The sequence below is a fragment of the Vibrio lentus genome, assembly GCF_002875945.1.
Taxonomy (GTDB): domain Bacteria; phylum Pseudomonadota; class Gammaproteobacteria; order Enterobacterales; family Vibrionaceae; genus Vibrio; species Vibrio apostichopi.
Genome location: NZ_MCZK01000041.1, coordinates 1 through 43,967, shown reverse-complemented (window position 1 = coordinate 43,967; position 43,967 = coordinate 1). Strand labels below are relative to the sequence as shown.

General features: G+C 43.8%; 42 protein-coding genes and 1 riboswitch. Of the genes, 27 read left to right on the top strand and 15 right to left on the bottom strand.

What is annotated here, in order from left to right:
- The first annotated feature begins 125 nt into the window (after positions 1-125).
- Positions 126-2,690 carry a hybrid sensor histidine kinase/response regulator gene (locus tag BCT49_RS03830; protein ID WP_102434212.1) on the top strand — a complete coding sequence of 855 codons (2,565 nt, stop codon included), beginning with the start codon at positions 126-128 and terminating at the stop codon, positions 2,688-2,690.
- Between the two features lie 89 nt (positions 2,691-2,779).
- Here the strand turns inward: BCT49_RS03830 and BCT49_RS03825 are convergent, their stop codons facing one another.
- The 3 genes from BCT49_RS03825 to BCT49_RS03815 all read right to left on the bottom strand — a co-directional run bounded on the left by BCT49_RS03825 (position 2,780) and on the right by BCT49_RS03815 (position 4,275).
- Entirely contained in the window at positions 2,780-3,016 is a 237-nt protein-coding gene (locus tag BCT49_RS03825; protein WP_102434211.1) for a hypothetical protein, read from the bottom strand.
- Between the two features lie 166 nt (positions 3,017-3,182).
- The gene (locus BCT49_RS03820) at positions 3,183-3,809 is read right to left on the bottom strand and encodes a D-Ala-D-Ala carboxypeptidase family metallohydrolase (protein WP_102434210.1); all 627 of its coding nucleotides are present in this window, start codon (positions 3,807-3,809) and stop codon (positions 3,183-3,185) included.
- 151 nt (positions 3,810-3,960) lie between these two features.
- Positions 3,961-4,275 (bottom strand): DUF496 family protein, encoded by a 315-nt coding sequence (locus BCT49_RS03815; RefSeq protein ID WP_017105326.1) that lies wholly within the window; start codon positions 4,273-4,275, stop codon positions 3,961-3,963.
- A 195-nt stretch (positions 4,276-4,470) separates the two neighbouring features.
- Between BCT49_RS03815 and BCT49_RS03810 the strand changes: the two genes are divergently transcribed.
- The 5 genes from BCT49_RS03810 (at position 4,471) to luxQ (ending at position 9,685) form a co-directional block, all read left to right on the top strand.
- Complete coding sequence (locus tag BCT49_RS03810; protein ID WP_102434209.1) at positions 4,471-4,671, top strand: hypothetical protein; 201 nt, start codon at positions 4,471-4,473, stop codon at positions 4,669-4,671.
- Between the two features lie 63 nt (positions 4,672-4,734).
- A complete protein-coding gene (locus BCT49_RS03805) occupies positions 4,735-5,391 on the top strand; it encodes a YceH family protein (RefSeq protein ID WP_102434208.1) in 657 nt (218 codons plus the stop codon).
- Positions 5,392-5,706, top strand: a complete 315-nt coding sequence (locus tag BCT49_RS03800) for a GIY-YIG nuclease family protein (protein WP_102434207.1) — start codon at positions 5,392-5,394, stop codon at positions 5,704-5,706. It begins immediately after the preceding gene.
- Between the two features lie 308 nt (positions 5,707-6,014).
- The gene (locus BCT49_RS03795) at positions 6,015-7,109 is read left to right on the top strand and encodes an autoinducer 2-binding periplasmic protein LuxP (protein ID WP_102434206.1); all 1,095 of its coding nucleotides are present in this window, start codon (positions 6,015-6,017) and stop codon (positions 7,107-7,109) included.
- Positions 7,109-9,685: a quorum-sensing autoinducer 2 sensor kinase/phosphatase LuxQ gene (gene luxQ, locus BCT49_RS03790; RefSeq protein WP_102434205.1), complete on the top strand. Its 2,577-nt coding sequence runs from the start codon at positions 7,109-7,111 to the stop codon at positions 9,683-9,685. The genes BCT49_RS03795 and luxQ overlap by 1 nt, the downstream gene beginning before the upstream one ends.
- A gap of 106 nt (positions 9,686-9,791) precedes the next feature.
- Here the strand turns inward: luxQ and BCT49_RS03785 are convergent, their stop codons facing one another.
- Positions 9,792-10,451 (bottom strand): PilZ domain-containing protein, encoded by a 660-nt coding sequence (locus BCT49_RS03785; RefSeq protein WP_102434204.1) that lies wholly within the window; start codon positions 10,449-10,451, stop codon positions 9,792-9,794.
- Positions 10,452-10,648: 197 nt separating this feature from the next.
- Between BCT49_RS03785 and BCT49_RS03780 the strand changes: the two genes are divergently transcribed.
- On the top strand, positions 10,649-10,999 hold the full coding sequence (locus BCT49_RS03780; RefSeq protein WP_102434203.1) for a HopJ type III effector protein: 351 nt from the start codon (positions 10,649-10,651) through the stop codon (positions 10,997-10,999).
- 88 nt (positions 11,000-11,087) lie between these two features.
- On the opposite strand, the gene BCT49_RS03775 is transcribed toward BCT49_RS03780, so the two are convergent.
- Positions 11,088-11,396: a DUF1289 domain-containing protein gene (locus tag BCT49_RS03775; protein WP_017111767.1), complete on the bottom strand. Its 309-nt coding sequence runs from the start codon at positions 11,394-11,396 to the stop codon at positions 11,088-11,090.
- Positions 11,397-11,555: 159 nt separating this feature from the next.
- Here BCT49_RS03775 and yegD point away from each other — a divergent pair, with 159 nt between their 5' ends.
- From yegD to BCT49_RS03755, 4 genes are all read left to right on the top strand, one after another.
- Entirely contained in the window at positions 11,556-12,908 is a 1,353-nt protein-coding gene (gene yegD / locus BCT49_RS03770) for a molecular chaperone (protein WP_102434202.1), read from the top strand.
- Between the two features lie 506 nt (positions 12,909-13,414).
- Positions 13,415-14,497, top strand: a complete 1,083-nt coding sequence (locus BCT49_RS03765; protein WP_102434201.1) for a porin — start codon at positions 13,415-13,417, stop codon at positions 14,495-14,497.
- Positions 14,498-14,859: 362 nt separating this feature from the next.
- Complete coding sequence (locus tag BCT49_RS03760; protein WP_102434200.1) at positions 14,860-15,492, top strand: fumarylacetoacetate hydrolase family protein; 633 nt, start codon at positions 14,860-14,862, stop codon at positions 15,490-15,492.
- Positions 15,493-15,641: 149 nt separating this feature from the next.
- Positions 15,642-16,271 (top strand): LysE family translocator, encoded by a 630-nt coding sequence (locus BCT49_RS03755; RefSeq protein ID WP_017105314.1) that lies wholly within the window; start codon positions 15,642-15,644, stop codon positions 16,269-16,271.
- A gap of 119 nt (positions 16,272-16,390) precedes the next feature.
- Here the strand turns inward: BCT49_RS03755 and BCT49_RS03750 are convergent, their stop codons facing one another.
- Entirely contained in the window at positions 16,391-18,115 is a 1,725-nt protein-coding gene (locus tag BCT49_RS03750; protein ID WP_102434199.1) for a phospho-sugar mutase, read from the bottom strand.
- 462 nt (positions 18,116-18,577) lie between these two features.
- Between BCT49_RS03750 and coxB the strand changes: the two genes are divergently transcribed.
- The 4 genes from coxB to BCT49_RS03730 are packed head-to-tail and all read left to right on the top strand — an operon-like array spanning position 18,578 to position 22,993.
- Positions 18,578-19,780 (top strand): cytochrome c oxidase subunit II, encoded by a 1,203-nt coding sequence (gene coxB / locus BCT49_RS03745; protein ID WP_102434198.1) that lies wholly within the window; start codon positions 18,578-18,580, stop codon positions 19,778-19,780.
- Positions 19,777-21,438 carry a cytochrome c oxidase subunit I gene (gene ctaD / locus BCT49_RS03740; RefSeq protein ID WP_102434197.1) on the top strand — a complete coding sequence of 554 codons (1,662 nt, stop codon included), beginning with the start codon at positions 19,777-19,779 and terminating at the stop codon, positions 21,436-21,438. The genes coxB and ctaD overlap by 4 nt, the downstream gene beginning before the upstream one ends.
- An 11-nt stretch (positions 21,439-21,449) precedes the next feature.
- The gene (locus BCT49_RS03735) at positions 21,450-22,070 is read left to right on the top strand and encodes a cytochrome c oxidase assembly protein (RefSeq protein ID WP_102434196.1); all 621 of its coding nucleotides are present in this window, start codon (positions 21,450-21,452) and stop codon (positions 22,068-22,070) included.
- Positions 22,071-22,108: 38 nt separating this feature from the next.
- A complete protein-coding gene (locus BCT49_RS03730; RefSeq protein WP_102434195.1) occupies positions 22,109-22,993 on the top strand; it encodes a cytochrome c oxidase subunit 3 in 885 nt (294 codons plus the stop codon).
- A gap of 40 nt (positions 22,994-23,033) precedes the next feature.
- On the opposite strand, the gene BCT49_RS03725 is transcribed toward BCT49_RS03730, so the two are convergent.
- Complete coding sequence (locus BCT49_RS03725; protein ID WP_102434194.1) at positions 23,034-23,264, bottom strand: DUF2909 family protein; 231 nt, start codon at positions 23,262-23,264, stop codon at positions 23,034-23,036.
- Here BCT49_RS03725 and BCT49_RS03720 point away from each other — a divergent pair.
- From BCT49_RS03720 to cyoE, 4 genes are all read left to right on the top strand, one after another.
- On the top strand, positions 23,152-24,072 hold the full coding sequence (locus BCT49_RS03720) for an SURF1 family protein (protein ID WP_102434193.1): 921 nt from the start codon (positions 23,152-23,154) through the stop codon (positions 24,070-24,072). The genes BCT49_RS03725 and BCT49_RS03720 overlap by 113 nt on opposite strands.
- A 1-nt stretch (position 24,073) precedes the next feature.
- Positions 24,074-24,673, top strand: coding sequence for a hypothetical protein (locus tag BCT49_RS03715; protein WP_102434192.1), 600 nt, complete (start codon positions 24,074-24,076; stop codon positions 24,671-24,673).
- Between the two features lie 121 nt (positions 24,674-24,794).
- Positions 24,795-25,850, top strand: coding sequence for a COX15/CtaA family protein (locus BCT49_RS03710; protein WP_102434191.1), 1,056 nt, complete (start codon positions 24,795-24,797; stop codon positions 25,848-25,850).
- Positions 25,840-26,850, top strand: coding sequence for a heme o synthase (gene cyoE / locus BCT49_RS03705; protein WP_102434190.1), 1,011 nt, complete (start codon positions 25,840-25,842; stop codon positions 26,848-26,850). Before BCT49_RS03710 ends, cyoE begins: the two co-directional genes overlap by 11 nt.
- A gap of 111 nt (positions 26,851-26,961) precedes the next feature.
- Here cyoE and gbpA read toward each other — a convergent pair whose 3' ends face one another.
- A complete protein-coding gene (gene gbpA, locus BCT49_RS03700; protein ID WP_102434189.1) occupies positions 26,962-28,428 on the bottom strand; it encodes an N-acetylglucosamine-binding protein GbpA in 1,467 nt (488 codons plus the stop codon).
- A 73-nt stretch (positions 28,429-28,501) separates the two neighbouring features.
- A riboswitch (cyclic di-GMP riboswitch) is annotated at positions 28,502-28,591 on the bottom strand.
- A 322-nt stretch (positions 28,592-28,913) separates the two neighbouring features.
- Between gbpA and BCT49_RS03695 the strand changes: the two genes are divergently transcribed.
- From BCT49_RS03695 to BCT49_RS03675, 5 genes are all read left to right on the top strand, one after another.
- Positions 28,914-29,267, top strand: a complete 354-nt coding sequence (locus BCT49_RS03695; RefSeq protein ID WP_102434188.1) for a transcriptional regulator — start codon at positions 28,914-28,916, stop codon at positions 29,265-29,267.
- Between the two features lie 99 nt (positions 29,268-29,366).
- A complete protein-coding gene (locus BCT49_RS03690; protein WP_102434187.1) occupies positions 29,367-30,038 on the top strand; it encodes a DUF3313 domain-containing protein in 672 nt (223 codons plus the stop codon).
- Positions 30,039-30,050: 12 nt separating this feature from the next.
- On the top strand, positions 30,051-30,266 hold the full coding sequence (locus BCT49_RS03685) for a DUF3820 family protein (protein ID WP_048616961.1): 216 nt from the start codon (positions 30,051-30,053) through the stop codon (positions 30,264-30,266).
- A 313-nt stretch (positions 30,267-30,579) separates the two neighbouring features.
- A complete protein-coding gene (gene aroG / locus BCT49_RS03680) occupies positions 30,580-31,632 on the top strand; it encodes a 3-deoxy-7-phosphoheptulonate synthase AroG (protein ID WP_017106233.1) in 1,053 nt (350 codons plus the stop codon).
- A 176-nt stretch (positions 31,633-31,808) separates the two neighbouring features.
- The gene (locus BCT49_RS03675) at positions 31,809-32,216 is read left to right on the top strand and encodes a hypothetical protein (RefSeq protein ID WP_102434186.1); all 408 of its coding nucleotides are present in this window, start codon (positions 31,809-31,811) and stop codon (positions 32,214-32,216) included.
- A 71-nt stretch (positions 32,217-32,287) separates the two neighbouring features.
- Here the strand turns inward: BCT49_RS03675 and BCT49_RS03670 are convergent, their stop codons facing one another.
- The 3 genes from BCT49_RS03670 to BCT49_RS03660 form a co-directional block, all read right to left on the bottom strand.
- Positions 32,288-33,733, bottom strand: coding sequence for a phosphomannomutase CpsG (locus BCT49_RS03670; protein ID WP_102434185.1), 1,446 nt, complete (start codon positions 33,731-33,733; stop codon positions 32,288-32,290).
- Positions 33,730-35,283, bottom strand: coding sequence for a mannose-1-phosphate guanylyltransferase/mannose-6-phosphate isomerase (locus BCT49_RS03665; protein WP_102434184.1), 1,554 nt, complete (start codon positions 35,281-35,283; stop codon positions 33,730-33,732). The genes BCT49_RS03670 and BCT49_RS03665 overlap by 4 nt, the downstream gene beginning before the upstream one ends.
- A 143-nt stretch (positions 35,284-35,426) precedes the next feature.
- Complete coding sequence (locus BCT49_RS03660) at positions 35,427-36,542, bottom strand: mechanosensitive ion channel family protein (protein WP_102434183.1); 1,116 nt, start codon at positions 36,540-36,542, stop codon at positions 35,427-35,429.
- Positions 36,543-36,728: 186 nt separating this feature from the next.
- Here BCT49_RS03660 and BCT49_RS03655 point away from each other — a divergent pair, with 186 nt between their 5' ends.
- On the top strand, positions 36,729-37,385 hold the full coding sequence (locus tag BCT49_RS03655; protein WP_102434182.1) for a potassium channel family protein: 657 nt from the start codon (positions 36,729-36,731) through the stop codon (positions 37,383-37,385).
- Between the two features lie 33 nt (positions 37,386-37,418).
- On the top strand, positions 37,419-38,786 hold the full coding sequence (locus BCT49_RS03650; protein WP_065112761.1) for a TrkH family potassium uptake protein: 1,368 nt from the start codon (positions 37,419-37,421) through the stop codon (positions 38,784-38,786).
- 105 nt (positions 38,787-38,891) lie between these two features.
- Here BCT49_RS03650 and msrB read toward each other — a convergent pair whose 3' ends face one another.
- Complete coding sequence (gene msrB, locus BCT49_RS03645; protein ID WP_102434181.1) at positions 38,892-40,034, bottom strand: peptide-methionine (R)-S-oxide reductase MsrB; 1,143 nt, start codon at positions 40,032-40,034, stop codon at positions 38,892-38,894.
- 200 nt (positions 40,035-40,234) lie between these two features.
- On the opposite strand from msrB, the gene BCT49_RS03640 reads away from it, so the two are divergent.
- Positions 40,235-40,633: an OsmC family protein gene (locus tag BCT49_RS03640; protein WP_102434180.1), complete on the top strand. Its 399-nt coding sequence runs from the start codon at positions 40,235-40,237 to the stop codon at positions 40,631-40,633.
- A gap of 137 nt (positions 40,634-40,770) precedes the next feature.
- On the opposite strand, the gene BCT49_RS03635 is transcribed toward BCT49_RS03640, so the two are convergent.
- The 3 genes from BCT49_RS03635 to BCT49_RS03625 form a co-directional block, all read right to left on the bottom strand.
- Positions 40,771-41,841, bottom strand: a complete 1,071-nt coding sequence (locus BCT49_RS03635; RefSeq protein WP_102434179.1) for an OmpA family protein — start codon at positions 41,839-41,841, stop codon at positions 40,771-40,773.
- Positions 41,842-42,281: 440 nt separating this feature from the next.
- Positions 42,282-43,100 carry a phosphonoacetaldehyde hydrolase gene (gene phnX, locus BCT49_RS03630; RefSeq protein WP_102434178.1) on the bottom strand — a complete coding sequence of 273 codons (819 nt, stop codon included), beginning with the start codon at positions 43,098-43,100 and terminating at the stop codon, positions 42,282-42,284.
- A gap of 127 nt (positions 43,101-43,227) precedes the next feature.
- Positions 43,228-43,967, bottom strand: a 740-nt coding sequence (locus tag BCT49_RS03625) for an aminotransferase class III-fold pyridoxal phosphate-dependent enzyme (RefSeq protein WP_133151638.1), incomplete at its 5' end; no start/stop codon positions are given.

Below are 43,967 nucleotides of genomic sequence, written 5' to 3'. Positions count from 1 at the left end.
ATCTAAGCGGAGAAGAGCCACGTGGGCTAGGCAAAATTACTTTCGGGAAGGGAGTCATTATAAAAATGATAAACATGTCAATTAGATGGCGTCTTATTTTTCTTTCCACGGTTTCTGTAATCATTATGTTTGGTTTTACAGTCAATGAAGTGCTAAAGAACGATAAGAAGATGAACCACCTTGAAACAACACGTATTAAGGTCGAAGCGCTTCAATCTTTTAATACTATTTCAAGTAATGCTTATCGATGGTTGGTTCTGTCTAATGATTCCCCTGAGAAAGGTCAGCTGCTTTTAACGCTGCAATCAGAACTGGATAGGCTTACGCAATATGAGATTCGACTTCAACAGTTCGACGCTAACTGGAGTGTTGAACCACAGTTAGTCGAACTTAAAAATGTGTTGATTAGCCTTGCTCAAGCGCCAGAAACTACCGACAACACACTGTTAACTGAACGTGCTTTTGACTTGCTGAAAGACGTGTTGATGGAACTGTCTGAATATCAAATGATCTTAGTGGATGAAGATATCGGCGAAGCTGATGCGATGTTTGTCCACCTTACTAATTACGTGTTTTGGACTCAGAGGGAAGCATGGCTAAGCTACAGCCTGTATCGCTCCCCAGAATTGAAGAATCAGTATCTACTGAGCTATGTTGGTGCTTTGGAAAGGCAGCAACAGTTGTTGGATTCGTTTTTTCGATCGGGCAGTCGCTCTCCAGAGATTAGAACACTGCTAAACGCTTTCTCCAAAGATGAACTTCAAGACAGCTTCACATCTCGAATCCTCAAAGGGGACTTCTCGTCACCCGAAATCTATGAACATTTGAAAGGCTTAGAACTAAAAAAACGAGCTATTTCACAAGCGATTGGTGCTTATACCAAGCAATTACAATTTGATCTAACAAAGAACATCGCCTTACAAAAACGCCAAACCTTGATCATAACATTATTGATTCTGGTCGCTTCAGGCGCTCTGTTATGGCTCGGTATCGCCACCTCTCTGCGTTTAAACCGAAACCTATCATCGATCCTAAAAGGGGTGTCGGAATGCGCAGACAGCTATGGCAAGCCCAAGGTGATTCACATTCAAGGGAACGATGAGCTCGCTGAATTCACTGAGACTTTAAATCGAGTGATGGAACGTAACTACCATCACAATAAAGAGTTAATAAAAGCCAAAGAAGACGCGATTTCGGCAAACAAAGCCAAAAGTGCCTTTCTAGCGAACATGTCCCATGAAATCCGTACGCCGCTCAATGGGATTATCGGTATGGCCGAGATTTTATCTCAGAGCCAACTGAGTGCTAATCAACAAGAAGTCTTGGGCGATATAGAGTCGTCTTCCCATTCCTTGCTGGTTCTGCTGAATGACATTCTCGACCTTTCGAAAATAGAGTCGGGTAATTTGATGCTGTCGCCACATAATGCCGACCTTCGAGAAGCGGTGTATGACTCGGTGAGTGTGATTCTATCGAAAGCGATGAGCAAAGATATTGAACTCGACATTAATATTGACCCACAAACCCCGCCACAGCTCTTCTTTGATGAGTATCGTGTTAGGCAGGTGCTCACCAACTTGCTATCGAATGCGATTAAATTTACATCTAAAGGCTCAATCACTACAGATATTGCTTATACGCCCATGTCGCTAGGCCGAGGAAAGCTTGATTGCACTGTGACTGACACTGGTATCGGCATTGAACCCGAGAAACTAGAGTCGATCTTCGAACCTTTCACACAAGAAGATGGCAGTATTACTCGACAGTTTGGAGGTACAGGTTTAGGGCTTGCCATTTGTCGCCAGCTTGTTGATTTGATGGGTGGGTATATCAGCGCACAATCGGTGAAAGGGAAGGGGTCTACGTTCTCGTTTTGTTTGTACGTCGACATTATAGAAAGCCATGTTCAAACCTTTGAGAACCTAAGCCATGCAACAATAGTCTCCAATTCTTTCAGCTATTTAGATCAGTTGGTCAAAGAGTGTGAGCGTTTTAGTATCCGAGCGCAGGTGGTCCCATCCATCTCTGAGCTCGATGCAAGTATCACAGAGAGTGACCTAATACTCTATTGCCACACGTTACATCACTCTATGGATAAAGATCTTGCTGCGCTCAAGGAGCTCTATCCTCTTTCTCGTGTGATCGTGTGCCAACATCACCTATTTAAGACGAACTTAATCACGGAGCCTGTTCATTCCACTCACACTTTACCCTTCTTAGGTAAACGATTTTTAAATAGCCTATTGTCGCTCGACATTGGCGAAGAAGAGGTTGAGCAAAAGGAGCTTGAAACGGAAGAGGTTCGGTCGTTGAATCGACGTATATTGATCGTCGAAGATAACTTGATGAACCAAAAGATAGCGAGTTTCTTTCTTGAGAAAGCGGGTTATGAATATCTGATTGCCAGCAATGGACAAGAAGCGGTCGATGTGATCACTCAAGGCGCTCAGTTTGATGCGATTCTAATGGACTGCATGATGCCTGTCATGGATGGCATTACTGCGACTCGAGCCATCCGAGATTGGGAAACAGAGCAGGGCGTTACGCCGTTACCGATCATTGCCCTGACAGCCAGCGTGTTGGATGAGGACATTAAAGGTTGCTTTGAAGCTGGTATGAATGCTTACTTGCCTAAACCTTATAAATCCCACCAACTGTATGACCTTTTCAGTAGCTTAGATATCGTATAAGCCAACGGACACCTCTTTGATGAAGTCGTTGAGCGTGCTTCAATGATCCGAGGTGCGTGGAATTTGACTTGTGCTGTGACTCGCTATTCCTATCTAACTTCTAGTCCAAGATTATATTGAGCAAGACAGCGTCCGACATAGCTTATCTTTAATAAGGCAGCCACCAATATTGTGCTGATGTGTGCAACGATTTGGATTGGCAGTGAAAAATGATCGGCCATTGGATAAGCCACTATGATACTGAGGAGCATAACCAGAGCGGTTATTGCTAAACTGAAGTTTGAAACAGAAAGTAGAGTCTGAAAGCGTTGAGTCATGTTCTTCATGTTGTATTCCTATTAATAATTATGCTGACTAGTTATTAATAGCAATTAGCGTTCCAGTTTTATTTGTTGTTATTTTACAGTGGTTTAATAAGTTTTCTGGAAGTTTTTAGTCAAAAAGACATGGTGATTAACAGTGTCCAATTGACTCTTTGGTGTCTTTTGGTTCTTACCATTGTCTAAAGCCACAAGTGTCGATATGGAATCGCACGCCAGCGTATAATCCCAGTCCGACGTTATATTTTTGTCCAAACTCGGCATGAACTTTTTTGAGTTTAACGTGTAGGTCTTCTCGAGAAATACCGTTGGCAGGAACAAGGTCTAAGGCACAAAATTCTAAGTGCTTACTTCGCAGTGCACCGCCAGCTTGTTGATTGTAGAGCTTTGAACGTTCTCCGGAAACAGGAATAACAACACCGATTTCAGGCTCGATGTATTGCTGAATGTATTTCAAGGTGTTGATCATATTAGGCACGTGTTTCTTATTGGGAAGGGTGAACAAGGTTGTGTTACTCATTGCCCAGTCTGTCCCTTGAAGTAGCACTAGGTGCAAAGGCATGCTTTGCGTAATGCCTGCTTCTTTGAGCTGTTGCCCAATCTCTCTCACTTTGTCTTCTGCATGATTCAGCAGCATCCAACCTCGAAATGCCGACCGAGTCGGAACCTTGTAGCCATGAACATCCACCACGAGATCGTCGTAGGTGATTTCAGTTTCTTCGGTATACAGTCTTTCAAATTCTTCAGGATAGGGTTGAGTTGTTGATAGCGCTAAGGTAATCAGAATACTTGCGTACATAGGTCACTCCATTGCTTACGTTCACCTGGTTAGTTTTACAGTTGCTCAGTTTTACGTTCGCTTAAGTATAGACGCTAGAATTTGGGCATAAAAAAACCCACTACTAAGAGTGGGTTACTAACATTGTTACAAGTAAATTAGCGAGGTTAGATTACTTCTTACCTTGGATTTGCTTGTCTTCTTCTGTCAGTTCACGAATGCGACGGCTGATGTCACGGCGAGCTTTAGAAATCTCTGCGCTCTTGATGATGTGATCATCAACACGGTCTTCGTAGTCAGCTTTCATATTTTTGATAATGCCCAGGATCTCGTCATGAGTCATTTCTGGCTTGACGTAGTCAAGTAGGTTATCAAGAAGGTCGACACGCTTACGGTTGTCACGAACTTTCTTTTCGTTGTCTAAAAGTTCACGCTTAAGTTTGTTCTTACGTCGTGCTTGGTTAACAATTTCAAATACGCTGCTCATAGATTCCTTTTCCTAATCGTCAAATACGTTGTCTGGTTCTGATTAAAGCACATCAGTTGGTGTTGTAACAGTCTTTAGATTAAAGCAAAAGTAAGGTTGTATAATTATTCGGCACTCTCGCTTAAGTGCGATTGTTTTTATCTAAGAGTTCAAGTTAGTATCCAGTATAGATACTTCATTGATACGAAATGTGAAATGAATCAACAACAATTAGAAACCGACGATCTGGTAGAAAGTGTTACCGAATCTTCAGCAGAACAAAGCAAGCTTCGAGAGGCGTATGTGAAAGAACGTACTTACCTTGAAGTCGTGGAAATAGAGCTAAATCGTTCTAAAATCATAATGATTGATGAACAAGGCCGAAAGAAAAGAGTACCTATTTTGTCTGAGCACTAGTCATCATTGGCTGCATTCTTCAGTGTTGAGACGGATTAATCAAAATAATAAAAAGGAAAAATGATGAACACAGTACTTTCCCTAATTGAAGCGAGAATTATCGGTTGTTTGATCGAGAAAGAAGTCACCACGCCTGATCATTATCCGTTAACGTTAAACAGCTTAACGACGGCATGTAATCAAAAGAGTAACCGTGAGCCTGTACTCTCTCTTTCTGAATCTGAAGTATTAGATGCCGTTGATGGATTGATAGCGCGTCGTTTAGTGAGTGACGAAAGTAGCTTTAATAGCCGTGTGAATAAGTATCAGCACCGCTTCTGCAATACTGAATTTGGTGATCTGCAATTTACTGAGCAAGAGCGCGCGATCATCTGTTGTATGCTTCTTCGCGGCGCACAAACGCCTGGCGAACTGCGCACCAGAACAGGTCGTCTTGCAAATTTCAGCGATGTTAAGGAAGTGGAAGCAACACTCGATAAATTAGCCGTAAGAGAAGCGGGTGCTTTAGTGGTGAAACTGCCACGTGAAGCGGGCAAACGTGAATCTCGTTACCAACATTTATTGAGTGGTGAAGTGGATGTTGAGTCATTTGCAACTGCGTCTATAGGAGCTTCTCAGCCAACCGCGAATAGCGGAAGACTTGAAGAGTTGGAAACCGAAGTCGCGAACCTGAAAGCGGAAGTTGCTGAGCTTAAAGAAATGGTTGAATCACTGCTTTAGATGTCTAGCTTAGATAAAAATGCGGGTTGGGTGGTGTACTTGATCCGCAATCGTCATAACGCACTTTATTGCGGTGTGACGAATAATTTAGAACGCCGATTTGAACAACATCAAACAGGTAAAGGTGCAAAAGCTCTTAAAGGCAAAGGCCCACTTGAGCTGGTTTGGAGTTTTGATGTTAGGTCAAAAAGTGAGGCATTGAAAACCGAATACGCGATCAAACAATTACCTAAGCCTCGCAAAGAAAAACTGGTATCACTCAAACTAATCATTGAGTGGCAAGAAGACCAAATTCAATATATCGAAGTCTCATAATTCATAGCTAAAACGTTCGTTATTGATTAAATCACAATAATGTATTTTCCCTTATGAATCCCTATTAAGTTATTGAATATAAGGTGTAATTTGTTAGTTTCGGATTGACCTAAACGCATCGTAGAACTCACTGATTATAATCTCTCTTCCAAATTGACATATCGCACATTTAGAATGTCGTTCTAATTAGCGTTAGACGCTATCATTTATCATCGTTGTCCTACATAATATCTCGTAGCCATACAAAGATATGGTGTCATGCTAGGTTAAAAAATGAGCCAAAGTAGCTCATATAAAACGAGAAAAATATGAAACGTTTACTGATGTTGTTGGGACTTGCCGTATTTTCTGCGTCCGCTCTCTCCCATGGTACCCATGTCCTCAATGGTTACTGGGAATACCAAGATTATCTTTCTAAATTTCCAGAACAAAAAGCACTGACCGATAAAATGGTTGAAGCAGTGCAAAATCACCCCGTTCCGTTAAGAAAAACCCAAGATGAACCCATCACAATTTCTGTGGTGTATCCGGGACAACAGATCTCAGATTATTGGGTTCGCAATATCGAAGCTTTCGAAAAAAGGCTCGATAGGCTGAGAATTAATTATCAGATCAATCAGGTCTTTACACGAGTTAATGCGGATATCACTCAGCAAAGTATTTCATTACAAGAAGCCATCGAAAACAAAACCGACTACTTGATTTTTACTCTCGATACCACTCGTCATCGTAAATTTATTGAACATGTTTTGACGTCAACGGATACCAAGTTGATTCTGCAAAATATCACTACACCAGTTCGAGCGTGGGATGACAGACAGCCATTCATGTACGTGGGTTTCGACCATGCGACAGGCAGCTTAAAGCTGGCGGAGTATTTTAAGAATAACAGTAAATCAGACAGCCAATATTCAGTTTTGTACCGCTCAGAAGGCTATATCAGTGATGCTCGCGGTGATACTTTTATCCACGAAGTGAACACCGATACAAACTTTGCACTCAAGTCCTCTTTTTACACTAAGTCAGACAAAGAAAGCGGCTATCAAGCGGCGAAAATCAGCATAGAGAAAGATAAAGACCTAGACTTTATTTATGCATGTGCAACTGATGTGGCATTAGGTGCTGCAGATGCGATTCGCGAATCAGGTAGAGATATTCTTCTTAATGGTTGGGGAGGCGGTTCTGCCGAGCTTGAAGCTATCGAAAGAGGTGATCTAGACGTGACTGTGATGCGGATGAATGACGACACTGGTATTGCGATGGCAGAAGCCATTAAATGGGATTTGGCTGGTTTAGAAGTGCCTACCGTATATTCTGGTGATTTTGAATTGGTCACCAAAGAAGACTCTCCCGAACGTATTTCTGAACTCAAACAGCGGGCATTTAGATACTCAGGTCAATAATGAAGAAAAGCTACGCCAGTACACCGAGAAACATTCTAGCCAAACTAATTACCCGTATCGTTATTTTAGTGATAGGGGTTATGGCGCTTGGCGTGCTTATTCATAATTATGAAACCAGCAGTAGCATTGTAAAGCAAGAAACGAATCGGACGGTTCAGCAGACTTCTAGCTTGATACAGAACATGTTTGATTACCGTTTGTCGGTATTACAGATTCATCAAGACAGCAGTTCGCACAGTGCGGTGTTGAGACAATACTTTGATACCAATGACGAAGAAGCGCTGAGTTATTTTTTCTTTGGTGTTGACCAACGTGAACCGAATCATGCCCCAGATTTACGCTTTGTCGCGACTCACGATGGTGTCGTTTGGGACGATGGTAATGGTCAGTTTTACGGTTTGGATTACACCAATCTGGAAAATATTTCAGATGAGGTCGCATTCAGCAGTAATTGGCATTTTTTAAAGCTGACGACGGAGATCGGAGATCGCCATCTGTTAGCTCGACGCACGCCAGTTGTTGATAACGAAACCGGTGAGGTTCTGGGACAATTGTATATCGCGATTGTGCTGGATAATAACTTCTCTCTCGCGGAATCGATTCAACAAGGAAGCAACTGCGAAAACATTGTTATCGAGGCGCACGGTACGCCTGTTACCTCTACCTTCAGTGGAGATGAAAGTTATACGCTCACGGACATTCTCAATTACAAACAGCATGATGAGCTTCCTAGTCATTTTGTGACTATTGCGACGATTAAGATCAATGCGGTCGATACGCCACTCATTATCCGCGCCGTGCAAAAGAACACTAACTTTATTGCGTTAGAAGAAAACTACGAACGTGCAATCATTGTCGTCGTTGTCGTGATCATTCTCGTATCCTTCTTTGCTAAAGCTTGGATTCAGAGAAAGGTCGCGGCTGAACTCGATAAGTTAATGGACTTTACTCGCTCAGCAAGTGGCAGCGAAGACTACAACAAATTTGATGGCTCCAACATCTTCGAATTCCATCATATTGGTTGCACGTTAGAAGATACTTTTGAACGGCTGTCTGAACAAAACCAAAAATTCCAAGACCTGTTTAACTTTGCTCATTCACCGATATTGGTTTGGTCTGACAAAGGCGATTTGATACAGATGAACCCGGCAGCTCGTATGGCCCTGTTTGATGAAGATGATAACTATGGTGTGATTGCTCAGGAATTTGAGCAACGAATGCTGCCTAATATTCAGATGGTGGTTCAAGGATCGAAGCTGACGGGTATTAACGTGCCAATCGGAGATAAGGTGTTTCGTTGGAACATGTCGGCAATCAGAGTTGAGCACGGCATTACGGGGGTAGTGGTTCAAGGCCAAGATATCACCAAGCTAATCGAAGCGGAGCGACAAGCCGATCGAGCTCGTGAAGAGGCTGAGCATCTTGCGAATGTTCGTGCCGATTTCTTAGCTAAGATGAGCCACGAGATCCGCACACCGTTAAACGGTATTCTCGGCGTCTCTCAGCTAATGAAACGATCGATACAGAGTGAAGACAACCGAGATCAAGTCGATGTGCTTTGTAACAGTGCAGAACATTTACTTGCGGTGCTCAATGATATTTTGGATTTCTCAAAAATAGAGCAGGGACAGTTCAATATTCAAAAGAAAAACTTCCGCTTAGTTGAGCTAGTTAACACGCTAGACAGTATCTATCGTCCGTTGTGTGAAGATAAGTCGGTCGCTTTTTGTATTGATAACCATTTGGCGAGTGATATTGAAATAAGCACAGACCAAGTATGCCTCAATCAGATCATGTTTAACTTGTTGAGTAATGCCCTTAAGTTTACTCATCAAGGGCGAATTTCGGTGAGTTTCGAACTTGAAAGCATTTTCAATTCAGACCAAGCAAGCTTGATTGTTCGAGTTAAAGATACCGGTATTGGTATTGATGGCAGTAAAATTGATGCTGTTTTTGAACCTTTTGTTCAGGAAGATGAGACGACGACTCGAGAGTATGGCGGTACAGGTTTAGGGCTTACGATTGTGAAGAACCTTGTCGATATGCTGGAAGGTGATATTCAAGTTCGAAGTGTTAAAGGAGAAGGCTCCGAGTTTGTTATCGAGATCCCAGTGGAGCTATCTTCACAACCGTTATTAGGCTCTCCGCAGCAACCTCACATTGATCCTCATGCGCTGTTTAGCCACTCCCTTAAGGTATTGCTGGTGGAGGATAACCACACGAACGCGTTTATCGCACAAGCTTTCTGTAAGAAGTATGGGATGGCCGTGACCTGGGCTAAAGATGGTTTAGAAGCGATAGAGTTGGCGAAAGCAGAGGCGTTTGATCTTATCTTGATGGATAACCAGCTGCCTAACTTAGGTGGCGTAGAAACAACTCAGCAATTAAGAAGCGAAATTGGAATCTCAACACCGATTTATGCCTGTACGGCGGACGCACAACAGTCGACACGAGACAGCTTCATGGCGGCTGGCGCCAACTATGTAATCGTTAAGCCGATCAAAGAGGAATCGTTGCACCAAGCTTTTGTGCATTTCAAAAACGTTTACTCAGGTGACATGGATCAACCGAGCTGATCAATAAAGCTAATCAACCAATTAATCAGCTAAGCCAAGCCGAGTTTCTCATTACGATGAAAGTGAGGTTGTGATAAAGACAAGAGCGAATAGCGCGTTCTTGTCTTTATAAAGAACCAGCGGTAATGGCTTGCTCCAACAGTAACGTTCTCAATTCGTCGTTCATCTCTATATGTTCAGGGAACTGTATCCCTAACAACCAACCTTGGCCTTGTCTTTTTTTACTCACTACCTTGTAGACAAGTTCGCTGTCTAAGTACTCACTCAAGATCGAGTTGGCCTTAATCTTCCAGCCGATATCGATATCCGATTGCTGGGTAAGATAGATGCCGCAGCCTGATGCCGAAAAATCCACTAAAGTTGCATCCAATGACAAGGTATCAAAGGTGACTTCACATTCCAGTCGTACCTTGTATCTTTCGTGCTCACGAATGGGTTTTGTTGCAAAGCTTGAGGGTGGGCGAAGGAAGATAAGGTGTGCAGGCGAGGTGATATGAGCCAGTACATTGGTTTTAAACGCAACAATGTGACCCAGTTCGGTATCGGTAATAGCACGAACAATGATATCGACGTTATTAAGCTTTCTTAGCGTTAATGCTTCCGTGGCTTTTTGAGAAAGCTCCAGAATCAAGTACTGATCTTGTTTGTGTCCGATGTAAAGCGTGCTTATCTGAATTGAGTCATCCGGGCCAAATTCCAACACACCTGCTGTTCTTGTACCGGGTTTTAGGTATCTGAACAGTTCTAAGTTTTTATCTTTATGCATATTCTTCAATGAACAATGTTAATCATCTGTCCAAATAATATAACGGCCTGATAAATGTATGTCATTAGTTTCATTTAAGTAATTGTAAAAGTTGAGTCAAAAGGTGAATGGCTTTCCAAAACGAAAACTCAGCTTACTCTTACCTCAAAACACGATACACTGCTGTCGTTAATCATGTACTGATGGAGAAATATTAAATGGAACTGGAAACTTTACTCAATACGCTGACTCACGCCCCAGAAAGCATTCAATTTGAAGATACAATGCAGGTGATTGAGGCGAACTATGACTTTTCTGAGAGTGAATTTCGTAATGGTGATGTAGTGAATGTCGCGGGACAGAACAATGGTTCATGTAAGATTTTTGCTTTTGGTTTAGCTCAAGATCTTTCTCCCGAGCAAACACTGGCTTGTTTTGGGCAGTTTTACCGCAATGATGTCTTAGGTTTTCCTGAGAATACTGACCATCAAAACATTCGTAACTTTATGATTCATGGTTGGAGCGGTATACAGTTTTCTCAGCCAGCGCTGATTGCGAAAGCAAAGTAAACAGGTACTAGGCTAACATTCGTATTCTGAAGCGAGAAAATAGTATCTCGCTTCTTTTATGTTCTCGATGTTGAGACAGGTTTACTCTCTATTGAATAGGCAATGCAGACAAGCACTTGCGACACATACAAACACCGCCTTTAGGGATACTGCTAGTATCGCGTTTTTCTAGCTCAAAGCACCAACAGGTTTCTTTTCCTGCGCTGATATCACACTGAGCAGGCGCATTACACTGTGGGCACTGATGAGTTGAACTCGCACCGCTGAGGCTATCCATCACCGAATCTCTTTCGCTTTCAGACAAGCCTTTCCAACCGATAATCTCATCCATCGTTCTGTGGCAGCCGCTGCATATGCCACCATTATTTTTACAAGCCGCTAAGCAAGGTGTTTTCATCAATTTGACCCGTCATTCATTTGTGCTGAAATGTAGCACATTTGTTTCTTCTTGAAGAGCCGTTAAGCTAAGAAATTACTCAGTTAAATTGAGAAATGACCTCGTAATTTTTAGGCTTTTCATGTAGCATCTCGCCCCTTTTGTTGAGTGGGGGATATTATGTTTATTGGATTTGATTATGGAACAGCTAACTGTTCCGTTGCAGCTATGGTTAATGGAGAGCCTAGCTTGTTGCCGTTAGAAGGTAAGAGTCATTATATTCCCTCAACCGTGTTTGCACCGACTCGAGAAAGTGTTTCTGAGCATCTATTTCGTCACTTAAACATCAAGCCCAGTGATGCTATCGGCGAACAGGTGTTGCGACGCGCGATTGCATTGAACCGCGAAGAGAGTATCGATCTTGTGCCAGAAGACATGGCATTTGGTCAGGCAGCGTTGAACCTCTATTTAGAAGACCCTCGTGACGTTTATTATGTTAAGTCTCCTAAGTCTTTCCTTGGTGCCAGCGGCTTACATGATGTTCAGGTGAGCTTCTTCGAAGATTTAGTGTGCGCTATGATGGCGAATATTAAAAATCAAGCCGAGCTGACGACTCAAGAGCAGATCAAACAAGCCGTTATCGGTCGACCTATCAACTTCCACGGGCGTGGTGGGGAAGAAGCAAACAGACAAGCTGAACATATTTTGTCTCGAGCGGCTAAGCGTGCTGGCTTTCAAGATATCGCGTTTCAGTTTGAACCCGTTGCTGCGGGACTTGATTACGAAAGTACACTGACTCAAGACCAAACCGTATTAGTTGTCGATATTGGTGGTGGTACGACGGATTGCTCATTACTTGAAATGGGACCGACCTGGTCGGGTAAAGCGGATCGAACTCAGAGTCTGTTGGCGCACAGTGGCCAGCGAGTCGGCGGTAACGATCTTGATATCTACCTTGCCTTCAAACAATTGATGTCACCTTTTGGCATCGGCAGTAAAGGGACCTCAGGTATTGATATGCCGTTGACCCAGTTCTGGAATCCGATCGCAATCAATAACGTTGAAGCTCAAAAGAACTTCTATTCTCGAGAAAACCTTGCGGCCTTGAAGCTACTTCGTAAAGAAGCGGCAGATCCACAAAAGTTGGATCGCTTGATGAAGGTTTATCACGACACGTTAGGCTACAGTATTGTGCGCCGAGCGGAAGAAGCTAAGATTGCGTTGGCAGAGTGCGCTCAGTATCGAGCTGCGATTAATGTTGCTTCTGAGCTCGTAGAAGTCGACATCTCAGTTGAGCAGATGGTGGATGCGATCGAAACTCCGAAATCGAAAATGATTGAGTTGGTGAAAGAAGCAATCCAACAAGGCCAGAAAAAGCCAGACGTTATCTATATGACGGGTGGTTCTGCTCGTTCTCCAATACTGCGTGAAGCTGTAGAGCAAGCAGTGCCGAATGTTCCAATCGTAAGTGGAAACTATTTCGGTTCGGTAACGGCAGGTTTGGCGCGTTGGGCTGAGGTTTGCTTTAAATAAATCCGTTCAATAAAACAACACGTTAAGTAATTTATAAGGGTAATGAGTCTTGGGCTGATTACCCTTTTTTGTATCCAGTGTTTGTATGGGTATTTAAAGATCTACTTTGAATTCGAAGTAGGGGGCTTATTTTACGCCTTTAAAGATTTCCAGCGGATTCTGAATGTTACAGGATGTTTCATTTTCCACTGTGAGTTATTTGATGGTCTGATGAGTTTATTTTTAATTTGACTTTTAATGCTCTTATTATGATTTTAAAAACAAAAAATCATTTTGCTAGATGTAAATAAAATACAAAAACTCACTGTCATTGTTATTGTAAGCTTCTGTTTTAAAAGTGGTTTTTGTTTTTTATAGTATTGTTTTTTTTATTTTATATATTTTAATGCAACTTTTTCGACATTCATAGATTAGTGTTTTCCTACTTGTTAAATGCAGGTAACAACTTCTCCGTAAGCACGAGGTTGTTAGTGAATAACTCACCCAGTTACATAATGGATATGACAATGAATAAGAAACTTTTAGCGCTAGCAATTTCTGGTGCAGTATTTGGTACACAGGCAGTTGCAGTAGAACTTTACAACGAAGACGGCACAACATTCTCAGTTGGCGGTCACGTTTCAGTTGCAGTTGGTGATGTAAACAGCGGCGACCGTCTTAACGAAGATGATATCGGTGTAGAGTCAGTTTCTCCACGTATCAACTTCGGTGCAACTCATGAACTTGGTAACGGCTTTACCGCTGATGCTAAAGGTGAATGGGCGCTAAACATGCTAGACGGTGGTGATCAGTCATTCACAACTCGTCTTGGTTACGTTGGTCTAACTCACGATGATTACGGTCGCGCAGCAGTAGGTACTCAATGGGCACCTTACTACAGCGTTGCTGGCGTTGCCGATATGCCAATCGCATTCGCAAATGACTTCATCTACGAAGACCACGGTAACCTAGGTACGGGTCGTGCTGAAGAAATGGTGAGCTACGGTAATGCTATCGATTTCGGTAACGCAGGATCTCTAAATGTAGGTGTTGCATGGCAAGGTCGTAAGGGTGACGAAGTAAAATACAGTGACTTAAACGTATCTGATAACGAATACGGTAATCGTGGTCAAATCGCTTTGAACTACGCTATTGCAGATTTTACAGCAAACTACGCATACAATACCGGCGATGTTGATTACGGTTACATGCTTGGTGGTTCTAAAACTGCGGACTCTCACGTAGTTAGTGCAACTTACGGTTCGTACGGTTCTGAAGGTCTATACCTTGCTGGTGTATATGCGATGAACAACTACATGAACCAAGCTTCTGTACTTGGTTTCAAAGGTGTTTTAGAAGAGTCTGTTGCTATTGAATTACTAGCGTCTTACGCTCTATCTAACAGCCTTAACCTAAGCGTTAACTACGAAGCGGTAGAAGACGACAAAAACAGCGAAACTGTATACAGCACAACTGCTCTACAAGCTGAATACAACTTTACTTCTCAGTTCGTAGGCTTTGCTGGTTACCAGTTCGACCTACAAGGTTCTGGCGTGTACAAAGAAAAAGCTGATGACCAATGGCTACTTGGTGCTCGTTACTACCTATAAGTCGCAGACTTATTTAGCATAGTGTTTACTCCTTAAACTTACCTTTTAGGATACTGTCCTAGGCACCATGCTAAGCCCTCTCTGATCTTTTGGTTGGAGAGGGCATTTTTCGTTTTGTTCTACGTAAAATAGAATCAATACAATCTTGTGATTAGAACTATCAATTTATCGAGTTGTTCGAAATTAGTGGTTTCTCCCCTCAAGTGTTAGATGCTCATTGGCATCGATAACCGTCTAAAATTAGCCAAATCAACAAATTGAGCTGAAGATCAGAAATTTGAACTTCACCACCATCTTGTCAAAGATTCTGTCTTTATGATGCGTTAAACTCTGAACTCCTAAAAATAGTTCAGGGATAAACTATGAGCAGCGTTGTAGATCAAGAACAATTGATGAACTCCAAACGAACGGCAGCACCAACCAAAGTATTATGTGTTGGGCGCAATTACGTGGATCATATTGAAGAACTCAACAATGCTATCCCTGACACTATGGTGGTTTTCAACAAGCCGAGTACCAGTGTGACTTCCTCTCTATCTTCATTCCACCAAGAAGCACTGCATTACGAAGCTGAGATCTGCTTCATTGTTGAAAACGGTCAATATTCTGCAGTAGGGCTAGGGTTAGATCTCACTAAACGAGAGCTACAAAGCCATTTAAAATCGAAGGGCTTACCTTGGGAACGTGCAAAAGCATTTGATGGTTCGGCCGTCTTGAGCCGTTTCGTACCAACTGATGGGTTGGACTTGTCGGATCTAAACCTAGAACTCTTCATTAATTGTGTCCGTGTGCAAAAAGGACACGTAGAACAAATGCTGTACTCGCCTTCGTCTATCTTGGAAGAACTCTCGTCTTATACCACGCTGCTAGACGGTGATGTGGTGATGACGGGCACTCCTAAGGGTGTTGGTGAAGTTCATCGAGGTGACATATTCCTCGGTCGTCTAAAGTGCGGTGAAGCTACATTGATTGAGATCGAATGGGTCGCGAGCTAGTTAGTTTGATTTTGCAGTTAATAAATTGGCTTTATTGGTGAGCGGTGGTGTTTAATTCGAAATAATTCACTCATGACAACTGATTGCATCTGGAAGGGTGTTGGTAATTGATATAAAATCCGCCTCCGTTTTTATCAATACTGAAACCCATGATCGATTTAGCTATATTACCCGTCTACCTTACAGCCGTTGTTGCACTTCTTCTTTTACCTGGCCCAGATATGTTGCTTATTGCCAGCTCTAGCATGAGTTATGGCCGAAAAGTCGGTGTGTTTGCAAGCCTAGGCAATGCGACTTCTGGGATTATTCTGACGGTATTGGCAGCAATGGGTGTATCTGCGCTGATCGCCATGAGTCCTATTGCCTTAAAAGCCCTGAATTTGTTGGGTGGTGCCTATCTATTAAAGATGGGTTGGGATTGCCTGCGAACTGAGCAGGGGAATGCGCCTGAACTCAGCGATAATTCTGCCGCGAAAACCTACTACCAAAGAGCATTGATTAGCAACTTGCTTAATCCGAAGGCTCTGATTTTCTTCGTTATGTTCTTACCTCAGTTTGTGTCTACCAATATTGAAGCGACTTCGGGTGAGCAGATGTTGATGCTCGGTTTATTACTGAATGTTTTAGGTTTAACATTCAATTTCTTGTTGGTTGCGTTAGTGGGTACGGTTGGTAAGTCTCTTGTGGAAAACGCAAAGTTTCGTACCTATCAACAAAAGGTGATGGGCGCTGTATTCATCGTTTTAGCTATTTGGATGCTATCTTCCTTCATCGGTTAGTTGCAGTGTAAATAAGACGAAAAATGGACGCTAATTAGCGTCCATTTTTGTTTTGATGGTTTGTAGTTTAACCGACTACTTTATCTCAGTAGATATAAGCCTCACATTGGGCTTAACGCTTAAGCACTGAGTTCTTGTTGGTGTTGTTCAATCAAGTTATTTGTGTACTCTTCTCCACGTTGACGAGCTTCATCGTACGTTTCTGAACCCTCAAACTTTGTCACCGTCTCATAATAGACTTTTACTTTTGGTTCTGTGCCAGAAGGTCGAACGATAATTCGAGAAGCATCCTCCAAGTGATAAATTAATACGTCACTTGTTGGTAAGTTAATGGTTTCAGTATCGCCACCAACGATGTATCGCAAAGAAGATTGCAGATCTTCAATTACCGAGACAGTTACGCCACCAATGGTTTTAGGTTGTGCTGATCTCAGTTTTGAACCTATCGACGGTGAATCCGGATCAAGCCCGATACTGCGTTGAGCATTGGTATGCACACCGTGTTCCAAAGAAATTTGTGCAAGAAGATCCCAAACGGTTCGACCTTGAGACTTCAACTCTTCAACCAGTTGAGCAAATACTACCAGTGCAGAAAGTCCATCTTTGTCGCGAACTTGAGTACCAATCGTGTAGCCCAGCGCTTCTTCATAAGCAAACAAGAACTCATTCTGCTCATCTTCCAGCTGCATCCCGATATTCGCTAACCATTTAAAGCCGGTCAGTGTTTGGAAGTAGGTTGCACCATGAGAGTTGGCGACCTTTTCGAGCAAGGTCGAAGAGACAATACTGTTGCCAACTAATTGGTTTTTGGTATGAGGCTTCGATAGCAAGTAATGAGCAAATAATACACCGACTTGATCACCGGTCAGCATCTTATAGGCAGCATCATCGCTTCTAACTGTATCATCAGCTCTAACGGCAACGGCAAATCGGTCTGCATCCGGATCGTTGGCGCAAGCGATGTCGGCATCGACACTTTTCGCTAAATTGACGACGAGATCCATCGCGCCTTTTTCTTCTGGGTTGGGGAAGTTAACCGTCGGGAAGTGGCCATCGGGCTCTCTTTGTTCCGCCACGCTGAATACTTTATGGAATCCACCGTCGTGCAGAAGATCTTCTGCCATTTGTGCACCGACACCATGCATTGCCGTGTAGGTCACGGTGGTATGCGCTGAATCGATGTCGTTGCGTACATAAGGACTTTGATTTATCGCAGCGCGATAGGTTTGGTAGTAACCCTCGGTTAACCAAACTAAGTTCCCTTGCTTTTCAGCATCACTGAGGCTGATTAGTGGGATTGGTTTGGTTGCCGCGACGTCAATCTCATCAGCGATACCCGCATCATGTGGTGGAATGATTTGAGCACCATTCTCCCAGTAGACCTTAAACCCATTATATTCAGGTGGGTTGTGGCTGGCTGTCACAACCACAGCCGCTGCTGCGTTGAAGTGTTCGATACCAAAGGCAACAATGGGTGTTGCTGCGACGTTTGCGGTCAAATAAACCTTAATACCTAAGGCCGTCAGTACCGAAGCGGTATCGATGGCGAATTGTTTAGAATCCAGACGTCCGTCATAACCAACCACCACACCACGAATAGCGGCATTGGCGACATGTTCAATTAAGTAATGGCCAAGCCCAGTCGCCGTTTCTTGTATCACCAAGCGGTTCATTCTATTTGGACCGCATCCTACTTTGCCGCGCAGGCCTGCAGTACCGAATTCTAATCGTTGTGTAAAACGATCTTCGAGCTCGGCGTGCATTTTCTTATCGATGAGATGTTGAAGCTCTTCACGAGTTCTTGGATCTGGGTCTCTCGCTAACCAGTTCATAGCATCTTGCATAATCACTAAACCTTTTAATGTCGGGATGACTTACTGTTGATTTAACTTAAGTGATATTGATTATTATTTCTATTAAGGCAATCGTAAAACTCAATTTAAAATAAATTCCAACGGCAAGGAAAGAGGAAGGGCTTATAGGTCAAGCGACTTCAAATAATTGACTGTTTAGTAAGTAAACTTACCTTGAACAATTGGATATCACTAACTAGCCTTTTACATAAATATAACAAAAACTAACAATTTCGTCGTATTTGAATCTTTGGTTAAAACCTTGAACGTTTTTGAACCGTATAAGTTCGTATAGTTTTTTGATACGAACTGACGAATTGAGGTTAAACGCTACGTGATGTGTAGTTTCGGATTCAGCCTTTCATGTGTAGTCGGATTAACAATGAGTGTCGTTAGATAAACAACGACATATAGGTCGCAAGTATCCAATCAGGATGGATAAGGAGAGATCTTTTGAAGAGATTACTGGTCAGGCTAGCGTGGCTGTTGAATAGTTTTGTTATGGCTTTTGTTTCCCCTTTAGTTAACGCAAGTAGCGAATACAACATGACGCGTGGGGTAACAGATATAAGCGGTCAGGTGTATGAACTTCATATGTTGATTTTCTACATCTGTTGCGCGATAGCGTTCATTGTATTTGGCGTTATGTTCTATTCCATTCTTAGGCATCGAAAGTCGAAGGGCGCGGTTGCTGCCCATTTCCATGAAAGTACGAAAGTAGAAATCCTTTGGACCGTCATCCCCATCATTATTCTTATCGCTATGGCTATTCCGGCAACGAAAACCTTAATAGCGATGGAAGACACCTCTCAATCAGACCTAACAATCAAAATTACCGGCTCACAATGGAAATGGCATTACAGCTATTTTGGTGAAGATGTTGAGTTCTTTAGCTTGCTTGCAACCAGCGATAAAGAGATTGAAGGGATAGAGACCAAAGGTGCTCATTACCTGCTTGAAGTGGATAAGCCATTGGTATTGCCGATTAATCGCAAAGTTCGCTTCTTGATGACATCAGACGATGTCATTCACTCATGGTGGGTGCCAGCGTTTGCGGTTAAGAAAGATACGGTTCCCGGATTCATTAATGAAGCGTGGACCAAAATAGATGAACCGGGTGTATACCGAGGTCAGTGTGCGGAGTTGTGTGGTCGGGCGCACGGTTTTATGCCGATAGTGGTACATGCAATGGAAGAGCAAGAGTTTGATTCATGGTTAGCTGAGCAGAAAGAGTTGCAATTAACCGCACAGCAAGCGGCGAAAGATGCATTAGACGCGTCACTTTCTTTGGACGAGTTGAATGTGTTAGGTGAAGACGTTTATAAAACTCGATGCGCGGTTTGTCACCAGGTGAACGGTGAAGGTATCCCTGGGGCATTTCCTGCCATCAAAGGAAGCCCAGTTGCGTTGGGTGATGTTGGAGTTCATATCGATACCATCGTCTATGGTCGTGGAGGCACGGCGATGCAAGCATTCGATAACCAGTTAACAGAGAAAGAGATTGCGGCGGTTGTGACGTACCAAAGAAACGCTTGGGGTAATGATACTGGTGATGTTGTTCAGGCTTCAGATATTAACGCTTACAAGGTTAAACAGTCAGGCGGATCAGAAAGCTCAACGGATGAAGCACAAAGTGATGCTAAGGAGCAGTTATGAGTTCACCAATCGATAAACCTGTGAAATCGGCTCCCGCCGATGAGCAAACGTTGAGTCATGTAAGCGAAGGCGTTTTAGGTGACACCGATACCATCACTGATGATCATGACTCTCACGCGGCACCAAAAGGTTGGGCTCGCTGGTTGTACTCAACCAATCACAAAGATATAGGCACCCTTTACCTTTGGTTTAGCTTTGCGATGTTCTTAACGGGCGGCGCGATGGCGATGGTGATCCGAGCTGAACTATTTCAACCGGGACTACAGCTTGTTGAGCCAGACTTTTTTAACCAAATGACCACAGTACACGGTTTGATCATGGTATTTGGTGCCGTGATGCCTGCATTTACGGGTTTGGCGAACTGGATGATCCCGATGATGATTGGCGCGCCGGATATGGCGTTACCCCGTATGAACAACCTCAGTTTTTGGATCCTGCCTTTTGCGTTTTTGATCTTAATTGGTTCTTTGTTTACAGAAGGTGGTGGGCCGAACTTTGGTTGGACATTCTACGCACCGCTTTCTACAACTTACGGTCCGGATAGTACGGCTCTGTTTGTTTTCTCCGTTCATATTATGGGGATCAGCTCGATCATGGGGGCGATTAACGTAATCGTTACCATAGTGAATATGCGAGCACCGGGAATGACTTGGTTTAAGCTTCCTATGTTCGTGTGGACTTGGTTGATTACGGCTTTCTTGCTTATCGCCGTCATGCCCGTTTTGGCGGGCGCGGTCACTATGGTATTAACCGACAAGTACTTTGGGACAAGTTTCTTTGATGCTGCGGGTGGCGGGGATCCGGTGATGTTCCAGCACATATTTTGGTTCTTCGGGCACCCTGAAGTTTACATCATGATTTTGCCCTCGTTCGGTATCATCTCTGCGATCATTCCGGCTTTCAGTGGCAAGCGTCTGTTTGGCTACCACTCGATGGTGTACGCGACTTGTAGTATCGCGTTGTTGTCGTTCTTGGTTTGGGCACACCACATGTTTACCACCGGAATGCCCGTATTTGCAGAGTTGTTCTTCATGTATTGCACCATGTTGATCGCGGTGCCCACTGGGGTGAAAGTCTTCAACTGGGTGGCGACGATGTGGCGGGGTGCTTTGACGTTCGAAACTCCAATGCTTTTTGCTATCGCCTTTATTGTCTTGTTTACGATTGGTGGACTATCGGGACTTATGCTCGCCATCGTGCCTGCTGATTTCCAATACCACGATACTTATTTTGTGGTGGCTCATTTCCACTATGTGTTGGTGACGGGTGCTGTGTTCTCCATCATGGCTGCGGCTTATTATTGGTTGCCGAAATGGACGGGGCATATGTACGACCACAAACTCAGCCTGTGGCATTTCTGGACATCAGTCATATCGGTCAATGTACTTTTCTTCCCTATGCACTTTTTGGGTTTAGCGGGTATGCCTCGCAGAATCCCTGACTACGCGATTCAGTTTGCTGACGTTAACCAAGTGGTATCGATTGGTGGCTTCGCCTTTGGCTTGTCGCAATTGATTTTCTTATGGTTGGCTATCAAGTGCGTAAGAGGTGGAGAGCCTGCACCAAGTAAACCATGGGACAGAGCGGAAGGCCTTGAGTGGACAGTGCCAAGCCCAGCGCCTCACCACACATTTACTCATCCACCTAAAATTGATTAAGGGGAACGAGTATGAGCGATGACAAAAACCACCAACAAGACAGCGATAACCAGCCATCACCCAAACGTTCGACAAAGACGTTGACGGGCTACTTGGTGCTGAGTGTGATTGGTATGTTTGGCTTTGGTTTCGCTCTGGTTCCTCTGTATGACGTGATGTGTGAAGCCTTGGGGATCAACGGGAAAACCAACACTGTTTCAGCGGTTCAGCCTAAAGGAATGCAACCTGATTATTCTCGCACGGTTCGAGTGGAGTTCATGTCGCACATTAAGCCAGATATGCCATGGCAGTTTGCGCCTGAAACGCGAGTGTTAGAGGTTCACCCTGGGGAAGTGGTTCAAACGAATTACATTGCGAAAAACTTATCGGGTCTTTCGTTAGTTGGGCAAGCGGTTCCATCGGTGTCTCCCGGAAATGGAGCGACATATTTTAATAAAATGGAGTGCTTCTGCTTTAACCAGCAGCCTCTGGATGGACACAAGAGCGCTGAGATGGGGCTGATCTTCTACATTGAGCCTGAGATCCCAGAATCGATTCATACGCTCACTCTCTCTTACACCTTGTTTAATATCACAAGTGATGTTGGCTTGAACAAGAGTCAGGCTCAAGCTGAGACACTCGCAAGTAACTAGGGATTTACAGAACCAGTATCAACATAAGGAGTTGAGCGATGAGTTCTAAAAAGGAAGTTTATTTCGTTCCACATCAAAGCCACTGGCCTCTGGTCGGGGCTATTGCTCTGTTTCTCGTCGCGGTTGGCGCGGGCTTAACGGTGCAACACATGGAGACCGACTCTGCTGGTGGTGTGTTTGGGAAAGTAGTGCTGTTCGTTGGTTTTGCTGTGCTGCTGTATATGCTCGCAGGTTGGTTTAGCAACGTCATCACAGAATCATTAAGTGGGCTCTATTCTGAGCAAATATCTCGATCCTTTAGACAGGGGATGAGCTGGTTTATTTTCTCTGAAATCATGTTCTTCGGCGCTTTCTTTGGTGCGCTTTTCTACGCTCGGATGATTTCTGTCCCATGGATTGGTGGAGCAGGAAACAACGAGATGACTCATGAGGTGTTGTGGCCGATGTTCCAATCTATTTGGCCTTTGACAACAGCACCTGATGGCGGCACAACAGAGGCGATGTCGTGGCAAGGCATCCCGCTTAAAAATACCATCATCCTGTTGATCTCTTCAGTGACGCTTCATTTAGCGCATTTAAGTCTCGAACAAAATAAACGCATGGCATTGATCGTCTGGCTAGAAATCACCATTGTGCTGGCTGGGTTCTTCCTGTTCTTCCAAGTGGAGGAGTATGTTCATGCCTATCAAGAGATGGGGCTAACACTCCAGTCTGGGATTTATGGCAATACCTTCTTCTTACTGACGGGGTTCCACGGTCTACATGTGTGTTTAGGCACCATATTTTTGATTGTGCTATTGGCGAGGGTCGCTAAAGACCACTTTTCTCCTAAAGACCATTTTGCGTTTCAGGCAGGGAGTTGGTATTGGCATTTTGTTGATGTGGTTTGGTTAGGCTTGTTCGTGTTTGTGTACGTGCTGTAGCGGACACCGAATTTGGTAATCGACTTGAGCACAAGTTGAATCAATAAGGGCGAGGGTTAGGAGTGATGACCCCGGAAGCCAAAGCAAGCAGAAGTAACAATACGACAATGGCTGATAGCATGACTCGGCGACCCAAAAAGTGACTCAGTCGCTTTCCATTGTGCTTACCTGACGCGATTTGGATAAGCGCTTTCATTAGATTGAAAACAATAACCAGTAACAGAACAACGAGAACCACTTTAAATAACAAGACAAAGGTTGATGACATCATAGTGCTAACTCCAAACAGCTTGATTCATGATGAAAAAAAATTCCGCAGTAAAGGTTTTTGGGTTGCGGCTATTTTAACTGTGGTTTCAGTCGGCCTTTTAATCAAGTTGGGTTTTTGGCAGTTAGACCGAGGTAACGAGAAACTGCAATATGAACAGCAATTGTTAGAAAGATCTCAGCAATCGCCTAAGGATTTAGAGTTAGTGATCAGCGACTGGCAGCGGGGTAACACACAAACTTCAGTCGACTTAACCCGTCAGATTTGGAACGGGCAAAAGGTCAACGTCACTCTGACAGCGCAAAGCGGTTTAGTCTTTTTGTTAGATAATCAGATTAATCAAGGTGTCGTCGGTTATGTGATTTACATGCTAGGCAATGTTCGGTCGCAAGGCATAGATAAATGGATTTTGATCGATCTTGGGTTTGTTGCAGCGAGTAATGACAGAAGAGAGTTACCGGAATTAGGCGACATTGTATTACCAACCAAGATGTCTGGGCGTTTGTACACACGGTCGATTAACCCTCTGAGTCAAACATTGGGTCTAGAGGAAACGACACCTAAGCGCATTCAGAATCTTAATATCGAAGAGCTATCTCAATACAGTAATCAAGAAGTTATGCCCTTTGTTTTTCAACCGCAGAACTTAGATTCATGGCCTTATGAGTTTCTATGGCGGCCAACGGCAATAAAATCTGAAAAGCATTTTGGTTACTCAGTTCAATGGTTCGTAATGGCAGGGGTATTGCTGCTTTTGATGGTGTTAATTGGTTATCGATATATGAAAGGGACATTCAAGGTAGGGGACTAACATGGATAAACCTCAAGCTTTAAGCAAAACAGAAGAAGAAACGCGGTTATTGCAGAAGCGTCGTTCGAAAGGTCGCCTGATGTTGATTGGGCTGATTCTGATTTTTGCTTTGCCCGCAATTATTGCTAAAACTGTGCTCGATCAGCATTGGTACACAGCAGGTGTTACCAATTCCGGAGAACTCGTTGAACCAAGAGTGACATTACAAGATTTTGGTATCACGTTGCCTGTGGCAGAAGAAGGTTGGTTGGTCGGATATATCGCTCCGACAGAGTGCGAAAGCTTGTGTGAACAACAACTACATTATCTTAATCAAAGTTACTTGGCTTTGGGCAAGAACAAAGAGCGAGTCACTGCTGTGGTTTTTGTGGCTGAGGGAGTTTCTCTGAAGGGAACCATTAACAAGCCTGATTTAGAGTTTCTCGCTGGTGGAGATCAACTGAGAGGCGAATTTGCTCCTGCATCGATTGTGATTATCGATCCACTAGGCCAGCTTGTTATGGAGTATAAGAGCGTTTCTGAACCGTCTCAGTTAGTTAGCCAATCTAAAGGTATGATCCACGACCTAAGGAAATTACTCAAATTATCGCGTGTGGGTTAATCAGTGGTAATGCTGACCAAATAGACAAATAGACAAATAGACAAATAGACAAATAGACAAATATTGGATTAGCGAAGGTGTGATGATTCGTTGTCAGTGATTCGAGATAGGGAGATAAGCGATGCAAAATGGGGCGCCCAAATTACTCATGGTAATCATGAGGCTGACTGTTTTACTGACACTCACCGTTATTGTGCTTGGCGCTTATACTCGTTTGTCGGATTCTGGTCTTGGCTGTCCTGATTGGCCAGGATGTTATGGCAATCTGGCCGTACCATCCAATGCCACAGCAATCAGTGAAGCTAATCTCCAATTCCCAGAACGATCTCTCGAAGTAGACAAAGCATGGATAGAGATGATACATCGCTACTTTGCTGGCTCGCTCGGGGTACTTATCTTCGTTGTTGTCGCTTGGTGCATCAAAAAGAACATCACCTCTGTTGGACTTCCTCTGCTTATTTCTGCCACTGTGATTTTTCAGGCCCTGTTAGGTATGTGGACGGTTACTCTAAAGCTGATGCCTGTTGTGGTGATGGCACACCTTATGGGCGGGTTCACGCTGCTTTCTCTGCTCTGTTTACTCTATTGTCGTCTGTCTAATGTCCAACATCACTTTAGTGAGTCTATTTCTCATTCATCTCTTAAAGCTTGGGCATTGTTTGGATTAATCGTTGTAGTTGGTCAGATATTACTTGGTGGATGGACATCGTCTAATTATGCCGCTTTGGTGTGTACCCAATTACCGATCTGCGAAGGGAACTGGACAAGCTATTTAGATTTCAAGAACGCTTTCGATTTTGCTCAACACGGCCATGATAACTATGAGTTTGGTGTGTTGGAATATCCTGCGAGATTAACCATACATGTCATGCACCGGTTCGGAGCTATCGCTGCAACACTTACGGTGTTGATGATTGTTTATCAGCTTTGGAAGCTTGAAAAAGGACCGCAAAAAAAGCTGGCTCTCACTTTGGTGATAGTGTTGTTTGCACAGGTCAGTTTGGGGATCAGCAATGTATGGTTTCACCTACCGATCTCGGTAGCCGTTTTGCATAACTTGGTGGCCGCTCTGTTACTTGTCACCATGGTTGTTACAAACTTTGTGGTTTGGCAACGTCAACCGAGTGAGTACTTGATGAAGAACGATGTATTACAAGGAGGTAATCATGGTCACTAGAACATCAACACAACATGGAGTGGTGCTTCAAGGTGCAGCTTCAGGCCAGGAGGTAGTTGCTAGCCAAGAGATAGCTGCCAGACAAGAGATAGCAACCAACGGAGAAAGTGCTCTAAAAAATGAGCTGGTCTCGAAAAGCAAAGCCACTTGGAAGGTCTATTTAACGCTGACTAAACCTAAGGTCGTGGCTTTGATGCTGCTGACCGCACTGGTTGGGATGTGTTTGGCGGTGCCTAACGGATTACCTTTACAGCAAACTCTGTTTGGAATGATCGGAATAGGATTAATGGCGGGCTCAGCGGCTGCGTTCAACCATCTGATCGACAAGAAGATCGATGGACAGATGTCTCGTACCAATCGACGTCCTTTACCATCGGGTGAGCTCAGTAGTGTACGAGTGTTCGCGTTTGCTGCGGGCATCGGTTTGCTTGGCTTTGTGACATTAGTGGTATGGGTTAATCAACTGACCGCTTGGCTAACCTTTGCGAGCTTATTAGGGTATGCGGTGATTTATACCATGTACTTAAAGCGGGCTACGCCGCAAAACATCGTGATTGCAGGGATCGCAGGTGCAATGCCTCCGTTATTGGGCTGGACGGCGGTGACCAATGAACTGCACTCAAATGCTTGGTTGTTGGTGATGATCATCTTTATCTGGACGCCTCCGCACTTCTGGGCATTGGCGATTCATCGTCGTGATGAATACGCTAAGGTGAATATTCCGATGTTGCCTGTGACTCATGGTATTGCCTACACCAAAACATCGATTCTGCTCTATACCTTGCTGTTAAGCATCGTATGTGTGCTTCCAGTATTAGTTGGGATGAGTAGTTGGATATACCTGAGCGCGTCTTTGGTGCTAAACGGTGGGTTTGTCTATCACGCATGGGTTCTAAAATATCGTGATGAGCCCAACATGGCGATGAAGACATTCAAGTTCTCCATTTATCATCTTATGATTTTGTTTGTCGCTTTGTTGGCGGACCACTATCTACTTTGATAACTGATGCTTCAGCTGTTACAGAATAAAAAAACGGATGCTCTAGGCATCCGTTTTTGTTTTGCTGATTACTAGAACCTAACTACTAGAAAGTAAGTCACTGGCTAGTAATTAGTCCACTTTGTTCCAAGCATCTTGCCAGTGTGAACCGACACCTGGTTCGTACTGAGTTGCTGTTGGAGCCCATTGAACACAGTAGCCAGAGTATGGGAACTCTTTACATTGATAAACGCCGCCGTCGCTGCTCAGTACCTTAGTACCTGAAGTGTAAGACTCAATGCTCTCAGGGAATACGAAGTCGTAATCGCCTGCTGGTGGAGGTGTTTGCTCATCCATCAGATGGAAATCAAGCGTGTTCTGATCCACTAAGTTACCTTGGTCATCTTTAGTCACAACTACAAGCATATGATGGCCAGCTTCCGACTTAGAAAGGGTGAGTTGAACATCTTCCACTTGTCCGTCTGCCAATTCAGATTTTTGAGAGGCAAGCGCTTCGCGGTGATGGTTGTACACCGTCAGTTCTGCTTGAATATCGCCAGTGGCCGCTAATGTCAGATCAAGCTGTGTAGGCTGGCTTTCATCAATAATGTATTCAGACTCTAGGCCAGTGACTGCTAACTCATAGTCTGGTTCTGGAGTATCAATCTTGTAACCGATCTCTACGCTGTTAAAGCCAGAGCCAGCTTTTAGATACACAGGGTTCGCGCCGTAAATAGGTGCGAAATCGCCTTGGCCGTTTAATTGACCTGCTTTGATTTGCGTCTGCTCTTGGTTGATCTTAGCCGCAAGTGCGTAAGACCAGTTGTTTGCTTTGCCTTGTTCGTTGCTTTCAATCACTAGTTCGGTGCTGTATGAAGCGTTCTCACCCGATTGATCGAAGACACGAGTGTAAACAGCATCACCAATGTTGAGGTCTTGAGTTGGGTTGATTTGACCGCCTTGATCCCAATCCGGGATGATAGGGCCGTCGCCATCAAATTTCACGTCGATAACGTTGTAGAAAGCCATTGCAGTGTCACCCACATCCCATACAGCAAGGATCACTTGATAACCTTCGCGTTCTGGCACATTACACAAGTGGCTCACTTGCATCGGTGGTTGCTCTCCATTTCCTTCAACAACACAGAATGGTGTTAAGTCAAAAGAGCTACGAGCCAAAGGTTGGTTTGGGTTCCAGTCTGGTTGAGTAATGTAGTACTTCCAGTCGTTAGTCTTGTGGTTCGCTGTGAACGTCCACTCAAAATATTGAGAGCCCGACTTGATAGGACGTTTAACCCAGCGATCTGCCGTCTGCTCGTCTAGCGCTGCCGCCAAAGACGATTGCGCGCTGGCGATCTTTCCATCGGCAGGGCCGACTTCAGGGAAACCTTCAGGGCCTTCCACACTTTGTGGCTCGTATTGGATACCACCACAGTTGGTGTTTTTCTCTTGTGTATCATTCGCTGGGAATTTACATAGCGCGACACGGCTTTCTGCTACGCCATTATCGTATGCCGAAACATAACCGTGACCGAAGCTTGCACCGCTTATGCTAAGTAGCGATAGCGCGATGAGTGATTTTTTTGGGAGTTGTTTCATTATTTGTCCTTACTGTATTTGGCCGACAAAAAAAGAGAACACTCGGGCATGCATTGACACTTAAATCCTATTAAGTGGCGGCTCCGCTATCATAGACAGAATATTTGTCGACAGACCGGTGGCTTTGCGTCCTATTCTTTCAAATAGTTTGCCAGAAGTGCGTTTAAGCAAGCGGAATGTAGCCAACCAGTTTTATAAATGCGAATCAATCGATTGAAATGTGGAATGCTAATCTCGAACTTTTAATTCTTAATACAAATTAACTTGCTATATGTTTAGTTCGTTAACGTATAAATTATTGATATAAATGAAGAAAGTATTTGCTCTAATCGTTTTTGTGAATGATTTGAGCTGTTGTGTTTTGTTCCGTACGACAATTGCGCGCATATCAAAACCAAACCTTTGGTTTCCACTAACCAAACCCTGACACGCCATGTATGAAAAGCCGGACAATTGATTGGTATAAGTTATATAAAGGAAGCAGTATGGAATTCACAGAACAAGATAGAGACGCGCTGTATCAAACTTGGATGTCACAAAAATCGCGAATGCGAATTACGCAGATGGAGTTTTCAAAAAAGCTTGGAATGAACCAGCTTGATTTCTCTAGAGTATTGAGAGGCGAGACGCCATTAACGATGTCTTTCATTAGTCACTTTTGTCGTTTACTTCATTTAGAACCAAGGAATGTCTTCCCGTCGCTGAAAGAAGGTCGAGAGAATGGGCCTAAAGTGGTGTATTTGAAAAGCCGAATGAGTGTGGATGGTGAGATTCAAAATGCCTACATTGAAGGTAATCAAGTGATTGTCGAGTATGCACACACTGTTCAACATGACTGATTTTTGAGATAGCTCTGAGTTTTAACCCCTTTTTCTACAACCTTTTCACATAGGGTATGGCATACTTATTTAGATTCCTAAATTTAACCGAAGTGCGCTATGACACCTTTAAAACTTCTCTTGCTTGTTGCAACCAGCATCTTTTTGTTTGGTTGTGCAGGCGGCCCAATTAAAACCGCAACCAAATTCACCAGCTATGATGATTTTAGCGCCGGTCCTGATGGAGGCGTCGATCTTGTATGGGCAAGGATAGGATTACGTGATTCACAACGACTGAAAGCCAAACTCGATGAGTATGACTCAGTGGTGATCGACCAAATTTTTGTACTGGCAGAGGAAGGGTCGTTAGAGCAGGAAGACATTCAGGAACTCACTGATCATATGGTTGCGCGTTTGGAAGAGAAAATATCGCCCCATAAAACGATTGTCGATGAGCCTACCGGGAATACGCTGCGCCTAAGTATTGCATTGAGTAACGTTGAAACACCCAACCCCATCTTAGCCGTGACCAGTAGTGTACTGCCGTTTGGCCTTGCGATGTCCACCATATCAAAGGTCACGACCGGTGAGCACACCAATGTGGGAAGCGCCAGTGTTGAGCTCTTGGTAAGTGATGCTCAAGAGGGCACACCATTGTTTGCGGCCATCGACCGTGAAGCAGGCAATAAAGATTTCTCGACAATGATTGATTCACTGGATGATGCCAAAGATGCAATCAACTATTGGGTTGAGCGTTTAGGTGATACTCTACAAAGAATAGAAAAAGCCTAGAAAGAGCCTGTAATGCTAGAGAAAGAGAACCTGATTAAACTTGCTAGAATGCAAATGCCATTTGGTAAATACGCTGGTCGCATATTGATCGATCTGCCGGAGGAATATTTACTGTGGTTTGATAAAAAAGGTTTTCCCTCTGGTGAGTTAGGTGATTTACTCAAGCTCTGTTTGGCATTAAAAATTGAAGGGCTTGATAGCGTTGTCAAGCCATTGAAAAGAATGTAATTGGTTAGAAGCTCACGTTAATCACGTGAGCTTTTTTATTTTCAAGTTATGCATAATTTTACATGTATGGTGAAGCTTGAAGAATAATCGTTCTTAACCTGTCATAAATTACGCAATCGATAGCGTGTAAATAATGGTATACAGGGTGTTTTAAATATAAAACACAAAAAAAATTGCGTTTATTTTCAATTAGTGATTGAAACTAGAGTTTTTACTAGTTAAGTTACAGGGAACAAGAAGATTAGTGCTGATAGAAAGTTACGTGAGACAACGTACATTCAGCTCAAGGATAGAAAAAAGGAAGAAGTAAGCAATGTTCCAGACTGATGATGTAAGAATTAACAAAGTAAAAGAGTTATTACCACCTGTTGCTGTTTTAGAAAAGTTTCCAGCGACAGAAGTTGCTTCTTCTACAACCTTTGAAAGCCGCAAAGCGATCCACAATATTCTAGAAGAAAGCGACGACCGCTTGCTTGTTATTGTTGGCCCATGTTCTATTCATGACACAGAAGCTGCGCTTGAGTATGGTAAACGTTTGAAAGTACTACGCGACGAACTAGGCGATAACCTTGAAATCGTAATGCGTGTTTACTTTGAAAAACCACGTACAACTGTTGGTTGGAAAGGCCTAATCAACGACCCGTACATGAACGATACGTTCAAGCTAAATGATGGTCTTCGTCTTGGACGTAAGCTATTGCTTGACCTAACTGATATGGGAATGCCTACGGCAAGTGAATTCCTTGATATGATCACGCCTCAATACGTAGCAGACCTAATCAGCTGGGGTGCAATCGGCGCACGTACTACAGAATCTCAAGTTCACCGTGAATTGGCTTCTGGCTTATCTTGCCCAGTTGGCTTTAAGAACGGTACTGATGGCAACATCAAGATCGCAACAGACGCGATTCGTTCGGCAAGTGCTTCGCACCACTTCTTATCTGTAACTAAGTACGGACACTCAGCAATTATTGAAACAGTGGGTAACCCTGACTGTCATATCATTTTACGTGGCGGTAAAGAGCCAAACTACAGCGCTGAGCATGTGGGTAAAATTAAAGAAGAACTAGCGGCGTCAGGCCTTCCACAAAAGGTAATGATTGATTTCAGCCACGCAAACAGCTCTAAGCAGTTTAAGCGTCAAATGAATGTATCTGATGACGTTAGTGCTCAAATTTCTGGCGGCGACAAAGCTATCTTTGGTGTGATGATTGAATCTCACCTTGTTGAAGGTCGCCAAGATCTTGTTGATGGTAAAGCTGCAACTTACGGCCAATCTGTTACTGATGCATGTATTGGTTGGGAAGATACTGAAACAGTACTTCGCCAGTTGGCAGACGCTGTTGAAGCTCGCCGCAACAAATAGACTAATGACAGTCAGCGACTAAGCGACTGAAAATTCAAAGCCCTTATTAGCCGTTGCTAGTAAGGGCTTTTTTGTGGGCTTGTCATTTTAAGGGTTGTTATACTATAAACTCATTTACTTATCGTATAGTGAATGGTTAAATGGTGTGGTGTTCCATAAACTGAAGAGTCGTATCAATGAAAGCAGTATTGGCGAGTGTCGTATTAATTGCAGTAAACACGTTTTCTATATCAAATGTACAAGCCGCAACTGGCTTTAACGTAGAGCAACTATGTAAGGCTGGTCTTGCTCTAGCGATTGACAAGCAACCTCGTGGTATTAAAGCGACGTCAGGAAAAAGCAACCAGCGTATTCTACTTAGCTTGAAAGATGGCAATAACGATTGGGATTACCGTTGCGATGTGAACCGCGGTAACAAAACGATTAAGTTAGAAGCCAGAGAACTCAAACGCAACGACAAGTTCTTAGGACAAGCTATTCGCTATGATGTTGCAGATGCTAAGCGTTCAGTCAAAGTCACAATGAAAAAGCGTAAAGGCTCTGGAGTCACCAGTGAAAGCTATACCGCTCGACAGCTCAAATAGTACAGTTTACTGACATGAGAAAGCCGCAATTATTTGCGGCTTTTGTTTACCTAGCAAATGACAACACAAGTTTATTTGATTCGGCCTGAATTAGTACCGATTAGGTTCAGAAGCTCTTCCACTTTTTGTGACAGCAAAGTTCTATCTTGCTTGGTTTCTACGTTGAGGCGTATCAGCGGCTCTGTATTGGACTTTCTTAAGTTGAAGCGCCACGTGCCCATATTCATGCTGAGCCCGTCTGTGTGATCGATCTCAACGGCATCTACTTGATAGTGCGACAACACACAAGTCATGACTTGTTCTGGTTTTGAAACCCTACGATTTATCTCTCCTGAAGAGGGGAATCTATCCATACTCGAGCTGGTCAATTGATGAAGAGTTTGTTGAGTCTCGCAGATTAGTTCAATCACTAAGAGCCAAGGAATCATTCCTGAATCGCAATACCCAAAATCACGGAAATAATGGTGCGCACTCATTTCACCACCGTACACAGCGTTTAATTCTCTCATCTTCTCTTTAATGAGGGCATGTCCGGCTTTGACAGCAATAGCCTTCCCATTAAGCTTGTTGGCGACTTCAATCGTGTTCCATGTCATACGCACATCGTGCAACACTGTGGCGTTAGGCTCTTTTAACAAAAATGCTTCAGCGAGCAACCCGACAATATAGTAACCCTCAATATAATTGCCTTTTTCATCAAAGAAAAAGCAGCGGTCAAAATCACCATCCCACGCAACCCCTAGATCGGCCGAATGTTCTAACACAGCATTTCGAGTTGCTGTTTGGTTTTCTTTAATCAATGGGTTGGGAATGCCATTGGGAAATTTTCCGTCTGGAGCATGGTGAACCTTGATGAAAGTGATAGGAACACTGAATTCGTTGAAGCGACTCTCTAAAGCATCGATAACATGCCCTGCAACACCGTTGCCAGAATTAACTACAATCTTCATTGGTGATAACTTTGACGGCTTTATATACGAGAGTAGGTGGTCTACATAAGGGGCGATAATGCTGGTCAATCTACTAGAGTTCTTTGGTTGTACATGACTGATAGGTAAGTCGTTATTTAGCTCTTGATCTAGAACTACAATACGTTGTTTGATTTTTTTTAAACCACTGTTTTTACTGAGCGGGCTAGCGTCCAAACCAACTAATTTCATTCCGTTGTAATTGATTGGGTTATGGCTTGCCGTAATTTGGATTCCACCAATCGCTTCTAGGTGGCGAGTCGCAAAGTAGACCTCTTCAGTACCAGTCATACCTAGGTCTATGACGGCTATCCCAGACTCGATTAAGCCTTTGGTCATGGCTTCTTGTAATGAAAGGGACGTTTCGCGGTTATCACGACCTATCACTACTTGAGCCAAGCTATCGAGTGAGGTTTCAGTTGAAGCAAAAAGTACGTGTTCGCCAAATGCCTTTCCAAGCAGAAAGGCGAGGTGTTCATTGATTTGTTCACCAATGATGCCGCGGATATCGTTATTCTTAAAGCAGCTTAGGTCTAATGTTGATTTCATCGATTTGTTGCTGCTTTAGTTCGATTTGTGATTTGAGACGGGTCGGACTGTTCGCATTTCACGTCTCGACCATAGCTGTCTTGATACCGAATGATGTCGTCTTCACTCAAATGGCTGCCGGTTTGTACTTCGATCATTTCGAGTGGCAGTTCGCCTGGGTTTTCTAAGCTATGAACATGTCCTAATGGAATGTAGGTGGATTGGTCTTCTTCGACTAGGTAAGTTTTCTCATCATTGGTTACCTTCGCGATGCCCGCTACGACAACCCAGTGCTCCGCTCTATGGTGATGCATTTGTAGCGATAGCTTGTGACCGGGTTTTACGGTGATGCGTTTTACTTTGTCGCGCTTGCCTAGATCGATCACATCGTATTTCCCCCAAGGCCTAAAGACTTCTCGGTGGTAAATGTGTTCAGTTCGACCAGCTTGATTCAGTTGGCTAACAATCGATTTCACGCCCTGAACTTTATCTTTACTCGCAACCAATATTGCATCTTTGGTTTCGACAATAATCAGGTTTTCGACGCCTACTGTCGCGACTAGCTTATTTTCCGCATGAATGTAGTTGTGTTGAGAGTCGACGGTTAACACATCGCCTTCAATGACGTTGTTATGCTCATCTTTATTACTGACATCCCAGATAGCAGACCACGACCCAATATCATTCCAACCAACATCCATTGGGATCACAGCGGCATGTGAGGTCTTTTCCATCACGGCATAATCGATAGAATCGCTTGGACTGTTTTTAAACGCGTTGGCGTCGATACGGATAAAGTCGAGGTCGGTATTTTGCTTTGAAAGAGCAAGTTTGCAAGCGGCTAAGATATCTGGATGATGTTCAGCAAGTTCTTCAAGGTAGCGAGATGCTTTAAACATGAACATGCCACTGTTCCATAAGTACTGCTCTGAGCGAATGTACTCTGCTGCTGTCGCTTGATCGGGTTTTTCAACGAAGCATTCAATAGCGTAAGCATGATGCGCTGACTGCTCTTTAGCATTGGTATCAGTTTGAACGAGAGGGGAAAGAGGTTCCCCCTGTTTGATATAGCCATAACCCGTTTCTGGAGCGTTGGGTGTTATGCCGAATGTCACCAGTTTGCCTTGCTTCGCGTAATCAACACCACCACTGATCACTTGTTGGAATTCAGAGGTGTTAGCGATGTGATGATCAGCAGCCAGTACTAATAAGATCGGGTCTGATGCATTCTGCTCATTATGGGTTGATTTACCTAAAGCTTGTAATGCCGCTAATGCGATGGCTGGAGCCGTGTTTCGACCGACAGGCTCTAGCAGAATACCACTGTGTTGGATGTTAGCTGATCGAGTTTGTTCAGCGGCAATAAAGCGATGCTCTTCATTGCAAATGATTAAGGGATCAGCGCACTTACTATCACTTAGGTACTCTTCAAGGCCCTGCAGGCGTTGAAGGGTTTGTTGAAGCATTGACTGTTCGCCAGCAATGTTGAGGAACTGCTTAGGGTAGAGCTCTCGAGACAGTGGCCAGAGGCGGCTACCAGAGCCGCCAGCTAGAATGACAGGTAAAATCATAGAGTGGTAATTGAGTGCATTAAAATACTGGCACCATATTACCACGCTTCACCTGGTTTACTTATCGATAACCAGTTTACTTACCGCTAACCAATTTACTTATGGACAAGAAATTTACTTAACGATAAGCAATATCGGTGTGGTTATTGGTGAGTTTCAGGATTAGAAGTAACGATAGCTTGAGCTTCGTTAAAGCCTTGAGGATCGATCTTAAGTGTTTGTGTTGGGAAGGCGATATCCGCATTGTGCTTATGAATAATCGCTAACACCTGTAAGAGAACGTCTTGTTTAACTTCGTGGTATCTCACCCAATTGACCGTTTTTGTGAAGGTGTAGATAAAGAAGTTGAGTGTTGATGGGCCAAACTTATCAAAGTTAACGATCAACGTCTGCTTAGCATCAATGTCAGGGTGCGTTTCGAGCATAGCTTTCACGTCATCCACAATCAGAGCGAGCTTGTTTGCATCTTGGTAACGAAGCCCAAAAGTCTCATTGATTCTGCGGTTCAGCATCCTTGATGGGTTCTCCACCACAATGTTACTGAACACGGAATTTGGCACGTACAAAGGGCGCTTATCAAAGGTACGAATGATGGTCATGCGCCAGCCAATACGTTCAACCGTCCCTTCAATTTGACGATCAGGAGAGCGAATCCAATCTCCGACTTTAAAAGGACGGTCGAAGTAAATCATCATCCCACCAAAAAAGTTCGACAGTAAGTCTTTAGCCGCCAAACCGACGATTAAGCCACCCACACCACCGAATGTCAGCAAGCCTGAAAGGCTGAGGCCGAATGCCTGCATGATTGTCAGGCCACCCATCACCATGAAGAACAAGCGAGCGACTTTCGCGATAGCCTGAACGGTGGTTTCGTCTCTGGTCTTCTGTTTTAAAACATAGGCCTCTGAGTTCGTGATCATTCTCAGAGTGAACCAAACAAAGGTACATATAATAAGAATATGCTTAAGTGTTCTTAGCCAATTGATTTCATTGCCAAATTGGTCTTGAAGAATCAAACCAAGAGACACAGTACCAGGCCAACACCAAAGTAGCGTACTAACTGGCGTTTTTAAGGCTTCTAATAATAGGTCATCCCAATGAAATGGGGTTCTTTTGACTAAGATTTCTAGGCGATTATGGATAATTCGCCAAGCTACCCAAGCGAAAAAACTCGCAATAGTGATGAACAGGACGCTGTTGCCCCAATCACTATGGCTCTGGTTTATATAGGTTTGTACTTGGGTGATGAATTCATTCATTGTGTGTGCTGCCGCAGAAATTATGAATTGGAAATTAGCAGAAACTGGAGTTGTTCTCTACCTTTATAAATCAAGCGATTATGACACTAGTATAACCTTATTATCGAAAAACTAACTTTTTTTGAGATAGAAACTAATGTAGCTTTGGCTATCCCGTGTAATTAAAATTTCTAAACAGGATTTCAAATGAGCGACAAACAATATGCAGTTATCGGCTTGGGGCGTTTTGGTCTATCTGTCTGCAAAGAGCTGCAAAGCTCAGGGGCGCAAGTATTAGCCGTTGATATTGATGAAGAGCGAGTGAAAGAAGCGGCGGCTTTTGTTTCACAAGCGATTGTTGCGAACTGCACGAGCGAAGAAACGGTAAAAGAGTTAAGGCTCGACGATTACGACATGGTGATGGTGTCGATTGGCTCTGATGTTAACTCAAGCATTCTAACGACGTTGGTAGTGAAAGAGTCTGGCGCTAAGGCTGTTTGGGTGAAGGCGAACGATAAGTTTCACGGAAAGATCCTAGCTAAGATTGGCGCTGACCACATCATTATGCCTGAGCGAGACATGGGGATCCGAGTTGCGCGTAAGATGTTGGACCGACGCGTTCTTGAATTTATCGACCTAGGTAGTGGCTTAGCGATGACAGAAATCGTTATCGGCTCAAAGTTATTGGGTAAGCAACTTCGCGACCTCAAGTTGTGTAAAGAGGTCGGGGTTGAAGTGCTTGGCTTCAAGCGCGGCCCGAACCTAACCAAAGCACCTGAACTTGATGTCAGTTTAGAGATCGGTGATGTGGTGATCATTGCAGGGCCGAAAGATACCTTGTCTAGAAAGTTACGTAACTGGTAACTGGTAATAAGTAATTGGTAATAAGGTAGCCGTATGAATTCGTTGAAACGAAAAGGTACTTTTTACACGCTCAACACAGATAAAAAGCCACGCAAAGGCTCTGAGCCGAAGATTATCCTTACGAGTTTCCTAGGTGTTCTTATCCCTTCTGCAATCTTGCTGACGCTGCCAGTCTTCTCTGTGACAGGTCTTAGCTTTACTGATGCGTTGTTTACTGCCACATCCGCAATCAGTGTGACAGGTTTGGGCGTTGTTGACACGGGTGAACACTTCACTTTGGCGGGCAAAATCTTGCTGATGTTTTTGATGCAAGTGGGCGGGTTAGGGCAAATGACCCTGTCTGCGGTACTGCTTTATATGTTTGGTGTTCGGTTAAGCTTAAAGCAACAAGCTTTAGCCAAAGAAGCATTGGGGCAAGACCGAAAGATTAACCTGCGTAAGTTAGTCAAGAAGATCATAATCTTTGCATTGGTGGCGGAATTTGTCGGTTTTGTGTTGCTCTGTTTCCGTTGGGTTCCAGAAATGGGATGGGCAACGGGAAGCTTTTATGCACTCTTTCACGCTATATCTGCATTTAATAACGCAGGTTTCGCGCTGTTCTCCGACAGTATGATGAGTTTTGTTGATGATCCATTGGTGATCTTTACCTTGGCGGGTTTATTCATCTTTGGTGGATTAGGTTTCACGGTAGTCGGCGACTTATCGAGTAACTGGCGTAAAGGTTTTCAACACCTGCATTTACACACCAAGATCATGCTGACCGCGACACCAACTTTGTTGTTGGTGGGTACGGTTATGTTTTGGTTATTGGAGAGAAATAACTCAGCAACGATGGAAGGACTTTCGATACAAGGTCAGTGGTTAGCGGCATTTTTCCAATCGGCGAGTGCTCGTACCGCTGGTTTTAACAGTGTGGATTTGTCTCAGTATACGCAACCGGCATTATTGGTGATGATAGTACTGATGTTGATTGGTGCTGGCTCGACTTCCACTGGTGGTGGTATCAAGGTCTCGACCTTTGCGGTTGCATTTGTCGCGACTTGGACCTTCCTGCGTCAGAAAAAGCATGTAGTGATGTTTAAGCGCACCGTTACTTGGCAAGCGGTAACAAAGTCATTGGCGATTATTGTGGTCAGTGGAGCGTTATTAACTACCGCGATGTTTTTGTTAATGCTTACTGAGCAGGCCGCGTTTGACCGAGTGATGTTTGAGGTGATTTCTGCCTTTGCAACTGTTGGACTAACGGCAGGATTAACAGCAAACCTAACTGAACCGGGTAAATACATCATGATTGTCGTGATGGTAATCGGGCGTATTGGTCCTTTGACTTTGGCGTACATGTTGGCTCGTCCAGAACCTTCCTTGTTGAAATATCCCGAAGATACTGTGTTAACGGGTTAAATAACGTTAACAGGTTAATGAATCACATTTTGTCAGTAACAACAAAGCCAGCGATATGCTGGCTTTGTTGTTATAGGTGTAGGTGTAGCTCTAATTTCTTAGCACTTAGCCTTCGAACATTTCAATATATTCTTCGTAGCCTTCTTCAGCCAATTTATCTGCTGGGATAAAGCGCATAGCGGCTGAGTTCATGCAGTAACGTAAGCCTGTTGGCTTTGGACCATCTTTAAATACATGTCCTAGGTGAGAGTCACCAAATTTACTGCGAACCTCTGTTCTTGGGTAGAGCAGCTTGTAGTCAGTAGTCGTTACGACATAAGCCTCGCTAATTGGCTGTGTGAAGCTCGGCCAACCTGTACCTGATTTGTATTTGTCTTTTGAAGAGAACAAAGGCTCACCGGTTACGATATCAACGTAAATACCTTCTTGCTTGTTATCCCAGTATTTGTTGTCAAACGGGCGCTCTGTTGCGTCGTCTTGTGTCACATCGTATTGCAGTGAAGTTAGAGAGGCTTTGATCTCTGCATCAGACGGCTTGCTGTATGTCTTAGCATTGGCTGTCGCATTCTTACCATCGATGATCTGACGGATCGTTTTCGGATTTTCTTTTCTATCATCACCGAAGACTTTATCAAGGTACTGATCACGACCAGAAGCGTAGCGGTAGTAGTTATAACGAACCTTGCTCTTCTTGTAATAATCTTGATGGTAATCCTCTGCTGGCCAGAATTTCTCAAACTTAATCAGTTCAGTTTTTAGTGGTTCACCAAAGATCTGAGCCTTATCGATTTCCATCATGAAGCTCTGAGCGACGTCTTTTTGCTCTTGGTTATGATAGAAAACAGCAGGTCGATATTGTGGGCCTCTGTCAACGAATGACCCTTTGTCATCGGTTGGGTCTATGTGTCTGAAGAATTGGTCAAGTACCTGTTCGTAGCTAACCACATCAGGGTTATAAGTCACGTTGATCACTTCGATGTGACCAGACTTACCTGATGAAACTTGTTTGTAGGTTGGATTTTCTAATTCACCACCAGAATACCCAGAGATAACGTCGGTGACACCAGTCAACTTCTCCAGATCGGATTCTGTACACCAAAAACAACCACCGGCCAGTGTCGCGATTTCACTCTTGCTTGAATTTGCCGTTTTATCCATTGTATTGGCAGTGCCAGTCTGGCTCACAAACAGCGAAATCAGTGGTAGCGCAACCACGAGTGATACCAATATTTTAGATAATTTATTCATAGATACCTCATCTTGACGTTCTTTTCATTCGATTTTGAATGTACGAATAGAGACAGGTTTTAGATGGAAAAAATTGCACAATTCATGAAAAAAATATCTCAAACAGAAATCTTGCTCATAAATGCCGCCAGTAGTAGGGTGTAGGCATTGATATAAAAGACTAGTTAATGATGACGGTTTTCGTACATCTAAGGAACAACATGCAAGCAGAAGTTAAATGGGTCGAAGGCTTTAAATTCCTAGGTCAATCTCAATCAGGCCATTCTATCGTTATGGACGGAAGCGGTGGTGCTACAGCGCCAAGCCCTATGGAGATGGTGCTGATGGCCGCTGGTGGTTGTAGCTCTGTTGATGTCGTAGATGGTTTGAAATCGGCAGGCCAGAACATCACAGGCTGTAATGCAAAACTTGAAACCACACGTCGTGAAACGGCGCCAAAAATCTTCACTGTGATTAATATTCATTTTGAAGTATCTGGTGACAACCTTGATCCTGAGTTGGTTGCTAAGGTCTGTGCGGATTCGTTAGAGAAATACTGTTCAGTATGCCTAATGCTGGGCGCGGGCGTAGAGATGACCCACAGCTGGGAAATCATCTAGTCTTCGGATTGCCGCTCTGGTGTTAGGCTGATTTTTGCGGCTTAAGGCTTACGGTTTATAGGCAGAGCCAGATAAACAAAAGGGCGGAGCACTTTCAAGTGCTCCGCCCTTATTATTTGAGCTAAGGTGGAGTGCTATTATTCAGCAGCTTCAACGATAACTTCTTCAACTTTCACTTCTTGCTGGTATTCAAAACCAGGGATCGTTGCGTCAACACGACGGTTTTGAGCACGGCCTTCAGCTGTATCATTCGATGCAACTGGGTTCTCTTCGCCTTCACCTGTTGCAGTGATGCGGTCAGCAGCAATGCCTTGCTCTTCGATGTGTGCAGCTACTGCAGCAGCACGTTTCTTAGAGATCATCATGTTGTATTCAGCTGCACCTGTTGAGTCAGTGTGACCAACAACAACAACGCTTGATTGAGGGTGAGCTTTAAGTACTTCAACCAATGGTTGTAGTGCAATCTTACCGTCTGTAGACAGTTCAGTGCTGTTAGTCGCGAACATTTCTTGAGAGTAGCTCTCTGTTTGCGCTTTAGTCACAACGACTGTTGTTTTCTCTTCAACAACAACTGCTGGCTCTGTGATTGACTCAGATGGCGCTTGAGTCACTGCTACTGCAGAAGCTGTTGCAGCCGCCGCTGATGCCGTTGTGTTACCTGTACCGAAGTTGTAGCTAACACCAACAGAAAGTAGGTTCGAGTTTAGGTCTTGAACGAAGTTGTCGTCGAAATCATCAAAGTATTGGTATTCAACACGTAATGCCCAATCAGAAGACAGTTGCTTCTCTACACCGATACCAGCAGAAAGAACAACGTCATCTTCGCCACCGTGTGAAATGTATGCAGGACCCGCTTTGAAGAATACGTCAAACTCTTGTTGTACTGGTAGACGGTACATTGGAGTTAGAGAGATTGCGATCAGTGGATCGCTGAACGCAGCTGTTGTGCCATTCTTTGAAAAGCTTGTCTTGTAGTCGCCAAGGAAGTCTGAGCTTAGCTCAATACCAAACTTGTCATTAAAATTGTAACCAGAGTAGATGCCAGCACCAATTGCATCATCATCACATTTTTCACCGCTTACGCATGCACTGTCTAGCCAGCCCACGCCCACTTTTGCACCCACGTAAGTCGTTGCAGCAATAGAAGGAGCTGCTGCTAAGCCTGAAGCGGCTACAACAGCACACATGATTTTTGACAATTTTTTCATAATCTTTTCCTTGGATTAACTCTTATTTTTATCTGAACTTACCAGTAAAACGATCACTTATTGGGTTACGACACTGCTTATAATAAGTAAATCAAGGTGTTGGTTCAGGTGAACCTATTTCTTTCTCAGTACTTATATTGTTAATCTGATTGCGTATTGGAGTCAATGAAATTGTTAAATATTATATATTTAAGGTGCCTTTATTGTTGATTTTGTCATTTGTTGGAATGCTTATATTTAAGCTATAGCCTAGCCTCGTCCATTTACCAGTGGCTCAAAGGAGAATAGGTCAAAAACTTGCGCTTTATCATGCTTATAAAGCAAAAATCCCCACCCAATATGTTTAACTCGAATGAGTACATGATTGGATAGGGATTTGAATTGACGCTATCAGAGATGTTTTTCGCGCACTTTACATCATGCGAATAGCTCGCTTTTGTTTAAGGGCGTTCACCTGACAGTAAACGTTTTTCGATATCTGCAATCACTCCAGGTAAGTCAGCGATGGTATCGATCAGGTAGTGAGGGTTTGATTTGTTTAGCTTCACGCTTGCTTTTTCACGTGCCGCTGCCAGTGTTGCTTCGTCGGCATCTACATATTCTTGGTAGGTTAAGCCTGCTTCGTTACCAGATAGAACAAGGCCTACCGTCCACATGCCTGCATTGTGGCCTTCATCGATACCCGGTGCTGCGTCATCCACTTTCACACAAGCTGCAACGTTGGTCACGCCTAGGTCAATGACGTTTTTAAGTGCCATGAATGGAGCTGGGCGACCGCCTTGCGGTAAGTCATCCGTTGCGACTACGTTGTCAGGAAGATAACCGTAATCTGCTGCAGCTGGAATCAGTACGTCCATCACTTCTCGTGGGTAGCCAGAACAAGAACCTATTTTTACGTTCTTCTCTTTTAAGTTATTCACCACTTCGATTGCGTTTAAAATTGGCGCTGCGTGGTCGGCTACTTTCGCTTTTTGAAGAGGCATGAATGCCGCGTAGATCGCATCAACGTCTTCACTGGTCATTGAACGTCCGAATTGAGCGTTCCAACGAGCGTCAACAGCCGGAATTCGACCCACCGCTTGGATGTGATCCCATTTGCCGATACCCATGGGTTCACGTGCTTCTGCTAGGTCGATGTCAAAGTCGAAACCTTGTCTGAATGCTTCTACAAAAATACTGGTTGGAGCAAACGAGCCGAAATCAACGATAGTGCCAGCCCAGTCAAAGATAACCGCTTGGATAGGTGATGTCGTGTTCATAATAGTGTCCTATTGTGTGTCACTTCCCGCCTGTTTAAGACTCAAAGGTTCAGTCGGGAGGTTACTGATTGTTTTAGGTTATTGGTTGCTTGAAATTATTGCTTCAAGACGTGCTTTAAAAGGTGATTCAAAGGTATTCAAAATCTTTGCAGACTTTTGCTATCGCTTTTTCGAATATAGACAAAGCGACTTCTAACTCGCTACGGCTGATGATTAATGGTGGACTCAACTGAATCACGTTACCTTGTGACACCTTAAAGCTCAGGCCATCGTTCAGGCATTGGTAAAGTACTGCTTCTGCTTCGTCGAAAGCTCTGGTCTTAGTGATATGGTCGGTGACCAACTCTACGCCCCAAAGCAGACCGATGCCGCGAACGTCACCAATGACAGGATATTTCTCTTTCATTTGAAGCAGTTGTTCACGCACGAATACGCTGTCTGCTTGCACTTTTTCTAGTAGGTTTTCTTGCTCAATCACTTCCATGGTGGCGAGTGCTGCTGCGCAACCTATTGGGCTTTTCTCATGGGTGTAGTGACCAAGTGAGACTTGCGCCGCCGTGTTGTATTTGTCTTTGGTGACCATGGCTGCAATTGGAACCAAGCCGCCGCCAAAACCTTTACCGATACATAGGATGTCAGGTTCGATATCAAACGCTTGGTGAGTAAACCATTCGCCGCTACGGCCCATGCCATTTGGGATGTCATCGATGATCAACATGACGTTGTGCTTATCACAGATCTCACGGATGCGTTTCCAATAAGCCTTACTTGGCACTTGAACGTCTGTGTTACGAACCGCTTCGGCAATGAAGGCTCCAATACCGCCTTCTTTTTCAATCACGTACTTTAGGGGCTCTTCTCCGCTTA

What these genes read in the sequence shown, in the direction of transcription:
- BCT49_RS03635 (WP_102434179.1), bottom strand. Translation starts at nt 41,841, where the DNA reads ATGAAAAAATTGTCAAAAATCATGTGTGCTGTTGTAGCCGCTTCAGGC.
- BCT49_RS03820 (WP_102434210.1), bottom strand. Translation starts at nt 3,809, where the DNA reads ATGTACGCAAGTATTCTGATTACCTTAGCGCTATCAACAACTCAACCC.
- BCT49_RS03695 (WP_102434188.1), top strand. Translation starts at nt 28,914, where the DNA reads ATGGAATTCACAGAACAAGATAGAGACGCGCTGTATCAAACTTGGATG.
- BCT49_RS03690 (WP_102434187.1), top strand. Translation starts at nt 29,367, where the DNA reads ATGACACCTTTAAAACTTCTCTTGCTTGTTGCAACCAGCATCTTTTTG.
- msrB (WP_102434181.1), bottom strand. Translation starts at nt 40,034, where the DNA reads ATGAATAAATTATCTAAAATATTGGTATCACTCGTGGTTGCGCTACCA.
- BCT49_RS03650 (WP_065112761.1), top strand. Translation starts at nt 37,419, where the DNA reads ATGAATTCGTTGAAACGAAAAGGTACTTTTTACACGCTCAACACAGAT.
- BCT49_RS03765 (WP_102434201.1), top strand. Translation starts at nt 13,415, where the DNA reads ATGAATAAGAAACTTTTAGCGCTAGCAATTTCTGGTGCAGTATTTGGT.
- ctaD (WP_102434197.1), top strand. Translation starts at nt 19,777, where the DNA reads ATGAGTTCACCAATCGATAAACCTGTGAAATCGGCTCCCGCCGATGAG.
- aroG (WP_017106233.1), top strand. Translation starts at nt 30,580, where the DNA reads ATGTTCCAGACTGATGATGTAAGAATTAACAAAGTAAAAGAGTTATTA.
- yegD (WP_102434202.1), top strand. Translation starts at nt 11,556, where the DNA reads ATGTTTATTGGATTTGATTATGGAACAGCTAACTGTTCCGTTGCAGCT.
- gbpA (WP_102434189.1), bottom strand. Translation starts at nt 28,428, where the DNA reads ATGAAACAACTCCCAAAAAAATCACTCATCGCGCTATCGCTACTTAGC.
- BCT49_RS03655 (WP_102434182.1), top strand. Translation starts at nt 36,729, where the DNA reads ATGAGCGACAAACAATATGCAGTTATCGGCTTGGGGCGTTTTGGTCTA.
- BCT49_RS03735 (WP_102434196.1), top strand. Translation starts at nt 21,450, where the DNA reads ATGAGCGATGACAAAAACCACCAACAAGACAGCGATAACCAGCCATCA.
- BCT49_RS03830 (WP_102434212.1), top strand. Translation starts at nt 126, where the DNA reads ATGTTTGGTTTTACAGTCAATGAAGTGCTAAAGAACGATAAGAAGATG.
- luxQ (WP_102434205.1), top strand. Translation starts at nt 7,109, where the DNA reads ATGAAGAAAAGCTACGCCAGTACACCGAGAAACATTCTAGCCAAACTA.
- BCT49_RS03795 (WP_102434206.1), top strand. Translation starts at nt 6,015, where the DNA reads ATGAAACGTTTACTGATGTTGTTGGGACTTGCCGTATTTTCTGCGTCC.
- BCT49_RS03640 (WP_102434180.1), top strand. Translation starts at nt 40,235, where the DNA reads ATGCAAGCAGAAGTTAAATGGGTCGAAGGCTTTAAATTCCTAGGTCAA.
- BCT49_RS03710 (WP_102434191.1), top strand. Translation starts at nt 24,795, where the DNA reads ATGCAAAATGGGGCGCCCAAATTACTCATGGTAATCATGAGGCTGACT.
- BCT49_RS03665 (WP_102434184.1), bottom strand. Translation starts at nt 35,283, where the DNA reads ATGATTTTACCTGTCATTCTAGCTGGCGGCTCTGGTAGCCGCCTCTGG.
- BCT49_RS03785 (WP_102434204.1), bottom strand. Translation starts at nt 10,451, where the DNA reads ATGCATAAAGATAAAAACTTAGAACTGTTCAGATACCTAAAACCCGGT.
- BCT49_RS03725 (WP_102434194.1), bottom strand. Translation starts at nt 23,264, where the DNA reads ATGATGTCATCAACCTTTGTCTTGTTATTTAAAGTGGTTCTCGTTGTT.
- BCT49_RS03815 (WP_017105326.1), bottom strand. Translation starts at nt 4,275, where the DNA reads ATGAGCAGCGTATTTGAAATTGTTAACCAAGCACGACGTAAGAACAAA.
- BCT49_RS03775 (WP_017111767.1), bottom strand. Translation starts at nt 11,396, where the DNA reads ATGAAAACACCTTGCTTAGCGGCTTGTAAAAATAATGGTGGCATATGC.
- BCT49_RS03800 (WP_102434207.1), top strand. Translation starts at nt 5,392, where the DNA reads ATGTCTAGCTTAGATAAAAATGCGGGTTGGGTGGTGTACTTGATCCGC.
- BCT49_RS03825 (WP_102434211.1), bottom strand. Translation starts at nt 3,016, where the DNA reads ATGAAGAACATGACTCAACGCTTTCAGACTCTACTTTCTGTTTCAAAC.
- BCT49_RS03755 (WP_017105314.1), top strand. Translation starts at nt 15,642, where the DNA reads ATGATCGATTTAGCTATATTACCCGTCTACCTTACAGCCGTTGTTGCA.
- cyoE (WP_102434190.1), top strand. Translation starts at nt 25,840, where the DNA reads ATGGTCACTAGAACATCAACACAACATGGAGTGGTGCTTCAAGGTGCA.
- BCT49_RS03670 (WP_102434185.1), bottom strand. Translation starts at nt 33,733, where the DNA reads ATGAAATCAACATTAGACCTAAGCTGCTTTAAGAATAACGATATCCGC.
- BCT49_RS03685 (WP_048616961.1), top strand. Translation starts at nt 30,051, where the DNA reads ATGCTAGAGAAAGAGAACCTGATTAAACTTGCTAGAATGCAAATGCCA.
- BCT49_RS03780 (WP_102434203.1), top strand. Translation starts at nt 10,649, where the DNA reads ATGGAACTGGAAACTTTACTCAATACGCTGACTCACGCCCCAGAAAGC.
- BCT49_RS03805 (WP_102434208.1), top strand. Translation starts at nt 4,735, where the DNA reads ATGAACACAGTACTTTCCCTAATTGAAGCGAGAATTATCGGTTGTTTG.
- BCT49_RS03750 (WP_102434199.1), bottom strand. Translation starts at nt 18,115, where the DNA reads ATGCAAGATGCTATGAACTGGTTAGCGAGAGACCCAGATCCAAGAACT.
- BCT49_RS03730 (WP_102434195.1), top strand. Translation starts at nt 22,109, where the DNA reads ATGAGTTCTAAAAAGGAAGTTTATTTCGTTCCACATCAAAGCCACTGG.
- BCT49_RS03715 (WP_102434192.1), top strand. Translation starts at nt 24,074, where the DNA reads ATGGATAAACCTCAAGCTTTAAGCAAAACAGAAGAAGAAACGCGGTTA.
- BCT49_RS03675 (WP_102434186.1), top strand. Translation starts at nt 31,809, where the DNA reads ATGAAAGCAGTATTGGCGAGTGTCGTATTAATTGCAGTAAACACGTTT.
- BCT49_RS03760 (WP_102434200.1), top strand. Translation starts at nt 14,860, where the DNA reads ATGAGCAGCGTTGTAGATCAAGAACAATTGATGAACTCCAAACGAACG.
- phnX (WP_102434178.1), bottom strand. Translation starts at nt 43,100, where the DNA reads ATGAACACGACATCACCTATCCAAGCGGTTATCTTTGACTGGGCTGGC.
- BCT49_RS03810 (WP_102434209.1), top strand. Translation starts at nt 4,471, where the DNA reads ATGAATCAACAACAATTAGAAACCGACGATCTGGTAGAAAGTGTTACC.
- BCT49_RS03660 (WP_102434183.1), bottom strand. Translation starts at nt 36,542, where the DNA reads ATGAATGAATTCATCACCCAAGTACAAACCTATATAAACCAGAGCCAT.